Raw genomic sequence first — 57,671 nt, 5'->3', positions numbered from 1 at the left:
TCGCGCGGCTACGACCTCGTGCTTGTTTCAGACGCACACACCACGCCGGAACGCCCGCCTGGCGCTGTGCCGTCGGCCGCTCAGGTCATCGCCCACCACAACACGACCTTGTCAGCCATCCAGTACGCCGGGCGCTCAATCACGGTCACACCGGCTGCGCAGATCCGCTTCGACACCGCACTGGCGAGTTGAGGAACCCGCCCCCTAGTCCAGCGGGTTGGGCTCGATGTCGATGCGGTCGAAGTCCACCCCTGGCCCCCGCCGCCGAGCGGGATGGATGATCACGGCCGCGAACAGGAAGCGGAAGATCGCGTTCATGCGGGCGTGCTCCTTCTCCTCCTCCAGCTTCCGCCAGCTCTCCTGGGCGTCCGGTCCAGCAATCCCCTCCAGGACCGCCACAGGACGCTGTACGGTCCTGCGCTGCCGATCCTTCATCCGGTCTTCGATCCTGCGCCGCATCGCCCGGTACTCGGCCGTGGGGATCTCCTTGGCGAGCCACATCTCGTTCAGCTCCGCCAACTGTGCTGCGTCGTCCTCGTCGGCCTGGACGTCGGCCTCCGGGCGGGCGGTGGCAGCAGGTGGACGCCCGGTGATGTCCAGGTTGGCCAGCACCCTCAGCGCGACGTCCTTGGCGAACTCCTCCAGCGGTTCGGCACTGATCGTGTTGCCGCATCTGCGGCCGTTCCGCTGCGCCCGGGTGCATTGGTAGTACGGCCTGCCATCGCCGCTGGTGGCGCCTGCCATCCGGGTGCCGCACGTGCACGTCACGACGCCACGCAGCAGATAGAACCGGCCTCGCCGCCCCGCCCTGTGCTGGACCGAACGGTAGGCGCGCATCTGCTGCACTTCCTCCCACTGGCCCACGTCGATGATCGCGGGCCAGTCCCCGATGCCTGCCCGCTCACCCTTGTGCCGCTGGAGTCCGGCCACATGCGTGCTCGCGAGCAGCTTGCGGACTGTGTGCACCTCCCAGGACGCACCCTCGGCCGTCTTGAGCCTCCGCCCGTGCAGCTCCTTCGCTATGGCGCTCGGCGACTCGCCATCCAGGAACCGCCGGAACACCTCCCGGACGATCTCCGCCTCCGCCTCGACGATCGTCCGCCCGTCCGGGCCGTACCCGAACCGGCGCCTCCCTCCGTGCGGCTGCCCCGCTCGGCGCCTGTCCTCCAGGGCGGAGACGACCCGCCGCGACGTGTCGTCGGAGGAACGGCAGGCGTGCGCCACCTCGATGCGCAGGATGAACCGGTCATCCGGGTCGGACAGATCCTTGCGGTTCGCCTGACCGTGCAGGACGACGCGCTGATCGTCGGCTATGGTCAGCAGCTCCTCAAGATCCTTCGGCTGGCGCATGAGGCGGTCCGGGTGGTAAACGATCACGTGCCCGTACGCGCCCTCTGCCATCTGCTGCAAGAGCGCTTCCCACCCCGGGCGCTTGCGGTTCCGCTTCCAGGCCGAACGGTTGTTGTCCACGAACACGTCCGCCACCCGTAAGCCCAGCCGTTCGGCCACCTCCCGGCAGATGCGCTCCTGGCGGTCCACGCCCGTCTGGTCGTCGTCGCCCGCCTGCGAGATCCGGCAGTACACCGCCGCGTCCCCGTCGACCTTGCCCTGCCCGTTCGCCTCAGTCCGAGTCATGAGCATGACTGTATGAGCGAGCGACGACATTCCCGGTCGGCACCTGTGTGACCGGATCTTCGGCCCTGGCCCGGCACACCGGGCTGCTCGCCTGCGACGGGCTCGCCGTCGTCCTGTACGCCGTCCTCGTGGCCGCCTGGGCCGCGGTCGCCGCGCGCACCGTCCGCGGCGTCGTCAGCGGAGCGCTGCTCGCAGGGCCCCGCCCAGCGCCCGTGGTGCTTCGGCGAGCGACGGGCCGTACCACGTCAGGTGCCGTCCGCTGACGAGCGCGCAGGGCAGGCCGGGGAACGCCTCCGGGCCGTCGTCGGGGGTGAAGCGGTAGGGCTCGTCGGGCAGGACGACGAGGTCGGGGGCGGCCGCGCGCAGCTCCTCCAGGGGGACCTTCGGGTAGCGCTCCTCGTGGGCGGTGTACAGGTGGTCGACGCCCAGGCGGGCCAGCACGTCCCCGGCGAAGGTGTCCCGGCCCAGCACCATCCAGGGGCGGCGCCAGATCGGCACGACGGCCGTCCTGCGGGCGTCGAACCGGTCCGGCGCGGCCCACGCCTCCTCCGCCTCGTCCAGCCAGCGCGGCCGGGACCGCGCTCCGCACGCCGCGAGCACCCGGGCCAGTTCCCGGAAGGCCTGCGGGACGTCCCGCACCTCCGTGACCAGCACCTCCAGGCCCGCGGCCCGCAGGGCGGCGAGGTCCGGCCCGCGGTTCTCCTCCTCGTTGGCGATCACCAGGTCGGGGGCGAGCGCGGCGATGCGGTCGACCGCCGGGTTCTTGGTGCCGCCGATCCGGGTGACGCCGAGGCCCGCCGGACGGGCGCACCAGTCGGTGGCGCCGACGAGCACGCCCGGCAGGGAGACGGCCACCGCCTCCGTCAGGGAGGGCACCAGGGAGACGACCCGCACTACCGCTTCCGGTTCCGGACGGCCTCGATGTGCTCCGCCACGGCGACGACGACCACCCGGGTGTCCGGGACGGTCGCCCGCCAGCGGTGGCGCACCCCGCCGGTCAGGTAGAGGGTGTCGCCCCGTCCCAGACGGTAGGCGCGGCCCTCCGCCTCGATCTCCACGGCACCGTCGGCGACGAACAGCAACTGGTCGTTGCGGTACTGGAACTCACGGCCGGCGTCGTGGTCGCCGGTGAACTCCGTGGCGTGCATCTGGTGGTGTCCGCGCACCAGGGAGCGGGAGCGCGGCTCGGGACCGGGCGGCTCGGTGTCCTCGGCGCGTACGACGTCGACGCTGCACGCCGGGTCGGCGGCGGCGAGGAGTTCGACGGCGGTGGTGCGCAGGGCGTCGGCGAGCTTCTCCAGGGAACTGGTGCTGGGCCGTGCGCGGTCGTTCTCGATCTGGCTCAGGAACGGGACCGACAGGCCGCTGCGCTCGGCCACGACGGCGAGGGTGAGGTCCAGGGAGCGGCGTCGCCGCCGCACGGCCGCGCCGACCCGCAGGGGCTGCTCTTTGTGGTCGCCCATCGCTCCGGCTCCCTCCTTCGCTCGTCGGAATCCTCGGTGTTCTGATGAGTTCTCTGCACCCTACGCATGTTCGGCAAACCGTTTCACGGGCCCGTCACATCGAGGACCCGCGACGTCGCGCGCGACCTCACAGATCGCGCCAGCCGATCGGGCCCGGGCATCCGCCGGGTCCGGACCCGCGCGGCTCTCTTCCGTTTCAATGCGCGAACGGCCGCCGGTGTTCCCGCTCGTCCCGGGAGTCACGGAAGCACGCCTCAGGCCCGGGCGTAGCTGTGCGTGGTTGGCCGGATCCTTGCTGTGGCGACGGCGGGAGGCCGTAGCGGCGGCACCGCGGGATCGTACCGGGACAGCACGAGGGGCGGGCCCCGCCGCACGCGTCGCGTCGCACGTCGGTGCCCGCCCCTCGACAGGCGGTGACGGGGCTGTCAGGTCACCCGGCCGCCCGGCTCTTCTCCGCCGCGCCGGCCACCGGTGCCCATCGGTCGACCAGACCGGGGCGGGCCTTCAGCCAGGTGCGGACCGCGTCCTGCTCCTTGCCCTTGCCGGCCTTCTGGATCTCCGCCTCCAGGCTCGTGAGCTGGTCCTCCGTCATGGTGAAGTCCTTCAGCCAGCTGCCGACCTCGGGCTGGTCGGCGGCGAAGTCCTGGCGGGCGAGGGTGTGCACGCCGTCGCCCTTGCCCCAGGCGCCCTCGGGGTCCTTCAGCTTCTTGAGGTCGTACGTGCTGTAGGCCCAGTGGGGCGACCAGAGGGTGACGACGATCGGCTCCTTCCGGGCGTACGCGCGCTTGAGCTCGGCGAGCATCGCGGGCGTGGAGCCGTCGACCACCCGGTAGTCGCCGTCCAGGCCGTACCGCTCCAGCACCTTGTCCTTGAGCAGGCCCATCATCCCGGCGCTGGGCTCGATGCCGGTGATCGTTCCGCCGAACTCGGCGGCGTGGTCCTTCAGGTCCGCCAGCGAGTTCACGTCCTTCATGTACGCGGGGACGGAGAGTTCCAGGGAGGTGGGGCCGTACCACTGGCCGAGGTCGTCGAGCCGGTCGCCGTACTTCTTCCAGTACTCGGCGTGGGTGGTGGGCAGCCAGGCGTCGGTCTGGAAGTCGATCTGGCCGGTGGCGAGGCCGGTGTAGAGGGGGCCGGCGGCGTACTGGGTGGTCTTCACCTCGAAGCCGCGTTCCTCCAGGAGTTCCTTCCAGAGGTAGGCGGAGGCGATGCCCTCGTCCCAGGGGATGTAGCCGATGCTGATCTCGCGGCCCCTGCCGACGTCCGTGGCGGACGCCTCGGCGGTGCGGGAGGACGAGCCGAAGACGCCCGTGCCGCCCGCCACCAGGGCGAGGACGACGACGCCGACCACGGCGACGGCCGGTCGCGGGCGGTGCGCCCACACGGTCGTGCGGGCCTTGGCGGCGGCGCGGCGGCCCAGCGGGGAGATACGGGTGCCGAGGGCGCCGGTCATGCGGTCCAGGTAGATGGCGAGGACGACGATCCCGAGGCCCGCCTCGAAACCGAGGCCGATGTCGAGCCGGCCGATGGCCTCGTTGACCGCGCCGCCGAGGCCGCCGGTGCCGACCATGCCGGCGATGACGACCATCGACAGGCCCAGCATGATGACCTGGTTGACGCCCGCCATGATGGTCGGCAGGGCGAGCGGCAGCTGGACCCGGAGCAGGGTGTCGCGGGGTGTCGTGCCGAACGCCTCGGCCGCCTCGACGAGTTCGGCGTCGACCTGACGGATGCCCAGCTCGGTCATGCGGACGCCGGGCGCGAGCGCGAAGATCAGGGTGGCCACGACGCCCGCGGGCACGCCCATGCCGAAGAAGAGGATCGCCGGGATCAGCAGGACCATCGACGGCATCGTCTGGAGCAGGTCCAGCACGGGGCGGACGGCCGCGCTGACGGCCTTGGAGCGGGCGGCCCAGATGCCCAGCGGGATCGAGAGCACGAGGGCGACGGCCGTCGCCACGAGCACCAGGGCGAGCGTCGACATCGCCTCGTCCCACAGGGCGAGGGAGTCGATGAGCGCGAATCCGGCGAACGCGAGGACGCCCGCGACCAGGCCGCGCAGCCACCAGGCGAGCACCGCGAGGATGCCGGCGAGGAGCAGCGGCTCGGGGGCGGTGAGGACGGCGTCGATGCCGTCGTACATGCCTTCGACGACCGTCTTGACGGCGTCGAAGAGCCAGGACAGGTGGGTGACGAGCCAGTCGACGCCGGAGTCGACCCGGTCGCCGAGGGGGAGCCTAGGCACGGGCGGTCGCCTCCGCTCCGCGGTCGCAGGGCGCGGTCTCGCCCTGGGTGTCGCCGAGGAGGCCGACGAGGCGCCGCCGCGGCACGACGCCCACGAGCTTCCGCTTCCCGTCGAGGACGGCGACGGGGTGGGTCAGGCGGGCGCTGAGCGCGCACAGGGCGGTGAAGGGGGTGTCGGGGGTCGCGGTCTCGCAGCCGCAGTCGGCCTCGTCGCCGCGTACGTGGTGGTCCATGACGGCGGAGGCGGTCAGCACCCGGGAGCGGTCGACGTCCTGGATGAAGGAGGCCACGTAGTCGTTCCCGGGGCGCAGCAGGATGTCCTCGGCCGTGCCGGTCCGCACGATGCGGCCGTCGCGCATGACGGCGACGCGGTCGCCGAGGCGCATGGCCTCGTTGAGGTCGTGGGTGATGAAGACGATGGTCTTCTTCAGGGTCTGCTGGAGGGTGAGCAGCTGGTCCTGCATGTCACGGCGGATCAGCGGGTCCAGCGCGCTGAAGGACTCGTCCATGAGCAGCAGGTCGGCGTCGGTGGCGAGGGCGCGGGCCAGGCCCACGCGCTGCTGCATGCCGCCGGACAGCTCGTCCGGCCAGGACTTCTCCCACCCGGCCAGGCCGCACAGCCGCAGCGCCTCGGCGGCGCGCTCCTGCCGCTCGGCGCGGGGGACGCCCTGGACGGCGAGGCCGTAGGCGGCGTTGTCCAGGACGCTGCGGTGCGGGAAGAGCGCGAAGTGCTGGAAGACCATGCTGATCTTCCGCGCGCGTACCTCGCGCAGGGCGCGGCCGGTCAGGGCGGTGAGGTCCTGCCCGTCGAACAGGACGCGGCCGGCGGTGGGCTCCAGGAGTCCGTTGAGCATGCGCAGCAGGGTGGACTTGCCGGAGCCGGACAGGCCCATGACGACGAAGATCTGGCCGGGGTCCACGGTGAAGGAGGCGTCGATGACGGCGGCGGTGGTGCCGTCGGCGCGCAGTTCCTCCCGGGTGGCTCCCTCGCGGAGCCGCTCGACCGCCTCGTTCTGTCGTCTGCCGAACACCTTGAAGAGATGTTCGGCCTCAAGCCTGGCTGACACGCGTACCTACTCGTTCGGGGACAAGGACGGAGGGTGCGGCCGCTTCCGTGCGGAATTCACCTTCGGGCGGATTCCTTATGGATCGCGAATGGTTGAACATGCAACCGGCACCGCTCCGAAGCGGCGCCTGCCCTGGCCCGGTGGGGTCAAACGCGCGAGTGGCTCAGTTCACAGGATGCGCAAACGTCGTTCACGTGTGCCACGGGAGTGAATACCCGCCGGTCACCGGGGCACCCGTGCGGCATGATGCGAGGCGTGACCGGACGACTGATGCTCCTCGACACCGCCTCGCTGTACTTCCGCGCCTACTTCGGCGTCCCGGACTCCGTGAAGGCCCCGGACGGCACGCCGGTGAACGCCGTGCGCGGACTGCTCGACTTCATCGAACGCCTGGTCCGGGACCACCGGCCCGCCGAGCTGGTGGCCTGCATGGACGCCGACTGGCGCCCGAAGTGGCGGGTCGACCTGATCCCCTCCTACAAGGCGCACCGCGTCGCCGAGGAGCGCGCGGCCGGTCCGGACGAGGAGGAGGTGCCGGACACGCTCTCGCCCCAGGTGCCGGTCATCGAGGCCGTGCTCGACGCGCTGGGCATCGCACGGGTGGGCGTGGCCGGGTACGAGGCGGACGACGTGATCGGCACGTTCACCGCGCAGGCGAAGGGCCCGGTCGACATCGTCACCGGCGACCGCGACCTGTACCAGCTGGTGGACGACGTGCGCGGGGTGCGAGTGCTGTACCCGCTCAAGGGTGTGGGCACCCTGCAGACGACCGACGAGACGTGGCTGCGCGAGAAGTACGGCGTGGACGGGCGCGGGTACGCCGATCTGGCGCTGCTGCGCGGAGACCCGAGCGACGGGCTGCCGGGCGTGGCGGGCATCGGGGAGAAGACGGCGGCCAAGCTGCTGGCCGAGTTCGGCGACCTCGCCGGGATCATGGCGGCGGTCGACGACCCCCGCTCGAAGCTGACCCCTTCGCAGCGCAAGCGGCTGGACGAGGCCAGGCCGTACGTCGCCGTCGCGCCGACGGTGGTCAAGGTGGCCGCCGACGTGCCGCTGCCCGATGTGGACACGGCCCTGCCCCGCACGCCGCGCGACGGGGCGGCCCTGGACGCGCTGGCCGAGCGCTGGGGCCTCGGCGGGTCGCTCCAGCGGCTGCTGCTGACACTGAGCGCCGTCGGGGCGGCCGGCGCGTAGGCGGTGTCGCCGCGGCGCGGCAGGACAGACGCGGCAGGACAGGCGCGGTGCCGGAAAGCCGTCCTCGACGAGGGAGCCGGACGAGCGCTCGGGAAGCCGAAGGCGTCACCGAAGGCGTCGCCAGGGGCGTCACCGGGGGGAGAGATGCTAACTTAGGTAACCCTAACCATAGACCTGGGAGGCCGTCATGGCAGAACGTCCGGCACGCAAGCCGCGGAAGCCCCACTCCGCGCAGGTCGTCCGCACCGAACGGCTGACCCCGCACATGCAGCGCGTGGTGCTCGGCGGCGAGGGCCTGGCCGAGTTCTCGGCGGGCACCTGCACGGACCACTACGTGAAGCTGCTCTTCGGGCCCGAGGGCGTGACCTACCCGGAGCCCTTCGACCTGGAGCACATCCGCGCCGAGTTCCCGCGCGAACAGTGGCCCGTGACCCGGACGTACACCGTGCGGCACTGGGACGCCGGACACCGTGAGCTGACCCTGGACTTCGTGATCCACGGCGACGAGGGGCTGGCCGGACCGTGGGCGGCACGCGTCCAGCCGGGCGAGACCGTCCGTTTCATGGGCCCCGGCGGCGCCTACGCCCCCGACAGCGGCGCCGACTGGCATCTGCTCGCCGGCGACGAGAGCGCCCTGCCCGCGATCGCGGCCGCGCTGGAGTCCCTGCCGTCCGGCGCCGTGGCGCACGCGTTCATCGAGGTCGCCGGCCCCGAGGAGGAGCAGAAGATCGACTCCGACGTGGAGGTCACCTGGCTGCACCGCGGGGACCGGCCCGTCGGCGAGAAGCTCGTCGAGGCCGTCCGCGCACTGGAGTTCCCCGAGGGCCGGCCGCACGCGTTCGTGCACGGCGAGGCCTCCGCCGTGAAGGAACTGCGCCGGATGCTCCGTGTCGAACTGCAGATCCCCCGCGAGGACCTGTCGATCTCCGGCTACTGGCGCCTCGGCCACAACGAGGACGGCTGGCAGGCCTCGAAGCGGGAGTGGAACGCGCGCGTGGAGGCGGAGCAGGAGGGCGCGGCCCCTGCCGTGTAGCCCTCACGGCGGGGGAGCGTGAGGAGTTGGGCCCGCACCGGACACGACGGCGTGACGCCTCTGAAACAGGGCGTCCCTAATTTCTGTCGCCCGACAGGAATTCGCGCCCAAGGCAGGTGCCGCCGTGACGACCACCTCTCCCACCGACGTACGTCCCGACCCGCCGCACTCGGCCGCCGACGACCGCTCGCTCACCGAGTTCGGCTACCGCCAGGAACTGCACCGCAGCCTGGGCCGGTACGCCTCGTTCGCCGCCGGGTTCTCCTTCATCTCCGTCCTGACGACCGTCTTCCAGTTCTTCGCCTTCGGGTACGCCTTCGGCGGCCCGGTCTTCTTCTGGGCCTGGCCGGCGGTGCTGGCCGGGCAGTTGCTCGTGGCCGCGTGCTTCGCGGAGCTGGCGGCGCGCTATCCCCTCTCGGGCGCGATCTACCAGTGGTCCTCGCGGCTGTCGACGCCGTCGTTCGGCTGGTTCGCCGGCTGGATCATGGTGATCGGGCAGATCGTCGTGGTCGCGGCGGCCGCGCTGGCGCTGCAGATGGTGCTGCCGGCGATCTGGTCCGGCTTCCAGCTGATCGGCACCGACCCCTCGCCCGTCTCCCCCGACGGCGCGGCCAACGCGGCCCTGCTCGGGGTGGGCCTGCTGGTGCTCACGACCCTCCTGAACGTCGTCGACAACCGCGTGATGTCCGTCGTCAACCGGGTCGGCGTGACCGCCGAGATCATCGGCGCGGTGCTCATCGTCGTCCTGCTGCTCACCCACTCCGAGCGCACGCCCGGCATCACCTTCCACACCACGGGCGCCGCCCAGTCGGGCGTGTTCGGGGCGCTGGCGGTGGGTTCGTTCACGGCCGCCTACGTGATGATCGGCTTCGACAGCGCGGGCGAGATGAGCGAGGAGACCCACAACCCCCGGCGTACGGCACCCCGTACGATCCTCACCGCGCTCGGCGCGGCCGGCCTGCTCGGCGGGCTGATCGTGCTCGGCGGACTGCTCGCCGCGCCCAGCCTCACCGACGGGCGCCTCGCGGTCGACGGGCTCAGCTACGTCCTCACCAGCAGCCTCGGCGACGGCGTCGGCAAGGCGCTCCTCGCGGATGTGGTGGTCGCGATCGTGGTGGCCACGCTCGCCATCCAGACGGCGGCCTGCCGGATGCTGTTCTCCATGGCCCGCGACGGCCAACTCCCCTTCTCCGCCCGGCTCGCGCGCGTGAACCCCCGCACCGGCATGCCCAGCGCCCCCGCGCTGGTGGTCGGTGTCCTCGCGGCGGCCCTGCTGCTGCTCGACTTCGCCTCGCCGGACGCCTTCCTGGCCATCGGCACCACCTGCATCGTGATGCTGTACCTGGCCTACGCGATGGTCACCGGCCCGCTCCTGGTCCGCCGTCTGCGCGGCGGGTTCTCCTCGGCCGGCACGGACGAGACCGGCGCCCCGCTGTTCTCCCTGGGCCGCTGGGGCGTCCCCGTCAACGCCCTCGCCCTGCTCTACGGCCTCCTGATGACGGTCAACCTGGCCTGGCCCCGGGCGGCGGTGTACGACCCGGCGGGCGGCCACTGGTACTTCCAGTGGTTCACCGTGCTGTTCCTCGCCGCGACGCTCGCGGCGGGCGCGGCCTACCGGGCGTACCGCGCCCGGACGACGGTGCCGGTTCCCGCCGTGGCGGAGACGGCGGCGGTCTAGGGGGTGTTTCGAAAGTCCTGTGCGGTGCCCGTGGTGTTCGGTGCGTGCCCTCGGCGTGCCGGACGAAGGCCCTCGTAGCGGAGCTACTTGGGTCTTCGGCCGGTGCGGCGAGGGTGCGTGCCGGGCGCCGCGGGTGCTGTGCGGGACTTTCGAACCACCCCCTAGTAGTGCGGTCGCGCACCTGCGCCGCGTGCGGGGCGGCTGGTTCAGTCGCCCTGGACGCGCGCGTGCAGATGCATGTCGTGCCAGCCGTCCTGGTGCAGGACGGCGCTGCGCTTGGTGCCCTCCAGGGTGAAACCGGCCTTGGCGGCGACGCGGCAGGAGGCCTCGTTGGCGGTGGCGTGCATCAGCTCCAGGCGGTGGAAGCCGATCTCGTCGAAGGCCCAGCGGGCGAGCGCCGTCGTCGCACGGGCCGCTATGCCCCCGCCGCGGGCCGTCGGAGCGGTCCAGTAGGCCACCTCGGCCGTCCCCTCGCTGAGCAGGATCTCGCGCAGCGCGACCCGCCCCAGCACCCGGTCGGTGTCCGCCTCGGCGACGGCCCACTGGGCGCTGCGCTCCGTCTCCCAGGCCTTCTGCCACTCCTCGATCCAGCCGGCGACCTCCTCCAGCGAGTCGGCGGACCTGATGTGCCACTGGTGCATGAGCGGGTCCTGGAAGACGGCGTGGACGACGGGGGCGTCCCCGGCCCGCCAGGGGCGCAGGACCAGTCCGTCCCCGGTGGTGAGCACGGGCTGCGGGGCGCGGGACAGGCTTCCGGCGGGCAGCACGAAGTCGGCGGTGAAGGGCATGATCCGCATCCTGCCAAGCGGGCACGCCCCGGCCAACGGGTTTTCCGGCCCCGTGGCCCGCGCCCCGGCCTCCTGACCGGCCACCCATGAGCCGACCCGCACGAGCGGGCCCGCGTTCCGGCCCGCATGATCCTGCCCGTGCTCCGCCCCGCGACGGACCACATCCGCCGGCCCCCGATCCAGCCCGCATGGGGCTGCCCGTGGTCCGGCCCGCATGATCCTGCCCCCGTACCCTTGACCCCGATGAGACGCCGCCGCACCCCTCCTCCGCCAGCCCCCCTGCCCCAGCGCGACGGGGTGGACCCGGTGCGGGTGCGGCTGCCGGGCACCGGGGACTGGGCCACCGTGCGGGAGCACCTCGTGGAGCGGCTCAGCGGGGCGGGCGCCGGGGTCGTCGACGGGATGCTGCGGGCCGGGCTCGTGGTCGGCGCCGACGGGACGGCGGTGACGCCGGACGCGCCGTACGTGCCGGGGATGTTCGTGTGGTTCCACCGGGACCTGCCGGCCGAGGTTCCCGTGCCGTTCCCGCTGGAGGTCGTGCACCGCGACGAGCACATCGTCGTCGTGGACAAGCCGCACTTCCTCGCCACCACCCCGCGCGGCGGCCATGTCACCGAGACCGCGCTGGCCCGGCTGCGGCGGGAGCTGGGCATTCCCACGCTCGGCGCCGCGCACCGCCTGGACCGGCTCACCGCAGGGCTGGTGCTGTTCACGGTCCGGCCCGAGGAACGCGGCGCCTACCAGACGCTGTTCCGCGACCGGACGGTGCGCAAGGTGTACGAGGCCGTCGCCCCGTACGATCCGGCGCGCGCGTGGCCGGTGACCGTGCGCAGCCGGATCGTGAAGGAGCGCGGGACGCTGACCGCCCGCGAGGTGCCGGGTGAGCCGAACGCCGTCAGTGACATCGAGCCGGTCGAGCACCGGGCGGACGGGCTGGCCCGCTACCGACTGGTCCCCCGTACCGGGCAGACCCACCAACTGCGCGTCCACATGACCGCCTTGGGCGTGCCGATCCTCGGCGACCCCCTGTACCCGGAGGTGACCGCGCCCGTGCCGCCCGGCGACTTCCGGCGCCCGCTGCAACTCCTGGCACGCGAACTGGAGTTCACCGACCCGGTCACGGGAACACGGCATCACCTGCGCAGCGGCCGCACCCTGGAGGCCTGGACGTCGTACACCCGCTGGGCCCGATGAGACCGCGGGGCCCGGCAGCACCGCGAGGCCCGGCAGCACCGCGAGGCCCGGCAGCACCACCAGACCAACAACACCGCCAGGCCGCGAGGCGCCACCCGGCGTCGGGCCACAGAGCCGCCGCGGGGGCTGCGGCCACCGCACCGGCTCGGGCCCGGCAGCGCCGCCGCGCTCGTCGGCCCCGCTAGGCCGGGAAGCACCACCCGGCGTCGGGCCACAGAGCCGCCGCAGGGGCTCCGGCCACCGCACCGGCTCGGGCCCGGCAGCACCGCCGCGCTCGTCGGCCCCGCTAGGCCGGGAAGCACCACCCGGCGTCGGGCCACAGAGCCGCCGCAGGGGCTCCGGCCACCGGCCCAGGGAGCACCCGGTCGAAGGGCACCGACTCGAAGGGCACCGGCTCGGGCCCGGCAGCACCGCCGCGCTCGTCGGCCCCGCCGAGCCGGGCGGCGGCGCCGAGCCGGGCGGCGGCGCCGGGATCCTTGGCGGAGTGACGGCTGCCTACCCCCGCCACCAGGCCACGAAGCGCTTCCAGGCGGCGGGGCCCCGGAGGCGCCGTGGGGTGGCGGGCACCGGTTCGGTGGGCAGCGGCTCGAAGGCCGGCGGCTCGAAGCGCGTCGGCTCCGGCGCGGGCTTCGGCTCGATGGTCAGCGGGCGGAAGGAGCGCTGCGGCGGGACGGGGGCGTGGGTGGGCCTGAGCTTGACGTCCTGCTGCGGCTTCGGCTCGAAGTACACCGGCAGTGCGACCAGGTGCCGGGAGGCGATCGAGGTCGTCCAGCGCAACTCCTCCTCGTCGCAGTCGAGCTGGACGTCCGGCAGCCGCGACAGCAGCGCGTCGACGCCGACGTCGGCGATGGCGCGGCCGATGTCCTGGCCGGGGCACTCGTGCGGTCCGCTGCCGAAGGCGAGGTGGGAGCGGTTGCCCCGCATGTTGGCGGCGAGGTCGGGGCGCACACGGGGGTCGACGTTGCCGGGGGCCGGCGCGAAGAAGAGACCGTCGCCCGCGCGGATGCGCTGGCCGCCCAGCTCCGTGTCCTGCTTGGCGAAGTAGCCGAAGATCGTGCTGAACGGCGGTTCGTCCCACAGGGACTGCTCGACCGCCTCCGGCACCGTCATCTCGCCGCCGTTGAGCCGGGCGACGAAGCGCGGGTCGGTGAGCACCATGCGCAGCACGTTGGACAGCAGGTTGACGGTGGCCTCGTAGGCGGCGAAGAGCACCAGCCGCAGGTGTTCGCGGACCTCGTCGTCGGTCAGTCCGGCCGGGTGGGCGATGAGGTGGCTGGTGAAGTCCTCGGCTGGCTCGGCCCGGCGGAGCGTGGTGAGCCGGCTCAGCGCGTCCACGACGTACTGGTGGCTGGCGACGGCGGTCTCGCTGCCCTTCAGCGCGTCCCGGGCGGCGGCGACCATCCGGTCGTCGTAGGCGTCGGGCATGCCGAGGATCTGGCACATCACCGCCATCGGGAGGTGCTCGGCGAACTGGCTGACCAGCTCGGCCCGGCCCTCCTCGCAGAAGCGGTTGACCAGGGTCTGCGTGGCTCGGTAGATGTACCGGCGCACACTGCGCTCGTCGAGGGTCTCCATGGCGGCGGTGACCGCGCCCCGCAGTCGCTTGTGCTCGTCGCCCTCGGCGTGCGCGCAGATGGGCTGCCAGGCGATGTGCGGCATGAGCGGGTGGTCGGGCCTGACCATGCCGTCCCGCTGCGGCGCCCACACGCGGGTGTCCTTGGTGAAGGTCGAGGGCGTACGCACCATCTGCAGGTTCTCGGCGTGACCGAGGACCATCCACATCGGCAGGTCGTCCTGGAGCAGGACCGGTGCCACGGGGCCGTACTGCTCGCGGAGCTGCTCGTACAGCATGCCCAGGTCCTCCGCGCCGGGGCCGTAGAGCCGTTGCAGTCCGCCGGGGCCCCGGCCGTGGGCGGGACAGCCGGGCGGCGGGTCCAGGGCGAGGTCGTGTGATCCGGCGGTGAGGGGGTGTTCAGGCGTCACAGGGGGTCGCTCCGAAAACTGTGGGGATCCGGTGTCGGGGGGGTGTCGGGGGTGGGGGCGGCTCGGAGGGTCAGGTGAGACGGCCCCTGAGCGACAGCGAGTGCAGAAAGCGCATCAGGGTCATCAGGACGTCGCGGCTCGAGGCCCGGCGGCGGGCGTCGCATTCCACGATCGGCACCTCGGGGGACAGGTCGAGGGCGGCGCGGAGGTCGTCGAGGGGGTAACGGGGGCCGTCGGGGAAGGTGTTGACGGCGACCACGAAGGGCACGCCGCCCTCCTCCAGCCGGCCCATGACCTCGTAGCTGACCTCGAGGCGGCGGGTGTCGACCAGGACGACCGCGCCCAGCGCGCCCTCGAACAGGCCGTTCCACAGGAACCAGAAGCGCTGCTGGCCGGGGGTGCCGAAGAGGTAGAGCACCACCTGGTCGGTGATGCGGATGCGCCCGAAGTCCATGGCGACGGTGGTGGCGGTCTTGGTCTCGGAACCGTAGTCGTCGTCGACCCCGATGCCGGCCTGGGTCATGGTCTCCTCGGTGGTCAGCGGTTTGATCTCGCTGACGGAGCCGACCATGGTGGTCTTGCCGACGCCGAAGCCGCCCACGATGACGATCTTCGCCGCGGCCGTGGTGGTCTGCGGGAGCCGGTCCTCGGCGCGTGGGCCGGGGATCGTGTCAGAGCCTTTGAAGTCCATGCATCACCGCTTCGAGGAGGGAACGGTCGGGAAGCTTCTGCCGGACGATCGGGGCGCGCGCATGCACGAGCTCGGCGGCCAGCATCTCGGTGAGCAGCACCGACACCACGCTGAACGGAAGGCGGAGATAGGCCGACACCTCCGCCACCGACAGCGGGGCGGCGCACAGGCGCAGCACCGCCGTCTGTTCCGGGGTGGCCGACGAGGGCTGCTCGGCCCGCGCCACGATCAGCGTCACCAGGTCGAGCGGTGCCCGCTCCCCGTCGGGCCCGGTGATCGTGTAGAACCGCTCCGGCTTCCTCTCCCCCTCCTCCCGGGGCTCGGGGGACGTGATCGGCTCGGGGGGCGTGATCTCGTCGGGCGGCACGACCGCCTCGGGGGCGGGGTGCGGAACGTGATGCCGGCGCCGGCGTTGCGGAGGCGTCATACGGTCTGCCCGTTGCGGCGGGGCGGGCTGGTCAGATGGGCGCCGATCCGGACGACGAGGTCACGCATGGAGGCGCTCATCCGGCCCGGTTCGCAGCACACGTCGGAGAGGACCGCCAGATAGGCGTTGGCGCCGGCGGACATCATGTAGAAGTAGCCGCCGTCCATCTCGATCATGATGAGGTTCATGTCGCCCTCGACGCTCTCCATCTCCTGGGCGATGGCGGTGGCGAGGCTCTGCATGCCCGCGCAGGCGGCGGCGACGCGGTCCGCGGCGTCGGGCTCACCGGCGTAGCGGGCGATGCGCAGTCCGTCGGCAGAGAGCACGACGATCATCTCGATGCCCGGCACGCCGTCGTAGAGCTCCTTGAGCACCCAGTCGAAGTTCTGGCGCTGCTGGATCACGTGAGGTCCCCTTCGTCGTCGGCCTCGGGCTTGGGCTTGTCTTCGATCAGGTGCAGGTAAGCGGTGGGATTGCGGGTGAAGTCGGTGGGGTGGACGCCCGGAGGGGCGACCTTCTTCAGGCCCTCCCAGAAGGCCTCGAACGCCACGCCGGGCTCCTTCTTCTTCTTTTTCGCGGGCTCGGGCCGGGCCTGCGCGAACGGGTCCGGGATGCCCTCGCGCTCGGCCCGCTCGGCCGCCTCCTGGGCGGCGTACGCCTCCGCGTAGCGCTGGCTGATCGGGATCGTCGCCTTGCTGCGGCGCTGCGGAAGGCCCTTGTCGGTCCACTCGGTGATCACGGGCACGTCGTCTTCCAGCGAGACGTTGGCCGGGATCTTCGGGTTGGTGGGGCGGCGGCGCTTGGGCGGGCGCTTGGGGCCTTCGAGTCCCCCGCCCAGATCGATCTGCGCGGCGGCGGCGCCGATGCCGTGGGCGTAGCCGGGAGCCGGCTCGGAGGTCATCATCTCGCGGGGCACGATGAGCACGGCGCGGACTCCGCCGTACGCCGAAGTGCGCAGGGACACCTGTAGGTTGAACGCGGTGCACAGCCGGCCGACGACGGCCATGCCCAGCCGCGGCGCGCCGCCGAGGTCCTGGATGGTGAGGCCGCGCATGGCGTCGGCCAGCATCCTCTCGGTCTTGGCGCGGGCTTCCTCGCTGAGGCTGACGCCGGCGTCCTCGATCTCGACGGCGATGCCGGTCTGCACCTCGACGGCGTTGACGTGCACCTTGCTCTGCGGGGGCGAGAAGCGGCAGGCGTTGTCGAGGAGTTCGGCGAGCGCATGGATGAGCGGCTCGACGGAGATGCCGCGGATGTTGACCTTGGCGATGGAGTTCAGCTGGACCCGGGGGTAGTCCAGGATCCGGGACATGGCGCCGCGCAGCACGCTGTACATGGGGACCGGCTTGGGCCAGCTGCGGCTGGGGCGGCCGCCGCCGAGCACGCCGATGGAGTCGGCGAGGCGGCCGATCATCGTGGTGCCGTGGTCGATGCGCAGCAGGTCGTCGAAGACCTCGGGGTTGCGGCCGTGGTCCTCCTCCATCTCCCGCAGTTCCGCGGACTGCTGATGGACGATCGCCTGGACCCGGCGCGCGACGTTCACGAAGGCGCGCTGGGCCGAGTCGCGCAGGGCCTGTTCGAAGTCGATGACGTCCAGGAACTTCTTGACCAGGGCACGCTGGCCGTCGCCGATGTCGCGGAAGAACGGTTCGCGGTCCCCCAGGTGGTCCATCACCTCCTCGGGGGAATTTCCCACGCGCATCCACTCGACGCAGAGCGGCATGAGTTCCTTGGCGATGTAGAGGTTCTCCTGCTGCTGGGCGGCGAGGCGCCGTTCCAGGTGGGCGACCCGCTGGTCCGAGGCGGCGCGCAGCTCCAGCAGCCGGCGGCCGCGACGCCGTGCGTCGGCCCCCACCGCGGTCACCACGACGGTGGCGACGGCTCCGCAGACGCCGACGGCGAGCCGGGCCTGCCCCGCCACCAGGGCGACGGCGGCTCCGGTCGCCGCGGCCGTCAGTATCGCCGGCAGCAAGAGGAGGCGCGCGAAGGAAAGTTCTCGGCGACCGGGTGGGGACTGAACACTCACCATGTGGGCACCCTCTGTAGGGGATCTGTCGGCATCTTCGGAGCATTTGGGAACAGGCGCACGAATACACCTCAACTCGGTGCGCCGCGGGCGAGCTTAGTCCGACCGGATCATCGCTGTGTCATATTCAGCAACCGCATGAAACCGACCGTGCGAGTGCAGTAACCTCAGCCCCATTTACACGCTCTGACACCATTCGAACACACGGTGTGATGGCGTACGGGAGTGCGAAAACGGCCCACCCGGACGGGTGGACCGGTCACCCGGAGGCGGTGGTCAGGCCCCGGTGATGCGCAGGGCCGCGTCGGCGGTGGCGCGGGCGAAGTCCGAGACGGAACGCTCGGGGTCCGAGCGGTGGACGAGGATGACACCCTCGATGAGCCCGAAGACGAGATCGGTCCGCAGATCCAGCTCACCCTTGGCGAGCCCGCCCCCCACGGCCGTAGCGGCGATCAACTGCCGGTAGGCGTCCTTGAGTTCGCCACGCACCGCATGGAAGCCGGCGAACCGCTCGGTGCGCACCTCGGGCAGCAGATACAGCCCGCCGAGGTTGTGCGGGCCGCCACACAGCAGTTCCACGTCGGTGCGGCACAGCTCCCACAGCCGCTCCTCGGCCGCCCGCCCGTCGTCGGCGAGCAGCGTGCGGGCGTACGTCAGCGAGGGCGTGACCGTGGACTCCAGCAGCTCGGCGAGCAGTTCCTCCTTGCCGGAGACGTAGTGGTACATCGAGGCCTGGCGCATGCCGGCCCGCTCGGCGACGGCCCGGGTGGTGGTGGCGGCGTAGCCGCGGGTGGTGAACAACTCCGCTGCGGCGGACAGGATTTCGGCCCGCGGTTCGAGACCGCTGTCCGGCCGCTGCGCGGCCCGCGGCCTGCCGACCCGGCGCCCGCCGCGTCCGTCGTTCGTCCCCATGCGTTCGATCCTCGCACACGACGGCGGGCGGCGATCTTCGGGCGGCCCGCCCCGACCTCCGGTGAGGAGTCGGTAACCGGGCCGCAACCCGAGGGCAATGGCGCCGACCCGGCCCGCCCTTAATTTCTGTCGGGCGACAGAAATTCGATCACCCCGGAAAGAACCCACCGGAAGACCACAGTTGCGGAGGTCCGCGATGGCGACAGCGACCACGTACGGGGCACGCGCCCACGCCCGCGCCCAGGAAGGCGCCCGAGCCGAGGCCATGCCCGTCGTCCCGGCGGCCGACTGGCCGGCCCCGCCCTGCGAGGCGGGCCACCTGGTGTGGGCCGAGACCGTGGCGGGCGGCAACTACACCCACCGCGTCCTCGCCCGGGGCACCGAGCTGCGCCTGACCGACCTGCGCGGCGACGCCTGCGCCCACCTGCTCCTGTACGCGGACGGCCGCCCCTGGGAACGGCTGAACGTCGCCGACACGGTCAAGGTCCAGTGGAACGCCTACCTCGGCGAGGGCGTACTGCTCCTGTCCGACCAGGGCCGGGTCCTCGCCTCCGTCGTCGCCGACACCTCGGGGCGGCACGACGCGCTGTGCGGCACCTCCACCCTCGTACGCAACACCGGGCGCTACGGCGACGGCACCCCGCAGGGACCCTCCCCCGCCGGACGCGAGCTGTTCACCCTGGCCGCCGCCAAGAACGGTCTGGAACCCCGCGATCTGCCGCCCTCCCTCTCCTTCTTCCAGGGCGTGGAGATCCGCGACGACGGCACCCTCGACTTCACCGGCTCGGCCGGACCCGGCGGCAGCGTCACCCTGCGCGCCGAACAGGACGTCACCGTCCTGATCGCCAACGTGCCGCACCCGTCCGACCCCCGCCCCGACTACGTCAGCACCCCGCTGGAGGTGCTCGCCTGGCGGGCGGCGCCCACCCGGCCGGGCGACCCGCTGTGGGACGCCACCCCCGAGGGCCGCCGCGCCTTCCTCAACACCGCCGAATTCCTCACCGCGAGGGGGCTCGCATGAAGACCGTCGTCCCGGCCCGCGCCGCCTGGTCCTCGACCGTCCGCAAGGGCGAGACGCTCACCATCACCGACCTGCACGGCAACCAGGCCGTCGACTTCCTCGTCTACGACGCCCACGACACCTCCGTCCGCTACAGCGCCCCCGACACGGTCCAGGCCCAGGGCGGCATCTTCCTCACCACGGGCAGTGTGCTGATGTCCAACGAGCACACCCCGCTGATGACGGTGACCGCCGACGCCGTGGGCCGCCACGACACCGTCGGCGGCGCCTGCTCCAAGGAGTCCAACACCCTGCGCTACGGCCACCACACCTACGCGCAGCACGCGTGCGTGGACAACTTCCTCGCCGAGGGCGCGCGGTACGGCCTCGGCAAACGGGACCTGGTCTCCAACATCAACTGGTACATGAACGTGCCCGTCGAGAAGGACGGCACCCTCGGCATCGTCGACGGCCTGTCCGCCCCCGGCCTCGCCCTCACCCTGCGCGCCGAACGCGACGTGCTCGTCCTCGTCTCCAACTGCCCCCAGATCAACAACCCCTGCAACGGCTTCGAGCCGACCGCGGTGGCGATGACGGTCACCGGGGCGGACGCATGACCTTCGACACGCTGCTGGTCGCCAACCGCGGCGAGATCGCCTTCCGCATCCTGCGCACCGCCCGCGAACTGGGCCTGCGCACGGTCGCGGTGTACTCCGACCCCGACCGCTCGGCCCCCCACGTCCGGCTCGCCGACGAGGCGGTACGGCTCGGCCCCGCGCCCGCGAAGGAGTCGTACCTCGACGCCGACCTCGTCCTGAAGGCGGCCAAGGACACCGGTGCGGGCGCCGTCCACCCCGGCTACGGCTTCCTCTCGGAGGACGCGTCCTTCGCCCGCCGCTGCGCCGACGCCGGGATCGTGTTCGTCGGCCCGACGCCCGAGCAGCTGGAGCTGTTCGGCGCCAAGCACACCGCCAGGGCGGCGGCCGAGGCGGCGGGGGTGCCTCTGGCACCGGGCACGGGGCTTCTGTCGGATCTGGCCGAAGCACTTGAGAAGGCCCAGGTCATCGGCTATCCGGTCATGCTGAAGGCCACGGGCGGAGGCGGCGGGATCGGCATGTCCGCCTGCCGCTCCCCCGAGGACCTCACCGACGCCTGGGAACGCGTCCAGCGCGTCGCCGCCGCCTCCTTCTCCTCCGCCGGAGTCTTCCTCGAACGGCTCGTGGAGCACGCCCGCCATGTCGAGGTCCAGGTGTTCGGCGACGGCGCGGGCGAGGTCGTCACCTTCGGCGACCGCGACTGCTCACTCCAGCGACGCAACCAGAAAGTCCTCGAGGAGGCCCCGGCGCCCGGCCTGCCCGACCACGTACGGCGGCAACTGACCACGGCGGCACGTGACTTGTGCGCCTCCGTCGCCTACCGCTCGGCCGGCACCGTCGAGTTCGTCTACGACACCGCACGCCAGGAGGCGAGCTTCCTGGAGGTCAACACCCGTCTGCAGGTGGAGCATCCGGTCACCGAGGAGATCTACGGCGTCGACCTCGTCGCCTGGATGCTGCGCCTGGCGCGCGGCGAGCGGGACGTCGTACGCGACCCGGGACCGCCGCGCGGGCACGCCGTCGAGGCCCGGCTGTACGCCGAGGACCCGAGCCGCGGCCACCGGCCCAGCGCGGGCCTGCTGACCCGGGTCGAGTTCCCCGGCGGGGTGCGCGTGGACGGCTGGGTGGAGACCGGCACCGAGGTGACGACGTCCTACGACCCGATGCTCGCGAAGGTCGTCGCGTACGGCACGGACCGCGCCCATGCGCTGCGCCGCCTGGACGAGGCGCTGGCCCGCACCCGTGTCGACGGCATCGAGACGAATCTGGGCCTGGTGCGGGCGGCGCTCGCGGACCCCCGTTTCGTCACGGCGGCCCACTCGACGGCCACCCTCGCCACGATCGGCGATCCGACCCCGCGCATCGAGGTCGTCTCCGGCGGCACCCTCACCACCGTGCAGGACTGGCCCGGCCGCACCGGCCACTGGCAGGTCGGGGTCCCGCCGTCCGGCCCCATGGACGACCGCTCCTTCCGGCTCGGCAACCGGGCCCTCGGCAACCTCGAGGGCGCCCCCGGCCTGGAGTGCACCCTCCACGGGCCGGCCCTGCGCTTCAGCCACGCCACCACGGTGTGCGTGACGGGCGCACCGGCCCCGGTCACCGTGGACGGCACCGCGGTGGCGCAGTGGGAGCCGGTGACGGTCCCGGCGGGAGCCGTGCTGGAGGTCGGCGCACCGCTGGAACACGGCCTGCGCACCTATGTCCTGTTCGCGGGCGGCCTGGACGTCCCCGCGTTCCTGGGCAGCGCGAGCACCTTCACACTGGGCCGCTTCGGCGGCCACGGCGGACGGGCGCTGCGGACCGGGGACGTCCTGCACGGCGGCACGGTCGCGGACGGCGCCCGGGTCGCGGACCGCCCGTCCTTCTCCTCCGTCTGGCACATCGGCGCGGTCGAGGGCCCGCACGCGGCACCGGAGTTCTTCACCGAGGAGGACATCCGCGACTTCTACGCCGCCGACTGGAAGGTCCACTTCAACTCGGCCCGCACCGGTGTGCGCCTGGTCGGGCCCAAGCCGCGCTGGGCACGCACCGACGGCGGCGAGGCGGGCCTGCACCCGTCCAACATCCACGACACGCCGTATTCCGTCGGCGCCGTCGACTACACCGGTGACATGCCGGTGCTGCTCGGTCCGGACGGCCCCTCACTCGGCGGGTTCGTCTGCCCGGCGACCGTGCTGAGCTCCGAGCGCTGGAAGCTGGGCCAGCTGCGGCCGGGCGACACGGTCCGCTTCCGGCCGGTGGACGTGGACGGCACGCCGCGCCCCGGGATCGTGGACGGGGGCGTGCTCGCACGGGACGGCGACGTCACGTTCCGCCGCAGCGGCGACGACAACCTGCTGGTCGAGTTCGGCCCGATGCAGCTGGACCTGGCCCTGCGGATGCGGGTGCACGCCCTGATGGAGTCGGTGTCCCAGGCCGGACCCGAGGGGGTCACCGACCTCACCCCCGGCATCCGCTCCCTCCAGATCCAGGCGGATCCGGTACGGCTCCCCCTGCACGAACTCCTCGCGACCGTGCGGGAGATGGTGCGGTCCCTGCCGCCCACGGACGAACTGGTCGTCCCCTCGCGCACCGTGCACCTGCCCCTGTCCTGGGACGACCCGGCGACCCGCGAGGCGATCGCCCGCTACATGGCGGGGGTCCGCGACGACGCGCCCTGGTGCCCGTGGAACATCGAGTTCATCCGCCGGGTCAACGGCCTGGACTCGGTCGCGGACGTCTACGACACCGTGTTCGCCGCGGAGTACCTGGTCCTGGGCCTCGGCGACGTCTATCTGGGCGCCCCGGTGGCCACCCCGCTCGACCCCCGCCACCGCCTCGTGACCACGAAGTACAACCCCGCGCGCACCTGGACGGCGGAGAACTCGGTCGGCATCGGCGGGGCGTACCTGTGCGTCTACGGCATGGAGGGCCCCGGCGGCTACCAGTTCGTGGGCCGGACGACCCAGGTGTGGTCGCCGTGGCAGCAGCGCGGGGCGTTCGAGCCGGGCTCGCCCTGGCTGCTGCGCTTCTTCGACCGGATCCGCTGGTACCCGGTCGAGCCCGACGAACTCCTCGGCCTGCGCGCCGACATCATCTCCGGCCGCTTCGTCCCGCGCATCGAGGAGGGCACCTTCTCGCTGGCGGAGTACCAGTCCTTCCTGGCCGAACACGCCGACTCCACCGCCGTGTTCAGGCGGCGCCAGCAGTCCGCGTTCGCGGCGGAGCGGGACGCCTGGGAGGCGGCGGGCGAGTTCACGCGCGCACAGGCCGCGGCGGCACCGCCCGCCCCGCCGTCCGAGGTGACGGTCCCGGCGGGCGGACGACTGGTCGAGGCCGAGTTCGCCGCGTCCGTATGGCAGTTGAACGTGTCGCCGGGTGACGAGGTGACGGCGGGCCAGCCGCTGCTCGCGCTGGAGGCGATGAAGATGGAGTCCCGGGTGCACGCGCCGATCACCGGCGTGGTGGCGGAGGTCCTGGCCAGGCCGGGCGACCAGGTGGAGGCGGGGACGGCGCTGGTCGTCCTGGCCCCGGCCGCGAACTGAGAGAGGAACCGCTCATGTCCACGTCCCCCGAAGGCTCCACCACCCTCTCCCGGGTCCGCGCCGCGTACGCCCGCATCGAGGCCGTGGACCGTCCCGAGATCTGGATCGACCTGCGCGCCCGGCAGGAGGTGGAGGCTCAGGCGCGGGCGATCGACGAGCGCCTGGCCGACGGGGACCGCCTCCCGCTCGCCGGCCGTCTCTTCGCGGCCAAGGGCAACATCGACGTGGCGGGCCTGCCCACGACGGCGGGCTGCCCCGCGTACGCCTACCACCCCGCCGCCGACGCCCCCGTGGTCGCCGGACTGCGCGCGGCGGGCGCCCTGCTGCTGGGGACGACCAATCTGGACCAGTTCGCCACCGGCCTGGTGGGCACCCGCTCCCCGCACGGCGCGGTCCGCAACGCCTTCGATCCGGCGCGGATCAGCGGCGGTTCCAGTTCCGGCTCGGCCGTCGCGGTGGCCCTCGGCATCGTCGACTTCGCGCTCGGCACGGACACGGCGGGCTCGGGCCGGGTCCCGGCCGCCCTCAACGGCATCGTCGGCCTCAAGCCCACCCGTGGCCTGGTCCCGACGGAGGGTGTCGTGCCGGCCTGCGCCTCGCTGGACTGCGTGACCGTGTTCGCCCGCACCCTCCCGGAGGCCGAGCAGGCCCTGGCCCACATGACCACCGGCGCCGCCCCTGCCCTCCCCGGGCGTCCCGGCGGCCCCTGGCGGGTCGCGGTCCCGCCGCCCGACCAGCTCGGCGCGATGGACGAGGGCTGGGCGCAGGCCTACGGGGCGGCGGTACGGCGGCTCGCGGCGGCCGGGGCGGAGATCCGCTCGATCGACCTCACGCCGTTCACCGAGGCGGCGGCGATGCTCTACGAGGGCGCGTTCGTCGCCGAGCGCTACACGGCGGTGGGGAGCTTTGTCGACAAGTTGATCGAGGAGGGCGGTGAGGGTCTCGACCCCACGGTCGCCGGCATCATCGCCCGCGCCCGTGACATCCCGGCCCACCGGCTCTTCGCGGACCAGGACCGGCTGGCCGTCCTGCGCGGCCGCGCCCGGTCGGAACTCGGCGACGCGGACGCGCTGCTCCTGCCGACCGCCCCCGGCCATCCCACCCTGGCCGAGGTCGCCGCCGACCCCCTGGGCGCCAACGCCCGCCTGGGCCGCTTCACCAACTCCACCAACCTCTTCGACCTGGCGGCGGTGGCCGCCCCGGCCGGTGAGGTGAACGGCCTGCCCTTCGGCGTGATGCTGATCGGTCCGGCGTACACCGACGAGCGGCTGGCGAGGATCGCGGCCCTGCTGCAGCCTGCGGCCCGGGTGGCCGTCGTGGGCGCCCATCTGACGGGCGGGCCCCTGAACCCGCAGCTTCTGTCCCTGGGCGCCGTACTGGACCGCACCACCACGACCGCCCCGGTCTACCGCCTGCACGCCCTGCGCACGACCCCGCCGAAGCCGGGCCTGGAGCACGTCGGCGAGGGCGGCGCGGCGATCGAGGCGGAGGTGTGGCGCCTACCGGCGGAGGGCCTGGGCCGCCTGCTGTCGTCACTGCCCCGCCCGATGACCCTGGGGAGCGTGGAACTGGCGGACGGAACCAGCGTCCCGGGCTTCCTGTGCGAGCCGGGCGCACTGGGGGATGCGGAGGACATCACGGCGTACGGAGGCTGGCGCGCGTATCTGGACGCGGGGTAGGACGCGTCACCGAGAGGCGCGGGAAGTGCGGCGGCGTCGCGTGGGCACGGCCCGCCCCCCACTTCCCGCACCCGCCGGACGACGGTTCACCCCACGGACGAGTAGGCGACGACACCCCGCAGCAACTGGTCGACCGCCTTGCGCGCGGCCTTCGCCACCGTGGAGCCCTCCGCGGGAGACGCCGCGGAGATCTGGCCGAGCACGTCGATGACCTGCTTGCACCACCGCACGAAGTCCCCGGCCGGCATCTCCACCTCCCGCAGCACCTCGTCGAGCCCCTTCCCGGAGGCCCACATGTACGCGGCCCAGGCGAACCCGAGATCGGGCTCGCGCTGCCCGACCCCCTCGGTCTGGCTGATCCGGAAGTCCTCCTCCAGGGCGTCGAGCCGCCCCCAGATCCGGACCATCTCCCCCAGCGCGGCCTTGGCCTTGCCGGCGGGCAGCTTCGGTGCCATCGCGTCGTCCCCGACCCGGGACTCGTAGACCAACGCCGAGACGCAGGCGGCCAGTTCCGCCGGGGCGAGCCCCTCCCAGACGCCCGCGCGCAGGCATTCGCTGGCCAGCAGGTCGAGTTCGCCGTAGAGCCGGGCCAGCCGCCTGCCGTGCTCGGTGACCTCGTCGGCGCGCAGATAGTCGAGCTCGGTCAGCAGCGCCACGATCCGGTCGAACGTACGGGCGATGGTGTTCGTGCGTCCCTCGATGCGCCGCTCCAGCTGCGAGGTGTCCCGCAGCAGCCGGTGGTAGCGCTCGGCCCAGCGGGCGTGATCCTCACGCTCGTCGCACCCATGGCAGGGATGCGCGCGGATCGCCGTCCGCAGCCGGGCGATCTCCCGGTCGTCGGCGGCCTGGGACCGCTTCTTGCGGGCCCGCTCCGGCGGGATGTGCCCGGCCTTCGTGCGCAGCGCGGACGCGAGATCCCGACGCGACTGCGGCGAACGCGGGTTGAACGACTTCGGGATCCGCATCCGCTCCAGCGCCTCGACCGGCACCGGGAAGTCCATCGACGCCAGCCGCTTGACCTGCCGCTCCGCCGTCAGCACCAGCGGACGCGGCCCGTCGTGCGCCTCGAAGCCGCGGTGGCCGTTGGCCCGCCCGGCGGGCAGGCCCGGGTCCAGCACCAGGGCCAGACCGGCGTACTTGCCGGTGGGCACGTGGATGACGTCCCCCGGCTTCAGCTTCTCCAGCGCGACGGCGGCCTCGGCGCGCCGCTGCGCGGCGCCCTGGCGGGCCAGGTCGGTCTCACGGTCCTTCAGCTCGCGGCGCAGGCGCGCGTACTCCTCGAAGTCACCGAGGTGACAGGTCATGGAGGCCTTGTAGCCCTCCAGTCCCTCCTCGTTGCGCTGCACCTGCCGGGAGATCCCGACGACCGAGCGGTCCGCCTGGAACTGGGCGAACGAGGTCTCCAGCAGTTCCCGGGAGCGGTGCCGGCCGAACTGCTCGACCAGGTTGACCGCCATGTTGTACGACGGCTTGAAGCTGGAGCGCAGCGGGTACGTACGGGTGCCCGCGAGCCCGGCGAGGTGGTCGGGGTTCATGGCGCGCTGCCACAACACCACCGCATGGCCCTCGACGTCGATGCCGCGCCGGCCGGCGCGCCCGGTGAGCTGGGTGTACTCGCCGGGGGTGATGTCGGCGTGCTGCTCGCCGTTCCACTTGACGAGCTTCTCCAGCACCACGGAACGGGCGGGCATGTTGATGCCCAGCGCCAGCGTCTCGGTGGCGAACACGGCCTTGACGAGGCCGCGCACGAACAGTTCCTCGACGACCTCCTTGAACGTCGGCAGCATGCCCGCGTGGTGGGCGGCGATACCGCGCTCCAGGCCCTCCAGCCACTCGTAGTAGCCGAGGACGTGCAGGTCCTCGCGCGGGATCGCGGCCGTGCGCTCCTCGACGAGGGAACGGACCTCCGCCCGCGCCTCCTCGTCGTTGAGCCGCAGTCCGGCGTACAGGCACTGCTGGACGGCGGCCTCGCAGGCGGCGCGGCTGAAGATGAAGGTGATGGCGGGCAGCAGGCCCTCCGCGTCCAGGCGCTCGATGACCTCGGGACGCCCGGGCGTCCACACCCGTGACCGCTGGCGCCGCTCCCGCTCCCGGTCGGCCTCGCGCATGGTGGCGCGGCCGCGCCTGCGGTCCTGGTACGAGGGCCGGCTGGCCTCCATACGGGCCAGGCGGGTGAGGTCGGGGTTGACGGCCCTGCGGTTCCCCTCGCCCTCCTCGAACAGGTCGTACATCCGCCGCCCGGCGAGGACGTGCTGGAACAGCGGCACGGGCCGGTGCTCGGAGACGATCACCTCGGTGTCGCCGCGGACGGTGTCCAGCCAGTCGCCGAACTCCTCGGCGTTGGACACGGTCGCGGAGAGCGAGACCAGGGTGACCGACTCGGGGAGGTGGATGATCACTTCCTCCCACACGGCGCCCCGGAAGCGGTCGGAGAGGTAGTGCACCTCGTCCATCACCACGTATCCGAGGCCGAGGAGGGTCTGCGAGCCGGCGTACAGCATGTTCCGCAGGACCTCGGTGGTCATCACGACCACGGGGGCGTCGGAGTTGACGCTGTTGTCGCCGGTGAGCAGGCCGACCTTCTCGGTGCCGTAGCGACGGCACAGGTCGGAGTACTTCTGGTTCGACAGCGCCTTGATGGGGGTCGTGTAGAAGCACTTCTTGCCCTGCTGGAGGGCGAGGTGGACGGCGAACTCGCCCACGATCGTCTTGCCCGAGCCGGTGGGGGCGGCCACCAGCACACCCTTGCCCGCCTCGAGTGCCTGACACGCCTCGATCTGGAAGGGGTCGAGTTCGAAGTCGTACATCTCGCGGAAGGAGGCGAGCGCGGTGGCCTGCTCGGCGGCACGCCTGCGCGCCGCCGCGTACCGCTCGGCCGGTGAGAGGTCCTCTGTCATCGTGCTTTCCACCGTACCGGGAGCCACTGACAACAGGACGATCATTATCCGGATCGGAGCCGGTGAAACCTGTGATCGCGCAGTTCAGGGGCGAGAACGAAGACGGCCGGCTGCGCTGCGTGAGCGCCCCGGCCGTATCCGTTCACACCCCTGGATCAGGTCACGTCGTCGTACCCGTTGACCCGCTCCCTGCTCACCTGCTCCGGCAGGGCGCGCGAGGCGGAGACCGACTCGACCTCGCCGATGTCCTCGGGGGTCAGGTCCAGCTCGGAGGCCTCGTCGGCGGGCCCCAGGGCGTCGCGACGGCGCTTGCGGCGGTCGTTCAGCAGGGAGAACGCGGTCGCGCAGAAGTAGAGGATCCAGATGGGCCCGGCGAGCGCGAGCATGGTGAGCGGGTCGGTGCTGGGCGTGGCCACGGCCGCGAAGACCGTGATGCCGATGATCATGGCCCGCCACCAGCCGAGCATGCGCTGACCGGTCAGCACCCCCGTCAGGTTGAGCATGACCAGCAGCAGCGGCAGCTCGAAGGACAGACCGAACACGAGCACCATGCGGACGATCAGGTCCAGCAGGTCGTCCAGCGGCAGCTGGTTGTCCAGGTCCGCCGGAGAGAACTCCAGGAGCACCTTCGCCATCGTCGGCAGCGTCTTGTACGCGAAGAAGGCACCGCCGATGAACAGCGGAACGCCCGTCCCGACGAAGGCATAGGCGTACTTGCGCTCGTGCTTGTGCAGGCCGGGCGCGACGAAGGCCCACAGCTGGTAGAGCCACACGGGCGACGCGAAGATCACACCCGCCATCAGGGAGACCTTGAGGGCGAGGGTGAAGGGGGTGAGCAGACCGTTCAGGACGATGCGGGCGCAGGTGCCGCTGCGTTGCTGCGCCAGCTCGGAGAAGGTCGAGTCACACCCCACCGCGTTCAGAATCGGGTTCGTGAAGAACTCGATGATGTCCTTGTAGAAGAAAGCGGCGACGATCGTCACAAGAACAATGGCCAGCATCGCCTTGGCGAGCCGGTTGCGCAGCTCACGCAGGTGATCCGCGAGGGGCATCCGCCCCTCGGGGTCCTTCTCCTGCTTGCGGGCAGACTTCAGCAACCCACGTTCCCATCTCGTGCGGCGGGCCGGAGGTCACCGGCCCTGCGTCAGCGCTTGGTCGAGTCCGTCGGCTCGGTGACCGGGCGGGAGCTGGTCACATCGCCGGGGGCGGCCTGGATGGTGCGCGGCACGGGGGGCTGCTCGCCGTTGTTCGGCGGGCCGGCCGGAGTGGCGGTGCTGCTGCCCTCTTCCTTCATCGCCTTGGCCTCGCTCTTGAGGATGCGCGCGGACTTGCCGAGCGAGCGGGCCATGTCCGGAAGCTTCTTCGCGCCGAACAGCAGGATGATGACGACGAGGATGAGAATGATCTCGGGAGCGCCGAGCCTTCCGAACATAAGTCTTTACCTTCTCACCGAGGCGGCTGGGTGGGGGTGCTGTGTCCGACCGGTCGGACATGTGTCCGAACGATCGTGCTGGCAGCGATCGTAACGCTCAGGGGTAAACGTGAGGCAATCCCCGTGCGTACTCCCGGTCCGCGGTCCGGGCCTCGTTCTCCGGGCCGCGATCAGCAGCGTACCCGTCCGCACCGCCGGGGCGGGAGGGCGAAGTGGTCCAAAACGCATGAGGTGCCCGACTCACAGAAGCACCACAGCCCCGCGCAAGGGTCACCACAGCGCCGCTCACAGCGAGTCGACAGCACGGGCCGCGCTCAGCGACGCCCGCTCGAGGTCCTCGGCGGCCCGGTTGATACGGCGGGCGGACTCCGTGACCTGCCGGCCCAGCCGCCGCGCCTCCAGAAAGACCCGGACGGCGAACACCGCGAGGACGGCGAGACCCACGAAACCCACGGCTACCGCGAACATCGGCCAGAACATGACGCCGAGCCTAGACCCTGCTACGGCGTGTGCAGGCGCAGGGTCCGCACCCCGCCGCCGGTGAGGAGCTCCACGATCCGCTCCCCGGCCGGCTTGCGGACGGCCGCGCCGCAGTCGGGGCAGGTGAACGAGTAGAAGGTGGTGCGGCTGGTGGCGCCGATGGCCAGGCGCAGGGCACCGGCGGTGAGCTCGAAGCGGCCGCGGCAGTCCGGGCACCCGGCCCGGAACATCACCGGGGCCACGCTCCGCATGCCCGCGAACGCGGAGGCCACCGAGATGCCCCGCGCACCGGACGTCACCGACTCGCTCACAGCTGCTCCCGCCCGTCGAACTGCCCGTCGATCCGCCTGTCGTCACGCTGCCCGTCCCGCTGTCCGGCGCCGGGAGCCGGCTGCCCGCCGGCCACTCCCCGCGCCTCGACCCCGTCGTACGCCGCCAGCGCCTCGCGGGCGGCCCGGCGGGCGCTGTCGGCGAGGTCCGGCGGCGAGACGATCCGGCCGTCGCGGCCGAGCCGCAGCGCCAGCCGCCGCAGCGAGGCCGGGTCGGGCGTGCGCAGGGTAATACGCAGCCCGCCGTCGGGAAGCTCATCGGCACTGTCGTGCGGGTAGTACTCGGCGACCCAGCGGCCGCCCGGACCGACCTCGACGACGACCTCCGGGTCCTCGGCGGCCGGCTGCACCAGCGCCTCCGACAGGTCCCGCAGCTCGATCTCGGGCGGCGCCGACGGCTCGTCGAGGATGCGGATCTCGGCGACCCGGTCCAGCCGGAAGGTCCGCCGGGCCTCCGAGCGGCGGCACCAGGCCTCCACATACGTGTGCCCGACGCTGACCAGGCGGATGGGGTCGATCTCGCGCTCGGTGACCTCGTCGCGTGCGGGCGAGTAGTAGCGGATCCACAGCCGCCGGCGCTCGGAGATCGCCCGGTCGACGTCGGCGAAGACGCCTCCCTCGGACTCGAACGTCACCGACAGCCGCGCGCTGGCCCCGGCCGCCTCGCCCGCCGCGGTCTCCACCTTGGCCGTCGCCCGCAGCAGCGCCTGCCGGTCGCCCTCGCGCAGCCCCGGCAGCGTGGCCACCGCGCGGGCGGCCACCAGCAGCGCGGTCGCCTCGTCCGCGGCCAGCCGCAGCGGCTCGGCGGCCTCCGCGCCGAGGGCGGCCGGGTTGTGCCACCAGATGCGCTCGCCGTCGGTGTCGATGTCGAGGAGATCCCCGCCGCGGAAGCTGGTGCCGCACATGGGCAGCACGTCGAGGTCCGAGACCAGCTCGTCCTCGGTGATGCCGAAGGCACGCGCCACGTCCTCGATCCGCGCGCCGGGACGCTCCCTGAGATAGGTCACCAGCGAGAGCATCCGCCGCGTCTGGTCGATCGCGTTCGCCGGCCTGACCGGTTTGCCTGCCACTGTCTTGCTCCGCTCCCCCTCAGCCCTTGGCCACGGCCCGTAGCCGGTCCACGACGTCCGCCCGCAGTTCGGCGGGCTCCAGGACCACCACGTCCGGCCCGAACTCCACCAGCCAGGCGTCCAGCCCGTGCCCGTACGGAATCTCCAACTCGTCCCAGCCGTCCCCGAGTTCCCGCACCGCGGTGGCCTTCGCCCGCAGGGGGTATCCGGCACCGGCGCGCAGCCGGATCAGCGCGCTGCGGTCGGCGGTCTCCCCCGCCCAGCTCGCGACGGTCTCCCGGACGGTGACCACGTCGGGGACGGGCGCGGTGAAGCTCGCGCCGCGCGAGCGCACCTTCCCGGTGATCCGCGACAGCCGGAACACCCGCTCGGCGCCCCGGTCCCGGTCGAAGCCCGCCAGATACCAGTGGCCGCGCCAGCACTCCAGGGCCCACGGCTCGACGTGCCGGGTCTCGGGACGGGCGGCGGTGGCCTTGCGGTAGTCGAACACGACCGGCCGGCGGTCGCGGCAGGCCAGCATCAGCGGCTCGAACGCCGCCTCGTGCACCGGGATCCGCGGCTCCAGCGCGCCGTGCGCGCCGTACGGGTCCACGTCCTCGGGCAGGCCGGCCGCGCGCAGCTTCTGCAGGGCGCCGCTGGCCGCGCCCGCGAGACGGGCCTGCTGCCACACCTTGGCGGCCAGACCGAGGGCGGCGGCCTCCTCGGCGTCCAGGGTGATGGGCGGCAGACGGTTGCTGTCCCGGCGGGCGAGATAACCGATCTCGCCGTCCAGGCTCTCCACGGTCTCGATGACCAGGCCGAGCTCGCGCAGATCGTCCTTGTCCCGCTCGAACATCCGGTTGAAGGAGTCGTCCGAACCGGCCGCACCCTGATCCGGCCTGGCGCTCACCCCCCGGCCCGGCCTCGAGGCCTCGACATAGGCCTCGATGGAATCGCGCAGCTCACGCTTGCTCAGCGGCCTGCGCGTCCCGAGCAGGCACAGCGCGAGGTTCATCAGCCGCTCGGCCTTGGCAATGGCCATCGACGCCCTTCGCCTCCCCTTTTGTGCTTACGATCGACGACCGTACCGCCCCGCGGTCCCCCCGCAAAAGCCGAGGGTCCATGCCCGCGCGGGCATGGACCCCAGGTGGTCGGGACCGGTCTGCGGCGATCAGACGCCGAGCAGGTCCACGACGAAGATCAGCGTCTCACCGGGCTTGATCGCCGGGGTCGGGCTCTGGTTGCCGTAGGCCAGGTGCGCCGGGATGGTCAGCTGGCGGCGGCCGCCCACCTTCATGCCCTGCACGCCCTGGTCCCAGCCCTTGATGACACGGCCGCCACCCAGCGGGAAGCGGAACGGCGTGCCACGGTTCCAGCTGGCGTCGAACTCCTCGCCGGTGCTGAAGGCGACACCCACGTAGTGGACGGTGACGGTCTGACCGGCCTGCGCAACCTCGCCGTCGCCCTCCCAGATGTCCTTGATCTCGAGGTCCGCCGGGGGCTCGCCGCCGGGGAAGTCGATCTCGGGCTTCTCGTTGCTCACGTCACTGCTCCTGCTTGTCTACGGAAAGGCAACACGGACAGTCTTTCATCCCGCAAGGCGTCAGGACGCCGCGAGGATGTCCACCACGAACACCATGGTGGAGTCCTTCTCGATGCCGCTGCCACTCGGCGGATTGTCGCCGTAACCCAGCGACGGCGGGATCACCACGAGGACCCGGCTGCCGACCTTCTTGCCGGTCAGCCCCTGCGCCCACCCCTTGACGACCTGCTGCAGCGAGAACGACGTCGGCGCGTTGCGGCTGTACGAGGAGTCGAACTCCTTGCCGGTGTCCCAGACGACGCCGACGTACTGCACGACCACCGTGCTGTCCGCCGCGACCTTCGCGCCGTCACCCTCGATCACATAGTTCGCCACCAGATCCTTCGGCGGGTCCACCTTGGGAATCTTGACGGAAGGCGCCTTCCCGTCGGTGTTCGTGCCGACCGTCGGCAGCTTGGCGTCGTCCTGCGGGACGTCCGTGCCCTTCGCGGAGCTCTTGGAGTTGAACGTGCCCTCCAGGTCCACCACGAACACCAGCGTGTCGGTGCCCTTGATCCCGGCCTGCGACTGGCCCTCCTTGCCGTAACCCCAGGTCGGCGGCACCGAGAACTCCACCCGGCTGCCGACCTTCTTCCCCGTCAGGGCGTAGCGCCAGCCATCGATGATGCTGCCCTGGGAGAGCTGGATGAACAGCGGCGTCTTGCGGTCGTAGGAGTTGTCGAAGACCTTCGCCGTGTCCCAGATCTGACCCAGGTAGTTCGCCCAGACGAAGTCCTTCTCCGCGACCGTCTGACCACTGCCGGCGATCACCGTCTTCACCGCGAGCTGGTCCGACGGATCACCGCTGCCCTTGGCCACCGTCGGCTTCTCGCCGAACTTCACCCCCGCCGTGATCGCCGGCAGCGGACCGTCCACGATCTTCGGCGGAGGCGCGGCCGAGGTCCGGGAGGCCGAGGGCGACGCGGAGTCGCTCGCCTTGCTCGAGTCGGACTTGTCGTCACCGCACGCGGACAGGGTCACCAGTCCGGCGGGTACGGCGGCAAGGAGGAGGGAGCGTCGGCGCACGATGAGGGCCTCGTAATCGGTCGATCTTGTGAAGGGCGTGCGCGCAACTCTACGGCGTGAGAAGGGCGCCGTACGGGAAACGTACGGCGCCCGCGTTGCGTTCCGGGGATTCCTCCGGAACGGGCCGCTCACATACCGGCGATCAGCTTCTCCACCCGGTCGTCCACCGAACGGAACGGGTCCTTGCACAACACGGTGCGCTGCGCCTGGTCGTTGAGCTTCAGATGGACCCAGTCCACCGTGAAGTCCCGGCGCTGCTCCTGCGCCCGCCGGATGAAGTCACCGCGCAACCGTGCCCGAGTGGTCTGCGGGGGCACCGACTTGCCCTCGAAGATCTTCAGGTCGTTGCAGATCCGCGCCGCCTGCCCCTTGCGCTCCAGCAGGTAGTACAGACCACGGCGACGGTGGATGTCGTGGTAGGCGAGGTCTATCTGCGCCACGCGCGGATGCGACATCGTCATGTTGTGCTTGGCCCGGTACCGCTCGATGAGCTTGTACTTCATCACCCAGTCGATCTCGGTGCCGATCCGGTCGAGGTCCTCCGACTCGATCGCGTCCAGCGTGCGGCCCCACAGCTCCAGGACCTGCTCGACCGTTCCCGTACGGATGCCGCGGCGCTCGCAGAAGTCCACGGCCTTCTCGTAGTACTCGCGCTGCACCTCGAGCGCCGACGCCTCACGCCCGCTCGCCAGACGCACCTTGCGCCGGCCCGTGATGTCATGGCTGACCTCGCGGATCGCCCGGATCGGGTTCTCCAGGGTCAGATCCCGCATCACCGTGCCCGCCTCGATCATGCGCAGCACCAGATCGGTCGCGCCGACCTTCAGCAGCATCGTCGTCTCGGACATGTTCGAGTCGCCCACGATGACGTGCAGCCGGCGGTAACGCTCCGCGTCCGCGTGCGGCTCGTCCCGCGTGTTGATGATGGGCCGGGAGCGGGTCGTCGCCGAGGAGACGCCCTCCCAGATGTGCTCCGCCCGCTGACTGACGCAGTAGACCGCCCCACGGGGCGTCTGCAGCACCTTGCCGGCGCCGCACAGCAGCTGCCGGGTCACCAGGAACGGAATGAGGATGTCCGCGAGCCGGGAGAACTCCCCGTGCCGGGCCACCAGGTAGTTCTCGTGGCAACCATATGAGTTGCCCGCCGAGTCGGTGTTGTTCTTGAAGAGGTAGACGTCGCCCGCGATTCCCTCCTCGTGCAGGCGTCGCTCCGCGTCCACCAGGAGTCCTTCGAGAATGCGCTCGCCGGCCTTGTCGTGGGTGACCAACTCGGTCACGTTGTCACATTCCGGTGTCGCGTATTCCGGATGTGATCCCACGTCGAGATAGAGGCGGGCGCCGTTCCGCAGAAAGACATTGCTGCTACGGCCCCATGACACGACACGGCGGAAGAGGTACCGCGCCACCTCGTCAGGCGACAGGCGGCGCTGTCCCCTGAACGTGCACGTGACGCCGTACTCGTTCTCCAGCCCGAAAATGCGGCGGTCCATGACTGAACATTACGCCCGATCCCCTGAACTGAAACGGGGTTCGGCAGCACGGTTTGGATCATTTTCCGGTGAAGACGCAACCACCGCACTTCCCACGGGAGCCGCCAGTACCCGCCCCGTGACCAGCAAAACCAGCAAGGACACGGCGCCCGCGACAGCCGGCGCGGCGAACCCCCACAGCGCGCCGCCCTCCTCGACGACCGGCCCCGCGAGGCCCGTTCCGACCGACGCGCCCACCGTGAAGGTGGTCACCAGCCACGAGAACGCCTCCGTGACCGTCCCCCGCGGCGCGTGCCGGTCCACGATGACGAACGCACAGGCGATCGAAGGCGCCAGGAACACCCCCGCGAGCGCCGTCAGCGCCACCATGGCCACCGCGCCCGGCATCAGCATCAGCGGCAGGTAACACACCGCCAGAAACGCCACCAGCACCCTCAGCCGCCGCTCCGGCGTCCCCGCCCACTGCCGCGCCCCGTACCCCATCCCGCCGACGAGCGCGCCCAGCCCCAGGGCCGCCATCATCCAGCCGTACACCGCGTCCCCGCCGTGCTCGTCCGCGTACGGCACCGAGGCGACCGTGATGGAACCGAGCGCCATGCCCACGAACAGGAAGGCACCCAGCAGCACCAGCAGACCCGGCGAGCGCAGCGCGCCGAGCCAGTGCGCCTCCCGCGGCGCCGAGCGCCACGCGCGCGAGGGCGGCGACACGACCACCGAGAGCGCCCCCAGCACCCCGACACCGTTCAGGACGAGCAGCGCGGCCTGCGCCGACCACAGCGCCACGCACACGGTCACCAGCAGCGGCCCGACCGTGAACATCACCTCCTGGGCGACCGCGTCCAGGGCGTACGCGGTGTGCACCTGGTCCTCGCGGCGCAGGACACTCGGCCACAACGCCCGCAGACCGCCCTCCAGGGGCGGCGTGAAGAGCCCGGCGGCCGCGACGGCCGCGTAGGCCGGCGGCAGCGGGTCCAGGCCGGCCAGGGCGAACACCGCCATCGCCAGGGCCGAGGCGAGCGCGGCGGGCAACTGGACGCGCGGCTGTCCGTGCAGATCCACCAGCCGGCCGAGCAGGGGCTGCCCGACCGCGTTGGCGACCCCGTACACCGCCGCCAGCGCGCCCGCGAGGCTGTACGTGCCGCCCTCGGCCCGCACGAAGAGCACGACCGCGATGGCGGCGGTGGCACAGGGCAGCCGGCCGACGAGCGTGCCCGTCAGCAGCCGGGCGGCGTGCCTCGCCCTGAGGATCTCCAGGTAACCCGCGGCCAAAAATCCCGCCTCCGTCGGCTCGACCGGGGCAGTGGGCCACCCCGAAGTTTTACGTATAACGCCTCTCGTCATACGTACCATGAGCGCTGTTCACCCGTCCAGAAGAAGGAGCACGCCCCCGGTGGCACGAGGCAACACCCGCCCCACCAGCCGCGACGTCGCCCAGGCCGCGGGAGTCTCCCAAGCCGCCGTCTCCCTGGTCCTCGGCGACAAATGGCGCGGCCGCGTCTCCGAGACCACCGCCGAACGCGTCCGAGAAGCAGCCCGCGAACTCGGCTACCGCCCCAACCTCGCCGCCCGCAACCTCCGCCTCGGCCACACCCGCACCGTCCTCCTCGTCGTCCCCGCCCTCACCACCGAATTCTTCGCCGGCGTCTACACCGGCGCCGCACGCGTCGCCGCCGAGCACGGCTTCGGCGTCGTCCTCTACCCCTCCCCCGAAGGCATCGGCCCCGCCCGCGACCCCTTCGCCTCCGCCCAGGCCGCCCTCGACGGCGTCATCGCCTCCTCCATGGCCGCCGACGCCCTCACCGCCATCCGCGGCGACCAGCTCCCCCTCGTCATGCTCGACAGCGACCCCACCGGCAGCCTCGGCGCCGCCACCGTCAACCTCGACATCGCCGACGGCGCCCGCCAGGTCGCCGACCACCTGCTCGGCCTCGGCCACCGCCACTTCCTCCACCTCGCGGCCGACATCCCCTCCTGGACCTTCGACATCCGCGCCCGCGAACTCGCCGGCCGCGTCGCCGCGACCCCCGGCACCACCCTGCGCACCGCCCACACCCCCATGACCATCGAAGGCGCCCTGGCCGCCACCGAGACCGCCCTGGACACCCCCGGCCCCCGCCCCACCGCCGTGGTCTGCGACGACGACAAACTCGCCGCCGGCGTCTACAAGGCCCTGCGCCGCCGAGGCCTGCGCATCCCCGACGACGTCTCCGTCACCGGCGTCGACGACATCGCCCTCGCCGCCGCGCTCGACCCCGAACTCACCACCGTCCGGCTCGACGCCGAACTCTTCGGCGAACGCGGCATGCAAGCCCTCCTCGCCGTCCTGGACGGCCGCACACCCGACGCCGGGGACATCCCCGTCCACCTCGTCGTACGGGCCTCCACGGCCCCACCAGGCGCCTCCTGAAACGCCCTGTGCCCCGGCCGTCCACCGGCCGGGGCACAGAAAAGGGTGAAGACGAGGGCGGCCTACTCCTCCCCGGAGCCCTCCTCCTCGGCACTCTCCGCCTCCGTCGCCGCGCCGTCCGCCTCCAGCAGACGCGACAGCTGACGACCCACGATCCGCTTGAACTTCCGCTTCTGCGGCCGCGTACGGTCCAGCACCGCGACCTCCAGCCGCTCCGCCGGAATCTCCCGCTGCGTACCGTTCGTGTCCCGGGACAGCGCCTGCACCGCCAGCTTCAACGCCTCGGCCAGACTCATCCCGTCCTGGTGACGCTGATCCAGGTAACTGCTGATCTGCTCGGCGTTACCACCGACCGCCACCGAACCGTGCTCGTCCACGATCGAACCATCGTGCGGCAGCCGATAGATCTGGTCACCGTCCGGAGTCTCACCCACCTCCGCCACGACCAGCTCCACCTCGTACGGCTTCTCACCCGCCGAGGAGAAGATCGTGCCCAGCGTCTGCGCGTACACGTTCGCCAGACCACGCGCGGTCACATCGTCACGGTCATAGGTGTAACCACGCAGGTCGGCGTACCGCACACCACCGATCCGCAGATTCTCGTACTCGTTGTACTTACCGGCGGCCGCGAAACCGATCCGGTCATAGATTTCGCTGAACTTGTGCAGCGCACGGGACGGGTTCTCACCGACGAACACAATGCCGTCGGCATACTGCAGCACAACCAGGCTGCGGCCACGAGCGATGCCCTTGCGCGCGTACTCCGCGCGATCCGCCATCGCCTGCTGGGGTGAGACATAGAACGGCGTCGACACCGGTTATCCGTCCCTTTCTGTCGAAATCACTGGATCACCTGCGATGAGAACGGAACCGACCGCTACAGCAGCGCCGCACGCGGACCGTCCGGCTGCTCCAGACGGCGTTCGAGGATCGAACGGGCGATCTCGGACGACTCGTCGTCCGTCAGCCTGCGGAAACCGTCCTCGGTGATCACGGTGACGATCGGATAGATCCGGCGCGCGACATCGGGACCACCCGTCGCCGAGTCGTCGTCGGCCGCGTCGTACAGGGCCTGCACCACCAGCGTCGTGGCCTGGCTCTCCGACAGATCGCCACGGAACAACTTCTTCATCGCCCCGCGCGCGAAGATCGAGCCCGACCCGGTCGCGGCGAAATTGTGCTCCTCGGAACGACCACCCGTCACGTCGTACGAGAAGATCCGCCCCCTGCCACGGTCCACGTCGAACCCGGCGAAGAGCGGCACCACGGCCAGACCCTGCATGGCCATGCCCAGGTTGGAGCGGATCATGGTCGACAGACGGTTCGCCTTGCCCTCCAGCGACAGCTGTGCGCCCTCGACCTTCTCGAAGTGCTCCAGCTCCAGCTGGAACAGCTTCACCATCTCCACGGCCAGGCCGGCCGTGCCGGCGATGCCGACGGCCGAGTACTCGTCCGCCGGGAACACCTTCTCGATGTCCCGCTGCGCGATGACGTTGCCCATCGTCGCCCGCCGGTCGCCGGCGAGCACGACCCCGCCCGGGAACGTGACGGCCACGATCGTCGTGCCGTGCGGAGCCTCGATCACACCCTGTGTCGGAGGCAGTTGCCTCTTCCCGGGCAGCAGCTCCGGCTGGTGCTCGGAGAGGAAGTCCATGAAGGACGAGGACCCAGGCGTCAGGAAGGCAGCTGGTAGACGCCCGGTGCTACGAGTGTTGGCTTCCACGCGTTTCCTTCCACGTATGTCGCAGCCCGCCTTATGACGTCGGGCCGATCCTTGAACTGCCCCAGTGCAGCGTTGCAGCTGAAGCACAGTACGCCTCGGACCCTACCCGTCTCGTGGCAGTGATCCACATGCTCCGCAGGAGCCGCTAGGCAGATACAGCAGACGCCGTGCTGCTCTGCGACCATCGCTTCCAACTCGGCCGGGCTCAGACCGTACTTGCGTCGGAAGTAGCTGATCCGGTTCCGCTCGGCACGACACTCACGGCAGTAACTCGACCAGCCATCCGAGGACGACTTGTTGCGCTCCCACCCGGAGTGGGGCTTGACCTGCTCGCACTGCGGGCACCGCTTGTGGCCCCGAGGAACCGGAACCTTCACGCGGACCGTCTTGCCCTGAGCTTCCCGTCGGCGCCGGTAGTACTCCGCGGCGCATTCGCGACAGTTGGCCTGAAGCCCGTCAGGCCTGGAGTTGTTGCTCGCGAATGCGCCGACCGGAAGGTGCTTCTGACACGCCGAGCACTTCTTCGCTCCCCCGTCGTTCACGGATGTGACTACTGTCCACCCTTTTGAACGAAGGACCTCACGAAATCCTCGGCGTTCTCTTCCAATACGTCGTCGATTTCATCCAGGACGGAGTCCACGTCGTCGCTCAGCTTCTCGTGGCGCTCCTTGAGGTCCTCCGAGCCCTGCGCCTCCGCGGCCTGCTCCTCGACCTCCTCCGTGGAGCGCGTCGCCTTCTGCTGGCCGCCGCCGGTGTCCTTGGTCGCCATAACCCTCACCCCGCTCAGTTCGCCCGACATGGTCGACAGGTCGGCTTTCCTGCCGATCGGTGATGATCAGACCCTACAAGGCGGATCTGACATCGGCCCCGTAGTTGTTCCAACGTACGAGGGCCATCTCGATGATTCCCTCGTGGCGGGGTTTCCACCCCGCCGCGGGAAAGCCCGCTGGTGTGCGCTCAGCCGCCCGACAGGACCCTGACCAGGTCTTCTGCGGTGCGGCAGCGGTCCAGGAGCTCCTTGACGTGATTTCGCGTTCCGCGAAGAGGTTCGAGGGTTGGGACGCGCTGGAGCGAGTCCCGGCCCGGCAGGTCGAAGATGACCGAGTCCCAGGAGGCGGCGGCGACGTCGTCGGCGTACTGCTCGAGGCAGCGGCCGCGGAAGTAGGCGCGGGTGTCCTCCGGGGGTGTCGACTTGGCCCGCTCGACCTCGGTCTCGTCCAGGAGCCGCTTCATGCGGCCGCGGGCCGCGAGGCGGTTGTAGAGGCCTTTCTCGGCCCGTACGTCGGCGTACTGGAGGTCGAGGAGGTGGAGCTTGGCGGCGTCCCAGTCGAGGCTGTCGCGGCGGCGGTAGCCCTCCATGAGTTCGCGTTTGGCGACCCAGTCGAGTTCGCCGGCGAGGCTCATGGGGTCGTTCTCCAGGCGGGTGAGGGTGTCCTCCCAGCGGGTGAGGACGTCCTTGGTCTGGGCATCGGCGTCGGCGCCGAAGCGCTCCTCGACGTATTTGCGCGAGAGCTCGTAGTACTCCATCTGCAGTTGGACCGCGGTGAGTGTGCGGCCGCTGCGGAGAGTGACCAGGCGCTTGAGCGTGGGGTCGTGGGAGACCTGGTGGAGGGTGCGTACGGGCTGGTCGACGGCGAGGTCCACCGCGATGAAGCCGTCCTCGATCATCGACAGGACCAGGGCGGTCGTGCCGAGCTTGAGGTAGGTGGAGATCTCCGAGAGGTTCGCGTCGCCGATGATGACGTGGAGGCGGCGGTATTTCTCAGCGTCGGCGTGGGGCTCGTCGCGGGTGTTGATGATGGGCCGCTTGAGGGTCGTCTCCAGGCCGACCTCGACTTCGAAGTAGTCGGCGCGCTGGCTGAGCTGGAAGCCGTGTTCGTGGCCGTCCTGGCCGATGCCGACGCGTCCGGCGCCGGCGAAGACCTGGCGGGAGACGAAGAAGGGGGTGAGGTGGCGCACGATGTCGGAGAAGGCGGTTTCCCGCTTCATGAGGTAGTTCTCGTGCGTGCCGTAGGAGGCGCCTTTGTTGTCGGTGTTGTTCTTGTAGAGGTGGATGGGCTGGGCGCCGGGGAGCTGGGCCGCGCGTTCGGCGGCTTCGGCCATGATCCGTTCGCCGGCCTTGTCCCAGAGGACGGCGTCGCGGGGGTTGGTGACCTCGGGGGCGCTGTATTCGGGGTGGGCGTGGTCGACGTAGAGGCGGGCGCCGTTGGTGAGGATCACGTTGGCGAGGCCGATGTCCTCGTCGGTGAGCTGGCTGGAGTCGGCGGCCTCGCGGGCGAGGTCGAAGCCTCGGGCGTCCCGGAGCGGATTCTCCTCCTCGAAGTCCCAGCGGGCTCGGCGGGCCCGGTGCATCGCCGCGGCGTAGGCGTTGACGATCTGGGATGAGGTGAGCATGGCATTGGCGTTGGGGTGGCCGGGGACGGAGATCCCGTACTCCGTCTCGATGCCCATTACTCGCCGTACGGTCATGCGGCCCTCCTTGCCCGGCGGCGCCCTCGGTCGTGGGCGCCGCTCAGATACCGGTGGTGCTCCGGTGTGGGTGCGGTGCCCGTCCTCCCGGCACTGCGCAACCCGTCGGTAGGGAAGAGCCTAGAACGCCTCTGCGCTGGTGGGGAGATCATTTGCGTCATTGCCTTGCTCCAGCCGTGGCCTGAAAAACAGTCGGCTGCGGGTACCCGTCGAGGGCACCCGCAGCCGCCCTGGTTCTTACAGGTACTGTCCGGTGTTCGCCACCGTGTCGATGGAGCGTCCGGTGTCCGCGCCTTGCTTTCCGGTGATGAGGGTGCGGATGTAGACGATCCGTTCGCCCTTCTTTCCGGAGATTCGGGCCCAGTCGTCGGGGTTGGTGGTGTTGGGGAGGTCCTCGTTCTCCTTGAACTCGTCCACGCATGCCTGGAGGAGGTGGGAGACGCGGAGGCCCTTCTGGTTCTTTTCGAGGAAGTCCTTGATCGCCATTTTCTTGGCGCGGCCCACGATGTTTTCGATCATGGCGCCGGAGTTGAAGTCCTTGAAGTAGAGGACTTCCTTGTCGCCGTTGGCGTAGGTGACTTCCAGGAAGCGGTTTTCCTCGGATTCGGCGTACATGTGTTCCACGGCCGTCTGGATCATGCTCTGGGCGGTCATGGCCTTGTCGCCGCCGTGCTCGCCGAGGTCGTCGGAGTGCAGGGGGAGGCGTTCGGTGAGGTACTTGCCGAAGATGTCCTTGGCGGCTTCGGCGTCCGGGCGCTCGATCTTGATCTTCACGTCCAGCCGGCCGGGTCGCAGGATGGCGGGGTCGATCATGTCCTCGCGGTTGGAGGCGCCGATCACGACCACGTTCTGCAGGCCTTCCACACCGTCGATCTCGGCGAGGAGCTGGGGGACGATGGTGTTCTCCACGTCCGAGCTGACGCCGGAGCCACGGGTACGGAAGAGGGATTCCATCTCGTCGAAGAAGACGATGACGGGGGTGCCCTCGCTGGCCTTCTCCCTGGCCCGCTGGAAGACGAGGCGGATCTGCCGCTCGGTCTCGCCGACGTACTTGTTCAGGAGCTCGGGGCCCTTGATGTTGAGGAAGAAGCTCTTGCCGGCGGCCTGGCCGGTGACCTCGGCGACCTTCTTGGCCAGCGAGTTGGCGACGGCCTTGGCGATGAGCGTCTTGCCGCATCCGGGGGGCCCGTAGAGCAGCACGCCCTTGGGCGGCCGCAGTTCGTGCTCCTTGAAGAGGTCGGGGTAGAGGTAGGGGAGCTCGACGGCGTCCCGGATGGCCTCGATCTGGCCGCCGAGGCCGCCGATCTGCTCGTAGCCGATGTCGGGGACCTCTTCGAGGACGAGTTCCTCGACCTCGCTCTTGGGGACGATCTCGTAGACGTAGCCGGAGCGGGGTTCGAGCAGGAGGGCGTCGCCGGGGCGGATGGTGACGTCCAGCAGCGGCTCGGCGAGCCTGACCACCCGTTCCTCGTCGGTGTGCCCGATGACCAGGGCGCGCTCGCCGTCCTCGAGGATCTCCTTGAGGGTGACGATGTCCCCGACCCGCTCGAACTTCATGGCCTCGACCACGTTGAGCGCTTCGTTGAGCATCACTTCCTGGCCGCGCCGGAGCTCGTCGAGCTCGACGCTGGGGCTGACGTTCACGCGGAGTTTGCGGCCTCCGGTGAAGATGTCGGCCGTGCCGTCCTCGTTCGCCGCGAGGAAGACACCGAAGCCGGCCGGGGGCTGTGCGAGCCGGTCGACTTCTTCCTTGAGGGCCACGATCTGGTCGCGGGCCTCGCGGAGTGTGTTGGCGAGTCGCTCGTTCTGGGCGGACACGCCGGCCAGGTTGGTCTGCAGCTCGACGATCCGCTCTTCGAGAATCCTCGTGTGTCGCGGAGAGTCGGCGAGCTTGCGTCGCAGGACGGCGATCTCCTGCTCAAGGTAGGCAATCTGCCCGGCGGGGTCGTCGGACCCTCGTCCCGGGCGGATGCCGCGGTTCATGTCGTCGTCGTGGGCTGCCACGGTCCTCACCTCCTCCAAGGGGAGCTGGACGCTTCCAGACCCTACCTGGGCGGGTGTCGATTGAAACCCCTAGATCACAAAGACTGTCGGGGTGTGTCCGATCTTCACCCTTGCGCTCTCCCTCACGCCAGGGGAATACCCACCGAACATGATTGGAAAGCGGGCGGGGGTAGGGTCGAAGTGTTCAACGCCCGTCAGAGCCTGCATCGTTCCCGTGCGGCTCGACACTAAACGGCAGGAGAGATGAGCGTGCAGCAGGAGGCCGGTGTCGGCGCGGAGGAGCTGGAGGTCTGGATCGACCAGGATCTCTGTACCGGCGACGGTATCTGCGCCCAGTACGCGCCGGAGGTGTTCGAGCTGGACATCGACGGTCTGGCGTATGTGAAGAGTGCCGAGGACGAACTGCTGCAGGCCAAGGGGGCGGCGGCGCCGGTGCCGTTGCCGCTGTTGACGGACGTGGTGGACTCCGCGCGGGAGTGTCCCGGTGAGTGCATTCATGTACGGCGCGTTTCGGACAGGGTGGAGCTGTACGGTCCGGACGCGGAGTGACGGGCCGGGTACGTACCGTGGCTGTTGTCTGATTTCTCACAGGCCTTGATGGCCGGATTCAGACGCTGTGGGCTCCGGCGGGTGTCGAGCGGACGAACGCGTTGTCCTTCCACTGCCACTTGGCGCTGTCCTTGACGTCGGGGCAGCAACTGGGCACGTCCGCCGACGAGTAGCCGAGGAGTGTGGCGAGGACGGCACCGTCGGTCACGGTGAGGCTGGTGACGGTGGTGCGGTCCTTCGGGTCGACGAGGGTGGCGACCACGCGTGCGTGGGTGCTGCCGGCGCTCCGGGTGAGGACGTAGACGCCGTCGGGCGGGGTGCCCATGGGGGCGTCGCAGTGGACCGAGGCGACCGTTTCGGGGGTGCCGTCGCCGTCGAGGTCGCCGCTGGCCTTCTTCTGGACGAGGGCCTTGACGGGGCCGCAGTCGATCGGGAAGTCGATGCCGGTGGTGGCGGGGGCGGCGGCGCGCGGGGGTGCCTCGGTGGCCTGGGCGGCCGTCGCCGGTCTCGGCTGCAGGACCGAGGAGAGGGCCACGACGCCGGCCACGGCGGTGGCGGTGGCGACCCAGTGGATCGGCCGGGTGTGGGTGTGTGCCAGTTCCGGGACGGCGGATTGCTGCACTAGGAGCGTCTCCTGGGATGGCGGTGCCGGTGGGGTGGCCAGCATCGTGCCACACGTCACAGGGTGGGGGAACGGCGGGGTGCGGGGCGGGGCGGTCCGGTGCGCGATGCCGGGGGGTGCGGGGCCCGCGTGAGGGCGCCGTGGTGTTCAACATGAGGGCGCCGTGGCCGAGTTCCCGGGGTGTCACGGGAACTCGGCCACGGCGCCCTGTCGTTGTCCTTGGCGCGAAGGCGGCGTCAGCGGCCGCTGCCTCCGTCGGCGTTGGGGCCGGCGTAGTCCTCGCCGTAGGCGCCCTTGGCGGGGCGGCGGCGGCGCATGGGCGGCTCGACGCCGTCGGCGAGGCGGCGGGCGGTGAGGAGGAAGCCGGTGTGGCCGATCATCCGGTGGTCCGGGCGGACGGCGAGGCCCTCGATGTGCCAGTTGCGGATCATCGTCTCCCAGGCGGTCGGCTCGTTGAAGCAGCCGATCTCGCGGATGGACTCGACGGTCCGGGCGAGCTGGGTGGTGGTGGCGACGTAGCAGCAGAGGATGCCGCCGGGGACGAGGGCCTTGGAGACGGCCTCCAGGCACTCCCAGGGGGCGAGCATGTCGAGGATGACACGGTCGACGTCGGTGTCGGACAGGTTGTCCTGGAGGTCGCCGACGGTGAGCTGCCAGGCGGGGTGGGGGCCGCCGAAGTAGCGCTCGACGTTCTGCCGGGCGATGTCGGCGAAGTCCTCGCGGCGCTCGTAGGAGTGCAGCATGCCCTGGTCGCCGATGGCGCGCAGCAGGAAGCTGCTGAGCGAGCCGGAGCCGACGCCGGCCTCGACGACGCGGGCGCCGGGGAAGATGTCGGCGAAGGCGAGGATCTGCCCCGCGTCCTTCGGGTAGACGACGGCTGCCCCGCGGGGCATGGACAGGACGTAGTCGGGGAGCAGGGGGCGCAGCGCGAGGTAGGCGACGTTTCCGGTGGTGCGGACGACGCTGCCCTCGGGTGCGCCGATCAGCTCGTCGTGCGGGAAGGAACCCTTGTGGGTGTGGAAGTTCTTCCCGTCTTCGAGCGTGAACGTGTAGTGGCGGCCCTTGGGGTCGGTCAGCTGAACCTGGTCCCCGACCTTGAAGGGCCCGCGCCTGCGGGCGGCACCGGTCGGTTCGGACATGTGAACAGCCTACCGGCGTTTGCGGGGGCCGCCGACCACGGTGGGGGTGGGGTTCTCAGCTGGGGCGGGCCATGGCTTTGACGAAGGCGCGTTCGACGTCGGCGGCGGAGAGGACGCCGTAGATCTCGCCGGTCTCCTCGACGACGAGGTATTCGGTGGCGGGGGTGGCGCGCAGGACGTCGAGGAGGTCTTCGCCGGCGAGTTCGGCGGAGACGCGCATGCCGTCGGTGAGGTCCTGGGCGAGGCCGCTGACGGCGACCCAGGGGCGGCGGTGTTCGGGTACGCCGACGATGGCGGCCTCGCGGACGAGGGAGAGGGGTTCGCCGTGGGCGTCGACGACGACGAGGGCGCGGGCGCCGGCGGCGTTGGCGCGGCGCAGGGCCTCGGAGAGGGGGGTGTCGGTCTCGACGGGGACGGCGCGGCGGGTGAGGGTGCGGGCGCGCAGTTCGGGCAGGTGTTCGCGCAGGCGGGCCATGCGCAGGCTGTTGCCGGCGCCGGTCCAGATGATCGCGGCGAGGATGGCGGCGAGCAGGGCGTCGGTGACGGTGTCCATGCCGACGCTGTCCTCGGCGCTGGAGCCGAGGGCGCCGGACTGGGTGAGCAGCGGCAGGCCGATGAGGACGGAGACGGCGAGGGCGCGGCCGACCCAGGCGGCGGCGACGGTGCCGCTCATGGGTTTGCCGGTGATCTTCCAGACGACGGCGCGGAGCATGCGGCCGCCGTCGAGGGGGAGGCCGGGGAGGAGGTTGAAGATCGCGACGATGAGGTTGGAGATCATCAGGCCGGCGAGCAGGACGCCGGGGACGGTGCCGGGCTCGACGGGCTGCATGGCGAGGTAGAAGACGCCGGCCAGGGCGAGGGAGAGCAGCGGGCCGACGAAGGCGAGCCAGAATTCGCGGCCGGGGGTCTCGGCCTCCTTCTCGATCTCGGAGACGCCGCCGAAGAACTGGAGCTGGATGCGGCGGACCGGGAGTTTGAAGCGGAGGGCGGCGAGGGTGTGGGCGAGTTCGTGGATGAGGACGGAGGCGTAGAAGGCGACGGCGAAGAAGAGGGAGACCAGGTAGCGGGCGGCGCCGAGTTCGGGCAGGACGCGGTCGAGTTGCCCGCCGAACACCCAGGTGATCAGCGCGGCGACGAGGAACCAGCTGGGTGCGACGTAGACGGGTACCCCGAAGGGGCGTCCCATGAGCAGCCCGCCTCGTGGCTGCTCGGGGGGTCGTTGCGGCGGGGGGCCCTTGGTGAGGGCGGGGGTGGGGCCGGTGGTGCGGGTGCCGTCGTGGCCGCCGGCGTGGGCGTGGGCGCGGTCGGGATGGGTGTCGCCGGGTTCGCCGGCCGGGGCGGGCTCGGAGGGGTGTCCGTTCGTGGCTGCGTCCGCCGCTCCGGCCGGGTGGGCGGGGGCGTTGCTGCGCGGGGCGGGCGGTTCGCCGGGGGCCGTGGCGGCGGGGGGCGGGGAGGTTTCCTCGGTGGTGGCGGGCGGGCCGCCGGGTGCTGTGGCGCTGCGGGGCCCTTGTGGGGGCGTCGGGGCGGGTGTGTGGTCGTGCCGCGGCGCTTCGGGCGGCGTCGGCGCGGGGTGCGGGCGGGCGGTGTCGGCCGCGGGGTGCTCGGCGGGCGGGGCCGGCCGCTCGTCGGGGGCGGAGCGGTCCGCCGGGGCCGGGTCCGGCCGGTGTGCGGGGCGGTCGGCCGGCTCTCCCGCCGGGGCGGCGGCGCGGGGGGTGTCGGCGGGCGTGCCGGGCCGTCCGGGCGCCTGGTGGTCGTCCTGGGGGGCCCGGACGGCCTCGGCCTCGGGCTGGGACGGGTGGGGGCCCGGGGGCTCCGCGGGGGCGGTGGCCCGGGGCGCTGGTGTCGCGGGGTGCTCGGCCGACTCTTCGTTGTCCGGCCGCGGCCGCCCGCTCCCGCCGCTTTCCACCACGATGTCCCCTCGTTCGAAGCGTCTTCCGCTCCTGCCGGGCGGAAGGGTCTCGGGACCGATGGTATGCGGCCGTCGTGACGTGTTCCGCCCGGCACCCCCGTGTTTCCCGGGCGGTCGCCGGGTGTGCCGGGCGGGGAGTGGGTGACTGTCAGTGGCGGGCCGTATGGTCTGGGGCATGGAGAGCAGCAGCGAGGGCGTCGGCGGTGCGGGCGTCGAGGGTGGGTCCGCGGAGGACGCGGCGCGTGCGGGGGCGGTCGTGCCCGAGGCGGTGAGGGGGGCCGTGGCGGCGGCTCCGGCGTCGCTGTCGCCGTCGCGTGCGGGTGACTTCATGCAGTGTCCGCTGCTGTACCGGTTCCGGGTGATCGACCGGCTGCCGGAGAAGCCGAGCCCCGCGGCGACGCGGGGGACGCTGGTGCACGCGGTCCTTGAGCGCTTGTTCGACGCCCCGGCGGCGGAGCGGACGGCGCCGAGGGCCAAGGCGCTGATCCCGGGCCAGTGGGACCGGCTGCGGGAGTCGCGGCCGGAGGTGGTGGAGCTGTTCGCCGACGATCCGGAGGGCGAGCGGCTGGCGGGCTGGCTGGCGGAGGCGGAGGCGCTGGTGGAGCGGTGGTTCACGCTGGAGGATCCGACGCGTCTGGAGCCCGCCGAGCGGGAGCTGTTCGTGGAGGCGGAGCTGGAGTCGGGGCTGCGGCTGCGCGGGATCATCGACCGGGTCGACGTGGCGCCGACCGGGGAGGTGCGGATCGTCGACTACAAGACGGGCAAGGCGCCGCGTCCGGAGTACGCCGAGGGCGCGTTGTTCCAGATGAAGTTCTACGCGCTGGTGGTGTGGCGGCTGAAGAACGTGATCCCGCGGCGGCTGCAGCTGGTCTACCTGGGCAGTGGGGACGTTCTGACGTACGACCCCGTGCTCGCCGATCTGGAGCGGGTGGAGCGCAAGCTGCTCGCGCTGTGGGAGGCGATCCGGCAGGCGACGGAGACGGGTGACTGGCGGCCGCGGCCGACGAAGCTGTGCGGCTGGTGCGATCACCAGGCGCACTGCCCGGAGTTCGGCGGTACTCCCCCGCCCTATCCGCTGGCGGTGAGGGCGGCCGGGGCGGAGGGCGGGGCGCAGGGCAGAATGGGGCCGGACTAGCGAAGGAGACTCACGTGGCCATCCGCGTCCTACTGGTCGACGACCAGCCGCTGCTGCGTACCGGCTTCCGGATGATCCTGGAGGCCGAGCAGGACATCGCGGTCGTCGGTGAGGCCGGAGACGGTCTTCAGGCCCTCGACCAGGTGCGGGCGCTGCAGCCCGATGTGGTGCTCATGGACATCCGTATGCCCCGGATGGACGGGGTGGAGGCGACCCGGCAGATCACCGGGCCGGGGCGGGACGGCCCGGCGAAGGTGCTGGTGCTGACGACGTTCGACCTCGACGAGTACGTGGTGGAGGCGTTGCGGGCGGGGGCGAGCGGCTTCCTGCTGAAGGACGCGCCGGCGAACGAACTGGTGCAGGCGATCCGGGTGGTGGCCGGGGGCGAGGCCATGCTGGCGCCGAGCATCACGCGCCGGCTGCTGGACAAGTACGCGACGCATCTGCCGTCGGGCGAGGAGCCGGTGCCGGACACGCTGCACACGCTCACCGATCGTGAGGTGGAGGTGCTGAAGCTGGTGGCGCGGGGGTTGTCGAACGCGGAGATCGCCGCGGACCTGTTCGTCAGTGAGACGACGGTGAAGACGCATGTGGGGCATGTGCTGACCAAGCTGGGGCTGCGCGACCGGGTGCAGGCCGCGGTGTACGCGTACGAGAGCGGTCTGGTGCGCCCGGGCGCGCAGTAGGACGCGCGGGATCACGCGGGTACGACGGCGAAGGGCGCCCCTGCCGAGCGGGGGCGCCCTTGGTCGTGGTGGGGGCGGTCAGCTCTTGCTGAGTTCCCAGAAGCGGAACACGGTGGAGGCGTCGAGGCAGTTCTCGAGGCCGTAGACGTTCTCTCCGACGACCGCGTACTGCTTGGCCTGCCAGATCGGCAGGACGGGCAGTTCCTGGGCGACGATGTCCTGGAGGGCGGCGTAGTCGTCGTCGGTGGCGGTGCGGTCGCTCTGGGCGGCGGTGCGCGGGATGAGCGTGCCGGTGATGGTGCGGTTGGCGTAGTTGTTGTCGAGGACGTTGCCGTCACCGAAGAAGGGTGCGGTGAAGTTGTCGGCGTCCGGGTAGTCGGGGACCCAGCCCTTGACGTACACGCCGTACTTGCCGTCGGCGATGTCCTTCTCGTACTGGTCGAAGGCGACGGACTTGACGTCGGCGTCGAACAGGCCGCTGTCGTTGAGCTGGGCGGCGATGGCCTTGAGTTCCTGGTCGGTGGCGGGGCCGTAGCGGGACGGCGTGGACCAGAGGGTGAGCTTGACCTTGCCGGTGATGCCCTCGTCCTTCAGGGCGGCGGCGGCCTTGGCCGGGGAGGGGCGGGCGCCGTAGCGGTCGAAGAACGCGGTGTTGTGGCCGGCTATGCCGGCCGGGATGATCGAGTACAGGGGGTCGGCGGTGCCCTGGTAGACGTCCTTGATGAGGGCGTCGCGGTCGATCAGGTAGGCGATGGCGCGGCGGACGCCGAGCTTTCCGGCGACGGGGTCGTCGGTGTTGAACACCAGGTGCTGGACCTCGGCGCTGCTGCCCTCGACGACTTCGGCGCCGCCGTCGTCGGTGCTCTGGTCGATGTCGGCGATGTCGGCGGCGGTGAGGCCGCGGTAGGCGATGTCGATGTCGCCGTCGAGCAGGGCCTTCTTGAGGGCCTTCTGGTCGCCGCCGAAGAACTTCAGGGTGACGCCCTGGTTCTGGGGGTCGGTGGCGGAGCCCTTGTAGTGCTCGTTGACGGAGAAGACGGCCTGGTCGTCGTCGAAGGAGTCCAGGGTGTAGGGGCCGGAGCCGGTGGCGCCGCCGTCCTCGCGCAGGCCGTCGGCGTCGTACTCCTTGTGGTCGACGATGGAGCCGGCGCCGGAGGCGATCTTGCTGGGGAAGGTGGCGTCGGGGACCTTCAGCCGGAAGACGACGGTCTTGTCGTCCGGTGTCTCGACCTTGTCGAGCATGGGGAACATGATCGCGGGGCCGGAGTCGTCGTTGATCTTCAGCATGCGGTCGAAGGAGAACTTGACGTCCTCGGAGGTGAGATCGTCACCGTTGGAGAACTTCAGGCCGTCCTTGAGCGTGCACTGGTAGACCTTGGCCTGCCGGTCCGTGAAGGAGCACTCCTTCGCCGCGTCGGGCTCGGGTTCGGTGCCGCCCTTGGGGAAGCTCAGCAGAGACTGGAAGACGTTGTTGAACAACATCCAGGATCCGGGGTCGTAGCCGGAGGCCGGATCCGTGGCGAGGACGTCGTCCGACATCCCGAGCACCACGGCGGAGCCGTCGCCGTCCGAGCTCCCGGTCTGGGCGCCGCAGCCGGTCAACAAGCCGGAGGCCAGTCCTGCCACGATAGGCAGGACCGGCCACTGGTTACGCATGTTCACGAAATACCTTAGTCGTCGGGTCCCGTCACACCGGGGCCGCCGTCCCGGGCCCCGGCCGCGAAGAAAGTATCACCCGACCGCCGAAGTCTCTCAGTTGCTCACCCCTCGGCCGAGCTCCCACAGCTGGAGGGTGGCGGAGGAGTTGAGGGCGTACGCCGTGCCGGTGATGTCGGTGCTGGCGGCGACGTACTGCTTGCCCTGCCACAGCGGGAGGACCGGGACGTCGTCGGCGACGATGTCCTGGATCTTCGTGAGGCTGTCGCCCGCGCTGAGGCGGTCGGCCTCCCGGCGGGACTGCGGGATCAGGGTGTCGATGATGTCGCTGTTGGCGTACGGGGACTTGAGGAAGTTGTCCTCGTCGAGGAACGGTGCGACGAAGTTGTCGGCGTCGGGGAAGTCGGGGAACCAGCCCATGCCGTAGACCGCGTACTCGCCCTTGCGCTCGGCCGGGACGAACGTCTCCCAGGGGGAGCCCTTGATGCTGACGTCGAACAGGCCGCTGCCGTTCAGCTGCTTCTTCAGCAGCTCGAACTCCTTCTTGGTGGCCGGTCCGTAGTGGTCGGTCGTGTAGTTCAGCGTCAGCTTCACCGGGGTGCTGATGTTCGCCTTGGCCAGCAGTTCCTCGGCCTTGGTGACGCTCGGGTCGCCGTACTTGTTGAAGAACGAGTTGGAGTGGGCCGTGAGGGAGGCCGGGACCAGCGAGTAGAGGGCTTCGGCCTGGGAGCCGTAGACCTGCGAGACCAGCTCGTTGCGGTTGATGACCTGGGCCATCGCCTGGCGCACGGCCTTGGACTTCACGACGGGGGCGTCCGTGTTGAAGGCCAGGTAGCGGATCTCCAGGCCGGCGAGCTCGACGAGGTCGATGTCGCTGTCGGCGGCGGCCTCCGAGAGCTTCTTGATCTGCTCCGGGGACATGGTGCGGGTCATCAGGTCGATGTCGCCCTTTTCGAGGGCGGTGCCCATGGCGTCGGCGTCGTCGTAGGACACCATGTCGACCTCGTCGTTGTTCACCGTCAAGGTCCCCTTGTAGTGGGGGTTCTTGGTGAACACGGCCTTGGTGACGGCGTCGCCGTCGGTCTCGGCCTTGAGGGTGTAGGGGCCGGAGCCGTCGACCTCGAAGCCGTCGCGCAGCTCGTCCTTCTCGTAGTCGTCGGGATTGACGATGCCGGCGACGGGCGTCGACAGCTTGTACGGGAAGGTGGCGTCGGCGGTCTTCAGATGGAAGATGACTTCGTTGTCACCCTGGGTCTCGACGGTGTCGATCGTGGAGAGCAGGGCGAAGACGCCGGAGTCGGCCTTGATGGCGCGGGCGCGGTCGATGGAGAACTTGACGTCCGCGGCGGTGATCGCGTCGCCGTTGGAGAACTTCAGGCCGTCGCGGAGCTTGCAGGCGTAGCGCTCGTTGCCGCTGTCGGTGAAGCCGCAGGACTGGGCCGCCTCGGGGACGGGCTCGCCCTCGCCCTTGGGCTGGATCATCAGGGTCTGCACGGTCTGGCGCAGGATGTTCCAGGTGCCGACGTCGTAGGCGTAGGCGGGGTCGAGCGGCGCGGGGGCGTCCTTGGTGGCGGTGAACCGGTCGGTGGTGCCCACGACGATGGCGTCGCCGCTGCCGCTCCCGCTGTCGGCCCCGCCGCAGGCGGCGAGTACGGGCGCGAGCAGACCGACCACGGCCGGCAGCACCAAAGTCTTGCGGTTCATGCTCGAGATTCTCCAGAGCTGTCGGTCCGTGTATCCGGCATGCAAGGGTGTCGCGGCGGATCACGGGGAGAGGGGTGATGTTCCGCGACGAGATTAGTCCGCACCAGCACGAGGGCTCGCAGCCACCGGAGTTGAAAGCCCATCACGCAGCGAAACCGTATGCGGACGCATTGAAAAACCCTCGGCGGAACGATCCGTGCAGCTGTCCATCAATCGGGACACAAGGGCACGCCGAAACGTCCGGTACGGGGTGTTGCGGCACAGGGAGGGCCCCCTGTCGACCCCCTGAGAGGTGGGGAACGTCACACGTCAACAGGGTCGTCCGGTACGTAATCCAACCGTTGCCGAAGAGCGGAATTCATCCGTGCGTACACCCGCCGAAATGGTGTGCCATCGGCGGTGCACGCTCGGTGAACGCCTCTCGCATTTCCGTCATCGGGAAATCACCGATGATCGGAGTGCTGATCATCGGAGCGGTGTCAGAGGGGCATCAGGCCACGCAGGAACGTCAGGTCGACGTGTTCCAGGGAGGGCACCACGGTGCGCCGGGCGGCCGCGGCGATCGGCGCCACGGACGGCACCGCCACGACATGGCAGCCCGCCGCCTCCGCCGAGGCGACCCCGGTCGCGGTGTCCTCGACGACGGCGCACCGGGCCGGGTCCACGCCGAGGCCGCCGGCCGCGAGCAGGTACGGGTCGGGGTACGGCTTGGTGCGCGCGACCTCGTCGCCGGCCACGGTCAGTGTGAAGTGCCGGGGGCCGAGCGAGGCGATGACGCGGTCGATGATGCGCCGGTGGGAGGCGGAGACGAGAGCCGTGGGCACCTCGTGCTCGGCGAGTTCGGCGAGCAGCCGGGCGGCGCCCGGCATCAGGGGCAGGGCGCGGTCGATGCGCTCCTCGAATCCCTGGTTGAGCAGGACGGACAGTTCGGCGAGGGTGATGTCGGCCCCGGTCGACTCGATGAGGAAGCCGGCACTGCGGCTCATCGGTCCGCCGACCACGACATGGCGCCAGGAGTCGTCGAGGGTGTGGCCGAGGCCGGCGAAGACCTCGACCTCGACGTCCCACCAGAAGCCCTCGGTGTCCACCAGGGTGCCGTCCATGTCGAGGAGCACGGCCTGCAGGGCCGAGCCCTGGGCCGTGCGGGTTACTGACGCGGGAACCGTGCTGGTCATCCACGTACCTCCTTGAGGGACGAGCAGGCCGGTTCCCACGGGGGAACCGGCCTGCAGTGGACCGACCAGTGTACGACTTATCGGATCAGCGTGCTCAGTGGCACACCTGTCACCGTGCGTTGAAGTACTTCGCCTCGGGGTGGTGGATCACGATCGCGTCCGTGGACTGCTCGGGGTGCAGCTGGAACTCCTCGGACAGGTGGACGCCGATCCGCTCGGGCCGGAGCAGGTCGGCGATCTTGGCGCGGTCCTCCAGGTCGGGACAGGCGCCGTAGCCGAGGGAGAAGCGGGCGCCGCGGTACTTCAGGGCGAACATGTCCTCGATGTCGGCGGGGTCCTCACCGGCGAAGCCCAGTTCCGAGCGCACGCGCGCGTGCCAGTACTCGGCGAGCGCCTCGGCCAGCTGCACGGACAGGCCGTGCAGTTCGAGGTAGTCGCGGTAGGAGTTCGACTCGAAGAGCTTCGCGGTCTCCTCGCCGATGCGGGAACCGACGGTGACGACCTGGAGGCCGACGACGTCGGTCTCGCCCGACTCCTGGGGGCGGAAGAAGTCCGCGAGGCACAGCCTGCGGCCGCGGCGCTGGCGGGGGAAGGTGAAGCGGGTGCGTTCGTTGCCGTGCTCGTCCAGGATGATCAGGTCGTCGTCCTTGGACACACAGGGGAAGTAGCCGTAGACCACGGCGGCCTCGAGGAGGTTCTCCGTCTGCAGCCTGTCCAGCAGTCCGCGCAGGCGGGGGCGGCCCTCGGTCTCGACGAGTTCCTCGTAGGTGGGTCCCTCGCCGGTGCGGGCCTGCTTCAGGCCCCACTGGCCCTTGAACAGGGCGCCCTCGTCCAGCCAGCTCGCGTACTCCTTGAGCTGGATGCCCTTGATCACGCGGGTGTCCCAGAAGGGCGGGGTGGGCAGCGGGTTGTCGGTGGCCACGTCGGAGCGGACGTGGCCCTCCTGGGGGCGCTCCTCGACCGCGACGGCGGCGGCCGGGCGGACCCGGCGCTGCCTGAGCTCGGGCAGCTTGGCGCCGGGAACGCCGCGCTTGACGCCGATGAGGGCGTCCATCAGGCGCAGTCCCTCGAAGGCGTCGCGGGCGTAGCGGACCTCGCCCTCGTAGATCTCGTGCAGGTCCTGTTCGACGTACGCCCGGGTCAGGGCGGCGCCGCCGAGGATGACCGGGTAGGTGGCGGACAGGCCGCGCTGGTTGAGCTCCTCCAGGTTCTCCTTCATGATCACCGTGGACTTGACCAGGAGGCCGGACATGCCGATGACGTCGGCGCGGTGTTCCTCGGCGGCTTCCAGGATCGCGGAGACCGGCTGCTTGATGCCGAGGTTGACGACGTTGTAGCCGTTGTTGGACAGGATGATGTCGACGAGGTTCTTGCCGATGTCGTGGACGTCGCCGCGCACGGTGGCAAGGACGATGGTGCCCTTGCCCTCGGCGTCGGACTTCTCCATGTGGGGTTCGAGGTAGGCCACGGCGGCCTTCATGACCTCGGCGGACTGCAGGACGAACGGCAACTGCATCTGGCCGGAGCCGAAGAGCTCGCCGACGACCTTCATGCCGTCCAGGAGGGTCTCGTTGACGATGTCGAGGGCGGGGCGGTCCTGGAGGGCCGCGTCGAGGTCGGCCTCCAGGCCGTTGCGCTCGCCGTCGATGATGCGGCGCTTGAGGCGCTCCTCCAGCGGCAGGGCGGCCAGTTCCTCGGCCTTGCCGGCCTTCAGGGACTTCGCCGTGGCGCCCTCGAACAGCTGCATGAGCTTCTGGAGGGGGTCGTAGCCCTCGCTGCGGCGGTCGTAGATCAGGTCGAGGGCGGTCTGCACCTGCTCCTCGTCGAAGCGGGCGATCGGGAGGATCTTCGAGGCGTGGACGATGGCGGAGTCCAGGCCCGCCTTGACGCACTCGTCGAGGAAGACGGAGTTGAGCAGGATGCGGGCGGCCGGGTTGAGGCCGAAGGAGATGTTCGACAGGCCGAGGGTGGTCTGGACGTCGGGGTGGCGGCGCTTGAGTTCACGGATCGCCTCGATGGTGGCGATGCCGTCCTTGCGGGACTCCTCCTGGCCGGTGCAGATGGTGAAGGTCAGGGTGTCGATGAGGATGTCCGACTCGAGGATGCCCCAGTTCCCGGTGAGGTCGTCGATGAGCCGTTCGGCGATCTCGACCTTCTTCTCGGGGGTGCGGGCCTGGCCCTCCTCGTCGATGGTGAGGGCGATCAGGGCGGCGCCGTGCTCCTGGGCCAGCCGGGTGACCTTGGCGAAACGGGACTCGGGGCCGTCGCCGTCCTCGTAGTTCACGGAGTTGATCACCGCGCGGCCGCCGAGCTTCTCCAGGCCGGCCCGGATGACCTCGACCTCGGTGGAGTCGAGGACGATCGGGAGGGTGGAGGCGGTGGCGAAGCGGCCGGCGAGTTCCTCCATGTCGGCGACGCCGTCGCGGCCGACGTAGTCCACGCACAGGTCGAGCATGTGCGCGCCCTCGCGGATCTGCTCGCGGGCCATCTCGACGCAGTCGTCCCAGCGGCCCTCCAGCATGGCCTCGCGGAACTTCTTGGAGCCGTTGGCGTTGGTGCGCTCGCCGATGGCGAGGTAGGAGGTGTCCTGACGGAAGGGGACCGTCTGGTACAGGGAGGCGGCGCCGGGCTCGGGCTGGGGGCTGCGCTCGACGGGGGTGGTGCCCTGGACGCGCTCGACGAGCTGGCGCAGGTGCTCGGGGGTGGTGCCGCAGCAGCCGCCGATGAGGTTCAGTCCGTAGTCGCGTACGAAGGTCTCCTGGGCGTCGGCCAGGCCCTCGGGGTCGAGCGGGAAGTGGGCGCCGTCCTTGGTGAGGATCGGCAGGCCGGCGTTCGGCATGCACAGCAGCGGGGTGCGGGAGTGCCGGGCCAGGTAGCGCAGGTGCTCGCTCATCTCGGCGGGGCCGGTCGAGCAGTTCAGGCCGATCATGTCGATGCCGAGGGGCTCGAGCGCGGTCAGCGCGGCGCCGATCTCCGAGCCCAGCAGCATGGTGCCGGTCGTCTCGAAGGCCATCGAGACCAGCAGCGGGACCTCGGTGCCGGTCGCCTCCATGGCGCGGCGGGCGCCCAGGATC

At 71.0% G+C, this 57,671-nt stretch carries 50 protein-coding genes and 1 pseudogene (2 of these 51 only partly in view); 14 read left to right on the top strand and 37 right to left on the bottom strand.

The genetic code is table 11. The features are described 5' to 3' along the window. Nucleotides 1-192: the end of an isochorismatase family protein gene (locus ACFY2L_RS33945; protein WP_390824257.1), read on the top strand. 351 nt of this gene lie to the left of the window's left edge; only the last 192 of its 543 coding nucleotides appear in the window; its start codon lies off the left edge, out of view; its stop codon occupies nt 190-192. Nucleotides 193-204: 12 nt separating this feature from the next. Here the strand turns inward: ACFY2L_RS33945 and ACFY2L_RS33940 are convergent, their stop codons facing one another. Beyond that, on the bottom strand, nt 205-1,635 hold the full coding sequence (locus ACFY2L_RS33940) for a recombinase family protein (protein WP_390824256.1): 1,431 nt from the start codon (nt 1,633-1,635) through the stop codon (nt 205-207). 20 nt (nt 1,636-1,655) lie between these two features. On the opposite strand from ACFY2L_RS33940, the pseudogene ACFY2L_RS33935 reads away from it, so the two are divergent. Next, nucleotides 1,656-1,898 (top strand): annotated as a pseudogene (locus ACFY2L_RS33935) (C4-dicarboxylate ABC transporter); the annotation flags it as partial. Here ACFY2L_RS33935 and ACFY2L_RS33930 read toward each other — a convergent pair. The 4 genes from ACFY2L_RS33930 to ACFY2L_RS33915 form a co-directional block, all read right to left on the bottom strand. Next, the gene (locus tag ACFY2L_RS33930) at nt 1,810-2,529 is read right to left on the bottom strand and encodes a helical backbone metal receptor (RefSeq protein WP_390824255.1); all 720 of its coding nucleotides are present in this window, start codon (nt 2,527-2,529) and stop codon (nt 1,810-1,812) included. The pseudogene ACFY2L_RS33935 and the gene ACFY2L_RS33930 sit on opposite strands and share 89 nt — an antisense overlap. Continuing rightward, nucleotides 2,529-3,098: a helix-turn-helix domain-containing protein gene (locus ACFY2L_RS33925; RefSeq protein WP_390660805.1), complete on the bottom strand. Its 570-nt coding sequence runs from the start codon at nt 3,096-3,098 to the stop codon at nt 2,529-2,531. Before ACFY2L_RS33925 ends, ACFY2L_RS33930 begins: the two co-directional genes overlap by 1 nt. Before the next feature lie 430 nt (nt 3,099-3,528). Then, nucleotides 3,529-5,343 (bottom strand): ABC transporter permease/substrate binding protein, encoded by a 1,815-nt coding sequence (locus ACFY2L_RS33920; RefSeq protein ID WP_390824254.1) that lies wholly within the window; start codon nt 5,341-5,343, stop codon nt 3,529-3,531. After that, nucleotides 5,336-6,409 (bottom strand): glycine betaine/L-proline ABC transporter ATP-binding protein, encoded by a 1,074-nt coding sequence (locus tag ACFY2L_RS33915; RefSeq protein WP_390660803.1) that lies wholly within the window; start codon nt 6,407-6,409, stop codon nt 5,336-5,338. The genes ACFY2L_RS33920 and ACFY2L_RS33915 overlap by 8 nt, the downstream gene beginning before the upstream one ends. 246 nt (nt 6,410-6,655) lie before the next feature. Between ACFY2L_RS33915 and ACFY2L_RS33910 the strand changes: the two genes are divergently transcribed. From ACFY2L_RS33910 to ACFY2L_RS33900, 3 genes are all read left to right on the top strand, one after another. After that, nucleotides 6,656-7,603: a 5'-3' exonuclease H3TH domain-containing protein gene (locus ACFY2L_RS33910; RefSeq protein ID WP_390824259.1), complete on the top strand. Its 948-nt coding sequence runs from the start codon at nt 6,656-6,658 to the stop codon at nt 7,601-7,603. Nucleotides 7,604-7,790: 187 nt separating this feature from the next. Then, nucleotides 7,791-8,636: a siderophore-interacting protein gene (locus ACFY2L_RS33905; protein ID WP_390824253.1), complete on the top strand. Its 846-nt coding sequence runs from the start codon at nt 7,791-7,793 to the stop codon at nt 8,634-8,636. Nucleotides 8,637-8,760: 124 nt separating this feature from the next. Then, nucleotides 8,761-10,314, top strand: coding sequence for an amino acid permease (locus ACFY2L_RS33900; protein ID WP_390660801.1), 1,554 nt, complete (start codon nt 8,761-8,763; stop codon nt 10,312-10,314). Nucleotides 10,315-10,520: 206 nt separating this feature from the next. On the opposite strand, the gene ACFY2L_RS33895 is transcribed toward ACFY2L_RS33900, so the two are convergent. After that, nucleotides 10,521-11,111, bottom strand: a complete 591-nt coding sequence (locus ACFY2L_RS33895; RefSeq protein ID WP_390824252.1) for a GNAT family N-acetyltransferase — start codon at nt 11,109-11,111, stop codon at nt 10,521-10,523. 234 nt (nt 11,112-11,345) lie between these two features. Here ACFY2L_RS33895 and ACFY2L_RS33890 point away from each other — a divergent pair, with 234 nt between their 5' ends. Beyond that, complete coding sequence (locus tag ACFY2L_RS33890; RefSeq protein WP_390660799.1) at nt 11,346-12,296, top strand: RluA family pseudouridine synthase; 951 nt, start codon at nt 11,346-11,348, stop codon at nt 12,294-12,296. A gap of 286 nt (nt 12,297-12,582) precedes the next feature. On the opposite strand, the gene ACFY2L_RS33885 is transcribed toward ACFY2L_RS33890, so the two are convergent. From ACFY2L_RS33885 to ACFY2L_RS33855, 7 genes are all read right to left on the bottom strand, one after another. Continuing rightward, nucleotides 12,583-12,804 carry a hypothetical protein gene (locus ACFY2L_RS33885; protein WP_390824251.1) on the bottom strand — a complete coding sequence of 74 codons (222 nt, stop codon included), beginning with the start codon at nt 12,802-12,804 and terminating at the stop codon, nt 12,583-12,585. Next, nucleotides 12,792-14,279 (bottom strand): cytochrome P450, encoded by a 1,488-nt coding sequence (locus ACFY2L_RS33880; protein WP_390660798.1) that lies wholly within the window; start codon nt 14,277-14,279, stop codon nt 12,792-12,794. Before ACFY2L_RS33880 ends, ACFY2L_RS33885 begins: the two co-directional genes overlap by 13 nt. Nucleotides 14,280-14,349: 70 nt before the next feature. Further along, nucleotides 14,350-14,970, bottom strand: a complete 621-nt coding sequence (locus ACFY2L_RS33875; RefSeq protein ID WP_390660797.1) for an ATP/GTP-binding protein — start codon at nt 14,968-14,970, stop codon at nt 14,350-14,352. Further along, on the bottom strand, nt 14,951-15,397 hold the full coding sequence (locus tag ACFY2L_RS33870) for a DUF742 domain-containing protein (protein WP_390660796.1): 447 nt from the start codon (nt 15,395-15,397) through the stop codon (nt 14,951-14,953). Before ACFY2L_RS33870 ends, ACFY2L_RS33875 begins: the two co-directional genes overlap by 20 nt. Beyond that, nucleotides 15,394-15,801, bottom strand: a complete 408-nt coding sequence (locus ACFY2L_RS33865) for a roadblock/LC7 domain-containing protein (protein ID WP_390660795.1) — start codon at nt 15,799-15,801, stop codon at nt 15,394-15,396. Before ACFY2L_RS33865 ends, ACFY2L_RS33870 begins: the two co-directional genes overlap by 4 nt. Continuing rightward, nucleotides 15,798-17,426 (bottom strand): ATP-binding protein, encoded by a 1,629-nt coding sequence (locus tag ACFY2L_RS33860; protein ID WP_390660794.1) that lies wholly within the window; start codon nt 17,424-17,426, stop codon nt 15,798-15,800. The genes ACFY2L_RS33865 and ACFY2L_RS33860 overlap by 4 nt, the downstream gene beginning before the upstream one ends. Nucleotides 17,427-17,699: 273 nt before the next feature. After that, nucleotides 17,700-18,335, bottom strand: coding sequence for a TetR/AcrR family transcriptional regulator (locus ACFY2L_RS33855; protein WP_390660793.1), 636 nt, complete (start codon nt 18,333-18,335; stop codon nt 17,700-17,702). A gap of 196 nt (nt 18,336-18,531) precedes the next feature. Between ACFY2L_RS33855 and ACFY2L_RS33850 the strand changes: the two genes are divergently transcribed. Genes ACFY2L_RS33850 through atzF form a run of 4 tightly spaced genes read left to right on the top strand, consistent with a single transcriptional unit; the run spans nt 18,532 to nt 25,134 of the window. Continuing rightward, nucleotides 18,532-19,356 (top strand): urea amidolyase associated protein UAAP1, encoded by an 825-nt coding sequence (locus ACFY2L_RS33850; protein WP_390660792.1) that lies wholly within the window; start codon nt 18,532-18,534, stop codon nt 19,354-19,356. After that, complete coding sequence (locus ACFY2L_RS33845) at nt 19,353-19,952, top strand: urea amidolyase associated protein UAAP2 (protein ID WP_390824250.1); 600 nt, start codon at nt 19,353-19,355, stop codon at nt 19,950-19,952. The genes ACFY2L_RS33850 and ACFY2L_RS33845 overlap by 4 nt, the downstream gene beginning before the upstream one ends. Then, nucleotides 19,949-23,455 (top strand): 5-oxoprolinase/urea amidolyase family protein, encoded by a 3,507-nt coding sequence (locus tag ACFY2L_RS33840; RefSeq protein ID WP_390824249.1) that lies wholly within the window; start codon nt 19,949-19,951, stop codon nt 23,453-23,455. The genes ACFY2L_RS33845 and ACFY2L_RS33840 overlap by 4 nt, the downstream gene beginning before the upstream one ends. Before the next feature lie 14 nt (nt 23,456-23,469). Continuing rightward, nucleotides 23,470-25,134: an allophanate hydrolase gene (gene atzF, locus ACFY2L_RS33835; RefSeq protein WP_390824248.1), complete on the top strand. Its 1,665-nt coding sequence runs from the start codon at nt 23,470-23,472 to the stop codon at nt 25,132-25,134. Nucleotides 25,135-25,220: 86 nt separating this feature from the next. Here atzF and ACFY2L_RS33830 read toward each other — a convergent pair whose 3' ends face one another. The 11 genes from ACFY2L_RS33830 to ACFY2L_RS33780 all read right to left on the bottom strand — a co-directional run bounded on the left by ACFY2L_RS33830 (nt 25,221) and on the right by ACFY2L_RS33780 (nt 36,688). Then, nucleotides 25,221-28,076, bottom strand: coding sequence for a DEAD/DEAH box helicase (locus ACFY2L_RS33830; RefSeq protein WP_390660788.1), 2,856 nt, complete (start codon nt 28,074-28,076; stop codon nt 25,221-25,223). 110 nt (nt 28,077-28,186) lie between these two features. Continuing rightward, nucleotides 28,187-29,128 (bottom strand): twin-arginine translocase subunit TatC, encoded by a 942-nt coding sequence (gene tatC, locus ACFY2L_RS33825; protein WP_390824247.1) that lies wholly within the window; start codon nt 29,126-29,128, stop codon nt 28,187-28,189. Nucleotides 29,129-29,175: 47 nt separating this feature from the next. Further along, on the bottom strand, nt 29,176-29,463 hold the full coding sequence (gene tatA, locus ACFY2L_RS33820; protein WP_390824246.1) for a Sec-independent protein translocase subunit TatA: 288 nt from the start codon (nt 29,461-29,463) through the stop codon (nt 29,176-29,178). A 285-nt stretch (nt 29,464-29,748) separates the two neighbouring features. Beyond that, nucleotides 29,749-29,943, bottom strand: coding sequence for a hypothetical protein (locus tag ACFY2L_RS33815; protein ID WP_390660785.1), 195 nt, complete (start codon nt 29,941-29,943; stop codon nt 29,749-29,751). Nucleotides 29,944-29,963: 20 nt separating this feature from the next. Beyond that, nucleotides 29,964-30,254 (bottom strand): hypothetical protein, encoded by a 291-nt coding sequence (locus ACFY2L_RS33810; RefSeq protein WP_390660784.1) that lies wholly within the window; start codon nt 30,252-30,254, stop codon nt 29,964-29,966. After that, a complete protein-coding gene (locus tag ACFY2L_RS33805) occupies nt 30,251-31,342 on the bottom strand; it encodes a helix-turn-helix transcriptional regulator (protein ID WP_390824245.1) in 1,092 nt (363 codons plus the stop codon). Before ACFY2L_RS33805 ends, ACFY2L_RS33810 begins: the two co-directional genes overlap by 4 nt. Nucleotides 31,343-31,361: 19 nt before the next feature. Further along, nucleotides 31,362-32,363 (bottom strand): helix-turn-helix transcriptional regulator, encoded by a 1,002-nt coding sequence (locus ACFY2L_RS33800; protein ID WP_390660782.1) that lies wholly within the window; start codon nt 32,361-32,363, stop codon nt 31,362-31,364. Nucleotides 32,364-32,492: 129 nt separating this feature from the next. Then, nucleotides 32,493-32,864: an FKBP-type peptidyl-prolyl cis-trans isomerase gene (locus tag ACFY2L_RS33795; RefSeq protein WP_390660781.1), complete on the bottom strand. Its 372-nt coding sequence runs from the start codon at nt 32,862-32,864 to the stop codon at nt 32,493-32,495. A gap of 60 nt (nt 32,865-32,924) precedes the next feature. Then, nucleotides 32,925-33,929: an FKBP-type peptidyl-prolyl cis-trans isomerase gene (locus ACFY2L_RS33790; RefSeq protein ID WP_390660780.1), complete on the bottom strand. Its 1,005-nt coding sequence runs from the start codon at nt 33,927-33,929 to the stop codon at nt 32,925-32,927. 128 nt (nt 33,930-34,057) lie between these two features. Next, a complete protein-coding gene (gene pafA, locus ACFY2L_RS33785; protein ID WP_390660779.1) occupies nt 34,058-35,419 on the bottom strand; it encodes a Pup--protein ligase in 1,362 nt (453 codons plus the stop codon). 9 nt (nt 35,420-35,428) lie between these two features. Further along, nucleotides 35,429-36,688 carry an MFS transporter gene (locus tag ACFY2L_RS33780; RefSeq protein ID WP_390824244.1) on the bottom strand — a complete coding sequence of 420 codons (1,260 nt, stop codon included), beginning with the start codon at nt 36,686-36,688 and terminating at the stop codon, nt 35,429-35,431. 121 nt (nt 36,689-36,809) lie between these two features. On the opposite strand from ACFY2L_RS33780, the gene ACFY2L_RS33775 reads away from it, so the two are divergent. Next, entirely contained in the window at nt 36,810-37,826 is a 1,017-nt protein-coding gene (locus ACFY2L_RS33775; protein WP_390824243.1) for a LacI family DNA-binding transcriptional regulator, read from the top strand. A 62-nt stretch (nt 37,827-37,888) separates the two neighbouring features. On the opposite strand, the gene prcA is transcribed toward ACFY2L_RS33775, so the two are convergent. The 6 genes from prcA to arc all read right to left on the bottom strand — a co-directional run bounded on the left by prcA (nt 37,889) and on the right by arc (nt 44,022). After that, entirely contained in the window at nt 37,889-38,641 is a 753-nt protein-coding gene (gene prcA, locus ACFY2L_RS33770) for a proteasome subunit alpha (protein WP_390660776.1), read from the bottom strand. Nucleotides 38,642-38,703: 62 nt separating this feature from the next. Further along, entirely contained in the window at nt 38,704-39,549 is an 846-nt protein-coding gene (gene prcB, locus ACFY2L_RS33765; protein ID WP_390660775.1) for a proteasome subunit beta, read from the bottom strand. Then, nucleotides 39,501-39,926, bottom strand: a complete 426-nt coding sequence (locus ACFY2L_RS33760) for an endonuclease VII domain-containing protein (protein WP_390660937.1) — start codon at nt 39,924-39,926, stop codon at nt 39,501-39,503. The genes prcB and ACFY2L_RS33760 overlap by 49 nt, the downstream gene beginning before the upstream one ends. A gap of 173 nt (nt 39,927-40,099) precedes the next feature. Further along, a complete protein-coding gene (locus ACFY2L_RS33755; protein ID WP_275774306.1) occupies nt 40,100-40,318 on the bottom strand; it encodes a ubiquitin-like protein Pup in 219 nt (72 codons plus the stop codon). 188 nt (nt 40,319-40,506) lie between these two features. After that, entirely contained in the window at nt 40,507-42,018 is a 1,512-nt protein-coding gene (dop, locus tag ACFY2L_RS33750) for a depupylase/deamidase Dop (protein ID WP_390660774.1), read from the bottom strand. 237 nt (nt 42,019-42,255) lie between these two features. Continuing rightward, nucleotides 42,256-44,022 (bottom strand): proteasome ATPase, encoded by a 1,767-nt coding sequence (arc, locus tag ACFY2L_RS33745; protein ID WP_390660773.1) that lies wholly within the window; start codon nt 44,020-44,022, stop codon nt 42,256-42,258. Between the two features lie 243 nt (nt 44,023-44,265). Between arc and ACFY2L_RS33740 the strand changes: the two genes are divergently transcribed. Continuing rightward, nucleotides 44,266-44,571 (top strand): ferredoxin, encoded by a 306-nt coding sequence (locus tag ACFY2L_RS33740; RefSeq protein WP_390660772.1) that lies wholly within the window; start codon nt 44,266-44,268, stop codon nt 44,569-44,571. 58 nt (nt 44,572-44,629) lie between these two features. Here ACFY2L_RS33740 and ACFY2L_RS33735 read toward each other — a convergent pair whose 3' ends face one another. From ACFY2L_RS33735 to ACFY2L_RS33725, 3 genes are all read right to left on the bottom strand, one after another. Further along, nucleotides 44,630-45,193 (bottom strand): hypothetical protein, encoded by a 564-nt coding sequence (locus tag ACFY2L_RS33735; RefSeq protein ID WP_390824242.1) that lies wholly within the window; start codon nt 45,191-45,193, stop codon nt 44,630-44,632. Between the two features lie 236 nt (nt 45,194-45,429). Continuing rightward, complete coding sequence (locus tag ACFY2L_RS33730) at nt 45,430-46,332, bottom strand: tRNA (adenine-N1)-methyltransferase (RefSeq protein ID WP_059203278.1); 903 nt, start codon at nt 46,330-46,332, stop codon at nt 45,430-45,432. A 55-nt stretch (nt 46,333-46,387) separates the two neighbouring features. Next, nucleotides 46,388-48,241 (bottom strand): site-2 protease family protein, encoded by a 1,854-nt coding sequence (locus tag ACFY2L_RS33725; protein ID WP_390824241.1) that lies wholly within the window; start codon nt 48,239-48,241, stop codon nt 46,388-46,390. Between the two features lie 175 nt (nt 48,242-48,416). Here ACFY2L_RS33725 and ACFY2L_RS33720 point away from each other — a divergent pair, with 175 nt between their 5' ends. Both ACFY2L_RS33720 and ACFY2L_RS33715 read left to right on the top strand, forming a co-directional pair. After that, nucleotides 48,417-49,376, top strand: coding sequence for a RecB family exonuclease (locus ACFY2L_RS33720; RefSeq protein WP_390660769.1), 960 nt, complete (start codon nt 48,417-48,419; stop codon nt 49,374-49,376). A 14-nt stretch (nt 49,377-49,390) separates the two neighbouring features. After that, complete coding sequence (locus ACFY2L_RS33715; RefSeq protein WP_020939010.1) at nt 49,391-50,062, top strand: response regulator transcription factor; 672 nt, start codon at nt 49,391-49,393, stop codon at nt 50,060-50,062. 78 nt (nt 50,063-50,140) lie between these two features. On the opposite strand, the gene ACFY2L_RS33710 is transcribed toward ACFY2L_RS33715, so the two are convergent. The 4 genes from ACFY2L_RS33710 to metH all read right to left on the bottom strand — a co-directional run. Next, complete coding sequence (locus ACFY2L_RS33710) at nt 50,141-51,724, bottom strand: ABC transporter substrate-binding protein (RefSeq protein WP_390660768.1); 1,584 nt, start codon at nt 51,722-51,724, stop codon at nt 50,141-50,143. Nucleotides 51,725-51,814: 90 nt separating this feature from the next. Next, nucleotides 51,815-53,422, bottom strand: a complete 1,608-nt coding sequence (locus ACFY2L_RS33705) for an ABC transporter substrate-binding protein (RefSeq protein WP_390660767.1) — start codon at nt 53,420-53,422, stop codon at nt 51,815-51,817. Nucleotides 53,423-53,901: 479 nt separating this feature from the next. Further along, nucleotides 53,902-54,597 (bottom strand): HAD family hydrolase, encoded by a 696-nt coding sequence (locus ACFY2L_RS33700; RefSeq protein WP_390660766.1) that lies wholly within the window; start codon nt 54,595-54,597, stop codon nt 53,902-53,904. A 109-nt stretch (nt 54,598-54,706) separates the two neighbouring features. Then, a protein-coding gene (gene metH / locus ACFY2L_RS33695; RefSeq protein ID WP_390824240.1) for a methionine synthase crosses the window boundary here: on the bottom strand, nt 54,707-57,671 show its 3' portion. 551 nt of this gene lie beyond the right edge of the window; 2,965 of the gene's 3,516 nt are visible here — the last part of the coding sequence; its start codon lies off the right edge, out of view; its stop codon occupies nt 54,707-54,709.

Source organism: Streptomyces sp. NPDC001381 (assembly GCF_042895685.1).
GTDB lineage: Bacteria > Actinomycetota > Actinomycetes > Streptomycetales > Streptomycetaceae > Streptomyces.
The sequence above is the reverse complement of the archived record's forward strand: the minus strand, read 5'-3'. Positions and strand labels throughout refer to the sequence as shown.

Coding starts and splice junctions, on each gene's coding strand:
- ACFY2L_RS33940 (WP_390824256.1), bottom strand. CDS start 1,635: ATGACTCGGACTGAGGCGAACGGGCAGGGCAAGGTCGACGGGGACGCG.
- ACFY2L_RS33925 (WP_390660805.1), bottom strand. CDS start 3,098: ATGGGCGACCACAAAGAGCAGCCCCTGCGGGTCGGCGCGGCCGTGCGG.
- ACFY2L_RS33910 (WP_390824259.1), top strand. CDS start 6,656: ATGCGAGGCGTGACCGGACGACTGATGCTCCTCGACACCGCCTCGCTG.
- ACFY2L_RS33905 (WP_390824253.1), top strand. CDS start 7,791: ATGGCAGAACGTCCGGCACGCAAGCCGCGGAAGCCCCACTCCGCGCAG.
- ACFY2L_RS33895 (WP_390824252.1), bottom strand. CDS start 11,111: ATGCGGATCATGCCCTTCACCGCCGACTTCGTGCTGCCCGCCGGAAGC.
- ACFY2L_RS33890 (WP_390660799.1), top strand. CDS start 11,346: ATGAGACGCCGCCGCACCCCTCCTCCGCCAGCCCCCCTGCCCCAGCGC.
- ACFY2L_RS33875 (WP_390660797.1), bottom strand. CDS start 14,970: ATGGACTTCAAAGGCTCTGACACGATCCCCGGCCCACGCGCCGAGGAC.
- ACFY2L_RS33870 (WP_390660796.1), bottom strand. CDS start 15,397: ATGACGCCTCCGCAACGCCGGCGCCGGCATCACGTTCCGCACCCCGCC.
- ACFY2L_RS33860 (WP_390660794.1), bottom strand. CDS start 17,426: ATGGTGAGTGTTCAGTCCCCACCCGGTCGCCGAGAACTTTCCTTCGCG.
- ACFY2L_RS33855 (WP_390660793.1), bottom strand. CDS start 18,335: ATGGGGACGAACGACGGACGCGGCGGGCGCCGGGTCGGCAGGCCGCGG.
- ACFY2L_RS33850 (WP_390660792.1), top strand. CDS start 18,532: ATGGCGACAGCGACCACGTACGGGGCACGCGCCCACGCCCGCGCCCAG.
- ACFY2L_RS33845 (WP_390824250.1), top strand. CDS start 19,353: ATGAAGACCGTCGTCCCGGCCCGCGCCGCCTGGTCCTCGACCGTCCGC.
- ACFY2L_RS33840 (WP_390824249.1), top strand. CDS start 19,949: ATGACCTTCGACACGCTGCTGGTCGCCAACCGCGGCGAGATCGCCTTC.
- atzF (WP_390824248.1), top strand. CDS start 23,470: ATGTCCACGTCCCCCGAAGGCTCCACCACCCTCTCCCGGGTCCGCGCC.
- ACFY2L_RS33830 (WP_390660788.1), bottom strand. CDS start 28,076: ATGATCGTCCTGTTGTCAGTGGCTCCCGGTACGGTGGAAAGCACGATG.
- tatA (WP_390824246.1), bottom strand. CDS start 29,463: ATGTTCGGAAGGCTCGGCGCTCCCGAGATCATTCTCATCCTCGTCGTC.
- ACFY2L_RS33815 (WP_390660785.1), bottom strand. CDS start 29,943: ATGTTCTGGCCGATGTTCGCGGTAGCCGTGGGTTTCGTGGGTCTCGCC.
- ACFY2L_RS33800 (WP_390660782.1), bottom strand. CDS start 32,363: ATGGCCATTGCCAAGGCCGAGCGGCTGATGAACCTCGCGCTGTGCCTG.
- pafA (WP_390660779.1), bottom strand. CDS start 35,419: ATGGACCGCCGCATTTTCGGGCTGGAGAACGAGTACGGCGTCACGTGC.
- ACFY2L_RS33755 (WP_275774306.1), bottom strand. CDS start 40,318: ATGGCGACCAAGGACACCGGCGGCGGCCAGCAGAAGGCGACGCGCTCC.
- dop (WP_390660774.1), bottom strand. CDS start 42,018: ATGACCGTACGGCGAGTAATGGGCATCGAGACGGAGTACGGGATCTCC.
- ACFY2L_RS33740 (WP_390660772.1), top strand. CDS start 44,266: ATGAGCGTGCAGCAGGAGGCCGGTGTCGGCGCGGAGGAGCTGGAGGTC.
- ACFY2L_RS33730 (WP_059203278.1), bottom strand. CDS start 46,332: ATGTCCGAACCGACCGGTGCCGCCCGCAGGCGCGGGCCCTTCAAGGTC.
- ACFY2L_RS33720 (WP_390660769.1), top strand. CDS start 48,417: ATGGAGAGCAGCAGCGAGGGCGTCGGCGGTGCGGGCGTCGAGGGTGGG.
- ACFY2L_RS33705 (WP_390660767.1), bottom strand. CDS start 53,422: ATGAACCGCAAGACTTTGGTGCTGCCGGCCGTGGTCGGTCTGCTCGCG.
- ACFY2L_RS33700 (WP_390660766.1), bottom strand. CDS start 54,597: ATGACCAGCACGGTTCCCGCGTCAGTAACCCGCACGGCCCAGGGCTCG.